Raw genomic sequence first — 44,159 nt, 5'->3', positions numbered from 1 at the left:
GGGACGGGTGGTTCCACAGTGGCGATCTCGCCCGTGTTGACGAGGATGGCTACTACTTCATCGTCGACCGGAAGAAGGACCTCATCATCCGCGGCGGATACAACGTCTATCCGCGCGAGATCGAGGAGGTGCTCTACGAACACCCCGCCGTCGCCGAGGCCGCTGTCGTCGGCGTACCGCACGAGGTCCACGGGGAGGAGGTGGCCGCCGTGGTAACACTCCGGGAGAGTGCGCAAACCACGGCTGCCCAGATACGCGATTACGTCAAACGGCGGGTCGCCGCGTACAAGTACCCGCGGATCGTCACGATCACCGACGAGCTCCCCAAGGGAGCAACCGGCAAGATCCTCAAGCGGGAGATCGTTGTCGGTCAATAGGCACTCGCCCGACAGCGCACCTGCGCGAGTGTGACACCGCGGGACCCGGCGTGCGCGATGAGCACCATCGCCGCGTCAAGTACCCGGCGTTCGGTCTCGGCGCGCCGCTGTTGCTGCGAGCGCGATCCTGACGAATCCGGCGAGCCCCGATGCCGGGAGAACGCCGCCCTCGGGCCAGTAGCCGAAATCGTCGCCCATGCGGCCGGCGAACTCGGCCGCGCGACCGTGCTCAAGACGCGCGCGGACAACGTGATGGTGATCGCGACGTAGGGGCGGCACGGCATGGCGCGGTGCCCCGGCGCATGAGGCCGTCGTCGCGGCGGCCTCGCTCAGCAGCCTGAACGGCGGATGAGGCCGAGGTTGGTGGCGGTGGCGACGGCGGCGGTGCGCGAGTCGACGTCGAGCTTGGCGTAGACGCGGGCCAGGTGGGACTTGACGGTTCCCTCGGTGAGGCGGAGGTGGTCGCCGATGGCCTGGTTGGACAGGCCATCGGCGACCAGCGCGAGGACCTCGGTCTCGCGCCGGGTCAGGGCGGCGCCGGGCATGCGCAGCCGGTTCATGAGCCGGTGGGCGACCGCGGAGGCCAGGGCGGTGCGGCCGGCGGCGGCAGTGCGTACGGCTGCGGCCAGTTCCTCGGGCGGAGCGTCTTTGAGGAGGTAGCCGGTGGCGCCGGCTTCGATGGCCGGGAGCGTGTCGGCGTCGGAGTCGTACGTCGTGACGATCAGAACGCGGGGGGCATCCCGCCGCGCGGTGATCGTGGCGGTGGCCTCGGCGCCGTTCATGCCCTTGCCGAACTGAAGGTCCATCAGCACCACATCGATATCGCCATCGGCGGTGCGGGTGACGGCCTCCTCGGCGGTGACGGCCTCGGCCACCACGAGAAGACCGGGTTCGGTCTCCAGCACGGCTCGCAGCCCGGCGCGTACCACGGGGTGGTCGTCGGCCAGCAGGAGGCGGATGGGGGTGTCGGTCATGGGCGGGCCTCGGGCTCGGTCTCGGTCTCGGTCTCGGTGGGCGAGGTGAGGGGCAGATGGGCGGCCAGGGTGGTGCCATGGCCGGGGGCGGATTCGACGGTCAGGGTGCCGTCGAGCGCGTGGACGCGGGCGCGCATGGCCGCCAGCCCGAAGCCGCCGCTTTCGGGGTCGGGGGCGGGCGGCTCTGGCCGCGACCGGGGCCGTGGCTGTGGAGCGGGCGCCGCAGGCGTCCGCCGCGTCGGCCTCGTCGCTCGTGACGGCGGGCGTGGCCTCGTGGTCAGCCTCTGCCGCTGCCTCACCCTCGGGCGCTGCGGCAGTTGCCAGCTGGGCATCACGACCACCAAGGCCACCGCCGGTGACAACAGCGCCGGGGTCTCCGTCTTCGGTGTCCGGCCCGGCTCCCATCTCGCCCCGGACAACGGCAAGATCGGCCAGCACTCGGTGGTGCTGTCCACCACGGCTGCCGACGATCTCGGCCTGAAGCGCGGCGGCAACGTCACCCTGGCCGGGCAGCATCTGACGATGGCCGCCGTGCGGGGCGATGCCTCCTTCAGCCACACTCCGGTCATCTGGACCAGTCTCGATGTCTGAGTCTGACCGACATCACCCTCACCTACCCCGACGGCGACTCCCTGCTGACCGCCCTCGACCACCTCACCCTGGACGTCCCCCAGGGCAGCCTGACCGCCGTGGTCGGTCTCTCCGGCTCCGGCGAGTCCAGCCTGCTGGCACGTCGCCGCCACCCTCATCACCCCCGACGCCGGCACCGTCACCATCGACGGCACCACCACCGGCATGACCCGCGGCGAACTCACCGAGCTGCGCCGCCATAAGATCGGCATCGTCTTCCAGCAGCCCAACTTGCTGCCCGCCCTCACCGCGGTCGAACAGCTCCAGGTCATGCCACCGCCACCGTCCTGGTCACCCACGACCGCGCCCACCTCACCGCCGTCGACCAGACCGTCGAAGTCCACGACGGACGCCTCCGCCCCTGACCGGCCGGGCGGGCCGCCTGTGGTGCGGGTCCGCCCGGCCTGACGGTGTGTTCAGCGCACGTCGTAGGCGCGCTTGATGGTCTGGGTGACCGCGTTGCCCTTGGTGTCGGTGACGGCGGTCTTCAACGTGACCTGCTTGCCGGAGGCGCCGGTGTGATCGAGGACGGCCGTCCATTTGCCGTCCTGCTGCTCGGTCGGCGCCTTGGTCCAGGTCGTGCCGTCGTCGTAGGAGTAGGACAGCGAAGCCGCCTTGATCGCGCCCGGGGTGTACCCCGCATGGCCCTCGGCCGACAGGCCGACCTTGATGCCGCTCTGCGCGGGCAGGGTGTTCAGGCCGTCCACCGGCATGTCGTATGCCGGGAAGAGGATCGGCAGGCCGCGCGAGTAGACGTCCGGCTCCCGGTGGGAGCGGAAGGCCCAGGTGGTGGTGACGGCGGTGGAGCGCAGCCAGTTCCGGTCCGAGGACGGAATCTTCTCCAGGTTCTGTGTGAGCTCGTACGCGGAGTCCTCGTCCGGCACCTTGAACGCGTCGTACGGCCAGGCGCTGGTGGCGATCTGCTCACCGTTGCGCTTCAGCACCAGGTTGCCGAGGTCGCCGAACGACCCGCCGCTGGACCAGTGGTCGCGGGAACCGTCGAGCCAGAGCCCGGTCTGGATGCCGATCAGGTCGCCCTGCCGCTCCGCGGCCAGCATCAGCTTGCCGTCGGCGTCGCGGGGCGCGGCCGGCCGCAGGGGGCCGCCGTACCACTCCTCGCCGCTCCGTTGCCCGGCCCGGTAGGTGCGCTCGTGGTCGGCCATGAAGGCGGCGAACGGGAAGCTGGTCATCGCGCCGTGGTACCAGGCGTCGTCGCCGGGCGTGTAGTAGGCGGTGCGCTTACCGGGCACATGGACCGTGCCGGACGGGCTCACGGGGATGTAGCCGCCGCCGCTCCCGGAGGGGCGGATGAACATCGCGTCGATGTAGTCGCTCTCCTTGCCCATCGCCTTCCACGTCTCGACGACCTGGGCCAGTTTGGCGTCCTTGGGCTGGTAGACCTGGTCAAAGTGGAGCGGACCCCGGGTCGGGAACGACAGGTTGTAGACGTAGGACGAGCCGTCCTCGGAGCCGGTCGCGCGCCAGGTGGGCCGGAACTCGAAGGTGCCGTTCCTGGCACGTCCGTCGACGTCCGCGTAGAACTTCTGGACGGTGTCCCCGGCTATCAGCGATCCGCTGAGCTGCCAGGTGTCGTCCCACTCGCGGGCGTAGCTGAACGTGGTGTGCTTCACCGTCGAGGGGCGGTCGGTGCGCAGGCTCAGCCGGTGGGCCTTGCGCGCGTCGAGGACGATGGTGGTGTCACGGGTGAGCCGAAGCTGCGGGTGCCCGAGGTAGCTGACCGATTCGGCCGTGTTTTTCGCGTCGTACGTCGCCACGAAGCCGCTGAGGGCATAGTCACCCGGGCGCACGCGGTAGGTCTGGTCGCTCGCGCCCGAGTTGCTGCGGCGCTCGCCCTTGTTGATGTCGAGGCTGACGAGATCCAGGGAGGAAGTGCCGGTCGCGGGCTTGCCGTCGCGGTCGATGACCTTGACCCGGAGGGTGACCGTCTCCGGCTGGACGTAGAGCGTGACGGGCACGGAGACGTGCACATCGCGGCCGGTGGCGAGGATGCGGCCGGTGACCGCACCGTACTGGGCGTCCTTAAGACGGGCGGTGGGATCGATCCGCAGCGGCACCTGAACGGTGGCCCCCGCGGGGACCCTCACCTTGCCGTCCTCCAGCTTGACGATGCCGGAGTGGATATCGCTGCCGTCGTTCCCGTGCACGCCGCTGACCTTCAGGTTCACGGTGAGGTCGGTGCTGCCGGGGTTGGTGAGGGGCACCCGCACGGTGGTGCGGTCCGAGGCATCCTGCGGCCAGTTGTAGCTGCCGGCCTGAACGGCGGGCGCGGAGAGCACCTTCTGGTTCAACGCGCCGAACACATCGAGGACCCCACCGCCGGTCTGGTCGGCGCCGGCGACCTTGCCGCCGGTACGGGCCGAGGAGACCAGGGCGGCCTTGATCCGCTGAGCGGTCCAGTCCGGGTGGGCCTGGCGGACGACGGCCGCGGCGCCCGCGACATGCGGGGTGGCCATGGAGGTGCCGGACATCGTCCGGTAGGCGTAGACGCCGCGGCCTCCCGCGTTGGCCGCCGAGATATCGACGCCGGGGGCGGCGATCTCGGGCTTGAGGGTGTGGGTGACGGCCACGGGACCGCGGCTGGAGAACGGCGCGGTGGTGTCGTCGCGGTCGACGGCACCAACGGTCAGCACGCCGGGCACGCAGCCGGGCGAGGAGACGGTCTCGGTATTGGAGCCGGAGTTGCCGGCGGCGACGACGAACAGGGTGTGGGTGTTCTTCGAGAGCTCCTTCGTGGCCTGGGCCATCGGGTCGGTGCAGTCGCCGATCGTGGGGTTGCCCAGACTCATGGAGACGACGTCGGCCTTCTGGTCGACGGCCCACTGCATACCCGCGATGATCCAGGAGTCCAGGCCCTGGCCCTGGTCGTTGAGGACCTTGCCGATGAGCAGGGAGGTACCGGGGGCCACCCCCTTCTTGCGGCCGTCACTGGCCGCTCCGGACCCTCCGACCGTGGAAGCGGTGTGGGTGCCGTGGCCCACCCGGTCGTCGGTGCTCTTGGCGTCCGTGAAGTTCTTGGACGCGGCGGCCCGGTCCACCAGGTCGGGGTGCTCGGCATCCATCCCCGTGTCCAGCACGGCGACCTTGGTGCCCTTGCCGTCGTAGCCGGCCGCCCAGGCAGCCGGCGCGTGCACCTGCGCGGTGGACCGGTCCAGCGTGGCCTCCACCTTGCCGTCCAGCCACAGCTTGGTCACCGTGGAACCAGAACGTGAGCGGGAGTTCGTGATGTCCTGCCAGAAGGTGGCGGCGGTGTCCTTGTCCGCCCTGATCGCGACGCCGTTCACCGCCGGGAGGCTCAGGCCCCGCTCGGCCCCGCGAGGAGCCGCCGGCGCGCGGTCGGCAACGTTCACACTCTTCCGGTAGGTGGCGATAAGGGGCAGCGTGTCGGTGTGTGTGTCGTCGTACCCCTGGCGGATGAGCCCGGTGACGTTGAACAACTGCTCGTCGACCTTGCCCTGGGCGATCGCCTGGGAGGCGCCCTCCGGGTAGACGTAGAGGTCCTTGCCCATCTGATAGGTCTGGGCCATCGGCTGCTCACCGCCCTCGCGGGGCAGCACAGCCGCCGAACTGCGGCCCGACGTATCGGTCGTCACCAGTACCTTGTCGCCCGTGACGAGCGTGACCGTCACCTGCTTGCCGCCCGTTGCCTTGGTTCCGCTGCCGATGACGGGTCTCTTCCCCGAGGCCCATTCAGGCGGCGTACCCGCCGCTCCGGAAGGCGCGACCGCGGAGACGGCCAGGACAGCGGCGGTCGCCGCACCCGAGGCTATACGCGTGATGAGGCGCAATGAAATCCCCTCCTTGACGCCGTGCACATGCCATACTGCGGGCTGCAGCCTGGCAGATATGCGGATTGCGTGGGGATGCCGCGCGTGACGGGTTTTCCGCATGACGGGTTTCCGCCACGCCATCACATCAGGGGCTCGTCGGCTCGGTGCGGGCTTCGGGCCCGGTCGGTGGGAATACGCCCGGAGGCGTCGCCGGATCGCATATCGGCCATGGCCCGCCGGGAGGCTGAGGTTGCGGGCAATCGGCTTCGGTCGCGGCCCTCAGACCTCGGCCTCGGAGCGAGGAGAGCGTCAAAGCCAGCCCGCACGTGCGGCGTGCCACCCGAGTTGCAGGCGCGAATCCGCTTTGGCAAGGTCCATCAGACGGCGTGTCCTCCGCTCCACGGTGCGTATGGAGAGGCCGAGTTGGGAGGCCACTCGCCGGTCGGAGAATCCCGCCAGCAGCAAGGCGAGGACTTCCAGTTCCCCCTCGGTCGGCTGCTGATCAACAGTCGGCTCCGCGCGCACACCCGTGGCGGTGTGCAACGGCCGGGCCTGGGCCCATTCCTTCTCGAAGAGATGGACCAGGGCTGTCAGCAGACCACTGCGGTGCACCACGATCGCGCTCGGCTCGCCACCGGTGTCTGCCATGTCCAGTGGCACCATGGCGCGCTCCCGGTCCGAGACCACCATCTTCAGCGGCAGCGAGTCGACCAGGCGAAGCTCCATGCCCGCCGTGAGGGCCGCCCGCACATCCCTCGCCACATCGGGACCGTCGAGGTAGTCCTTGGCCGCCACGACCCGGAAGTCGACGCCGCGATCCAGCGCGAAACTCTCCGATATGTCGGTGTCCTCGCGCGGCACCGCGACGGGCGCGCCGACGAGGAAGATGAGCAGCTCGCGACGGGCGCCGTGCTGGAGTTGATGGAACCGGTGGGCGACCTCCTCCACGCCCACGACGACCTCCACCACACCGCCCGCGGAGTGTACGGCGGTACTGCGGTACTGCTCGATGAGCATCGAGAACGCGCTCTCGGCCTGGTGCAGCGCATTGCGCCGCTCGACCAGGAACGGGGCCAGGGCCACCGAGGGCGGTGTGAGCCGGTAGCGGATGAACGCGGATCGGGTCGGTTGCCCGGCCGGGCCGGATTCCTCGCGGTCGGGCTGGGTGGCGGCCGCTACCAGACCTCGTGTCTCCATGTCCGCCAGGACGCAGATGATTTCGGCCGACGCGATTCCGGTCTGCCGGGCGAGGTCATGCGCGGAGGCCGTCGGCTGGGCCATCAGTGCCGTGTAGATGGCCTCCTCCATCGGCCCCAGTCCCAGCGCCTCCAGCATCCGGATCCTCCTCGCGGGGCTGCCGCGGTGTACGGTCCTTGCCGCAGCTCGTGTGGACCGGGCGGATTCGTGTCACCCGAATCTTATCCCGCCCTCGGGAGGTTGCCACCGGCCGTCGTGGCCGTCGCACGGCTTGACGACGATCTCCGGCTTCAGGATCTCGCCCGTCGCTCCCTTGGGGAGTGCATCGATGAAGATGACGATCCGCGGGTACTTGGAGGGTCTTGGTGCGAGGAGGGCCCGGGGCCGGCCACCATCCTGCGGCGAGGGCATGAAAGCGCTGATAGCGCGTTATATGCGCTCCGCGTTTCCCAACAGCCACGAACGGAACGCTGAACGCTTCAGGGCCGTACCGTAAAGAAGCTCATTACCATTAAGTAACCGGCAACGGATCAGTCATGTGACCGGCATCCACCGGCAGTTCGACATCGACGACGACGCCGCACTGGTCAGCCCCGCACAGGGCGGCGTGCACAGCGACAAGGCCGCGGTGCCCGTAGAGGTGTACGCGGAGGACGACGGCCGCACGCCCGCGAAGGCCACGCTGACGGTGCGCGACGACCGCGGCGAGGTCGTGAAGCGGACCACGATGCCCTTCGGCAAGGGGGCGTCCCGCCCCGGCATCGAGAACTGCTACACCCCGCCCGGCGGCAAGCCGGAGCCCTGCCCCGACGCACGCGGCGCCTGGACGCGGGCGAGCGGCACGCTGCCGGAGCTGCGGCCCGGCACGTACACCGCCGAGTCGGTCGCGTACGACACCCGGGGCAAGCAGTTCCCCACCATGAAGAACACCTTCGAGATCGTGCGCGACTCCGAGCTCGCCAAGCCCCAGGTCGGCAAGGACTGGCTGCGGCAGGGCGGCGAGGAGACCGGGCGGCCCTCGAGCGGCGACGAGCCGGGCACGAAGCTCGACCTCAAGTGGGCGCGCCACCCGAAGACGGGCGCGGTGACCTGGGAGTCCAAGCTGGGCGGCAACAGCACCTGCGAGCCGGGGCCCGCCCCTCTCACCAGCCCGGCCGTATGGGGTGACACCGCCTATGTCGCGGGCCGGGACGGCGTCGTACGCGCCTACGACACCAGCGCGGCCGATCCGTCGAAGCCGGTGTGGGAGACCGAGTCCGGCTATCTGGCGGGCGAGAGCCCACAGGACGACAAGTGGCGTGTCGCCATGGGCTGTTCGGCCGGTGCCGGTTCGCCGACGATGCACCCGCTGGTGACGAAGTCCCAAGTGTACGTCGGGACCTGGGACGGTCGCCTGCTCGTCCTGGACCGGGCGAGCGGGGCGCAGGTCGCCTCGTACAACCTCGGCGCGGGAGTGGCCTCGGCCCTCTCCCTGAGCGGTGACTGGGTCTTCGCCCTCACGGACGACGGCACGGTCCACGCGCTCGCCGCACGCCGGAAGTAGAGGAGAAGCACCACCGTGCGATCACTCCGCACCGGGGTGCTGCTCCTGCTGGCCGCCGTCCCCGCGCTGCTCCTGGGCAGCGCGGGGACGGCGCAGGCGCACCCCTTCGGAACCCCGCCCTAACGAGCGCGGACGAATCCGGGCCGATCCTTGGGCACAGCCCGCATGCGACGTCACTGGCTGTGACGCATCGCCAGCATCTGGACTGCGCCCGAACCCTTCCGGGTCGGGCGCACCCTGGGATCGCCGCCCCGCCGGACGCTGGGCCGGTCACCTCGGCGAAAGCCGTGGCACCGACGACGGGGACCGCGCGCATGTCAAGCACACGGCGGGTACACCAGTGGAAACGACAGGCAACTCATATGCTTACGCCCCGACCTTCCCTCAGCCTCATTGAGGCTTCCAAAGCCAATCACCGTACTGCTGAATACCCTGGCGGCATGGGTGACAACGGCCTGGGAGAGTTCCTGCGAAGCAGCAGGTCGGGGCTGCGGCCCGAAGAGGTGGGGATGGCGAGTCACGACACCCGCCGCGTTCCCGGGCTGCGCCGCGAGGAGGTCGCGGTGCTCGCCGGTATCAACGCCGACTACTACACCCGCCTGGAACAAGGCCGGGAGCGCCACCCCTCCGCGCAGGTGCTCGACGCGCTCAGCCGTGCGCTGTGCCTCGACGGCGACACCCGGGGCCATCCGTACCGGCTGGCCGGCACGGTGTCCGACGACCCCGCCGTCCGCGTGCCCGACCAGGTCAGCCCCGGGTTGCGGCAACTGATGGACCGCTACCCCCACACGCCTGCCCTGGTGCTCAACCGGACCCTGGACATCCTCGCCACCAACGCGCTGGCCGACGCCCTCTACTCACCGTTCCGTCCGGCGGACGACCTGGCCCGCATGGCCTTCGCGGACCCCGCGGGCCGCACCTTCTACCAGGACTGGGACCGGGCGGCCCAGGCCACCGTGGCCAATCCGCGCCAGGCGGCGGGCTACGAGCCGGACAACCCGCGCCTGCACGGGCTCGTGGACGCTCTCACCGAGAACAGTGCGGACTTCGCCCGCCTGTGCCGGGCACATGCCCCATGGGTGAGGAGCCGGTCGATGCCGGCCCCTCACGGTCAGTCAATCCGCGTGTTCAGTCGCGCGCGAGCAGTTCGAGCGTGTCGATGACGCGGTTCGAGAAGCCCCACTCGTTGTCGTACCAGGCCACGACCTTGATGTGCTTGCCCTCGACACGGGTGAGGGCGGCGTCGAAGATCGACGATGCCGGGCGGCGTGTGATGTCGCTGGAGACGAGCGGCTCGTCGGAGTATTCCAGGATGCCCTTGAGCTTGCCGTCGGCGGCGGCGCGGTAGGCCGCGAGCACCTCGTCGCGGCTGACCTCCCGTGAGACCGCGGTGTTCAGCTCCACGATCGAACCCACCGGGACCGGCACCCGGATCGAGTCGCCCGACAGCTTGCCGTCGAGGTTCGGCAGCACCAGGCCGATAGCCTTGGCGGCCCCGGTGGTGGTGGGCACGATGTTCACCCCGGCGGCGCGGGCGCGGCGCAGATCGCGGTGGGGGCCGTCCTGGAGGTTCTGCTCCTGGGTGTAGGCGTGCACCGTGGTCATGAAGCCGTGCTCGATACCGGCCAGGTCGTCCAGTACGGACGCCAGGGGGGCCAGGGCGTTCGTGGTGCACGAGGCGTTCGAGATGATCACATGCTCGGCCGGGTCGTAGGCATCGGTGTTCACGCCGTAGGCGAGCGTGACATCGGCGCCGGCGGACGGAGCGCTCACCAGCACACGTTGGGCACCGGCACGCAGATGTGCGCGGGCGGCGTCCGCCGAGGTGAAGCGGCCGGTGGATTCGAGGACGAGGCCCACGCCGAGTTCGGCCCACGGCAAGTTGGCGGGCTCGCGCTCGGCGAGCACCTTGATGCGGCGGCCGTCGACCACGAGGTCGGTCCCGTCGACCTCGACGGAGCGGCCGAGGGGGCCGAGCGCGCTGTCGTACTTGAGCAGGTGCGCGAGGGACTCGGGGGCGGTGAGGTCGTTGACGGCGACCACTTCGAGGTCGCTGTCGCGCTCGAGCAGGGCCCGGAGGGTGTTGCGTCCGATGCGGCCGAATCCATTGACGGCGATGCGGGTCATGGAGGTTCCTTTCGTTCCTCCCCCATCGTCGGCATCCGGATACCGGGCCGACAGCGGCCTGAACGCCACCGTACGCAAGGATCCCGCCAGCCTGCACGCAAGGATCTCGCCAGCCCGTACACAAGGATCCCGCCAGACCACACGCAAGGATCCCGCCTGCCCTCGGTATGCGGGCACGCCGCTCGGGAAGCTCAGGCCGAGAAGGTGTGGCGGTACTCCGTCGGGGAGGTGCCGAGAATGCGGTGGAAGTGCAGACGCAGGTTCGCGCCGGTGCCGAGGCCGACTCGGTCGGCGATCTGCTCCACGCCCAGATCGGTGCGTTCGAGCAACTCGCGCGCCAGGTCCACCCGCGCCCTGAGCACCCACTGCATCGGCGTATAGCCGGTGTCCTCCACGAACCGCCGCGAGAAGGTGCGCGCCGACACCCGTGCGTTGCGGGCGAGCGCTTCGAGGGTCAGCGGTTCGGCGAGGTGCGCCAGAGCCCACTCCCGTGTGCCCGCGAATACGTCGCCGAGCGGCTCGGGCACACTCCGGGGGACGTACTGCGCCTGTCCCCCGCTGCGATAGGGCGCCGCCACCAGCCGTCTGGCCACATGGTTGGAGAGCCCGACGCCGTGGTCGCGCCGCACCAGGTGCAGGCACAGATCGATGCCGGACGCCGCGCCCGCCGAGGTGAGCACCTCGCCCTCGTCCACGAACAGCACGTTCTCGTCCACCCGCACCAGCGGATGTCTCTCGGCGAGAGCCTTGGTGTAGTGCCAGTGGGTCGTCGCCCGTTTGCCGTCGAGCAGGCCCGTCGCGGCCAGCGCGAACGCCCCGGTGGAGATGGCTGCGAGCCGGGTCCCGCGCTCGTGGGCGGCCATGAGGGCGCTGACGACCGCGGCCGGCGGTTCGGTGGTCGCCGGTTCCCGGTAGCCGGGGATGAAGACGGTGTCGGCGTGCTCGAACGCCTCCAGCCCCTCGGCCACGTGATACGAGAGGCCGTCGCCGCCGGTCACCAGTCCGGGCGCGGCGCCGCACACCCGTACCTCGTAGGGCATGCTCGGCCGGTTGGAGAACACCTGCGCGGGGATGCCGACGTCGAGTGGCTTGGCGCCTTCGAGCACGAGCACCGCGACATGGTGGTTCTTCCGGCTCATCGGGCTCCTTCGGCTCTCCCGCGATCGAACGGGCCTGCGCTCACACCCGTGACCTCGATGACGACTACGGCGAACATCCTGCCACTGGCCGCCCGGGCAGCTCGCCGTCCAGCACCCAACTGAGGTCGTGCTCGGTGTGTTCCCGCGACCGGGCGCTGATCTGGTCGCTGATCCACATCTTGGTGGGCCGTGGCACCCGCGGATGGGCGACAAGTGCTTCCAGGTCCTGACGGGTTTCCGCGTATGACCGGCGGACCGCGCAGCTCACCAGCCCCAGCGCGTACCGCTCGGGAAAGACCACATGGTCGGCGTCGCACTCCGGGCCGGGCTCCTTGAGGTGCTCCCACAGCGTCCGGTACACGGCCGGAGAACCGTGGTCGAAGATGCTGTCCATCGCGCCACGGAGCGCCTTGGCGAGGTGGTTCTCCGCGGCACGGCCCTGCTGGGAGGCCACGGCCGCGCCGATGATCCGGATCAGCAGCTCGGCGGCGGGTGCCGCGCCGTGTGCGGCGCCGAGCCGGCGCACCAGTTGGCCGAGCCCGCTGATCAGTCCGGCGTCGGTCGGTGGGGCGAAGGCCAGGTCGAGGGCCGTGCTGAGGGCCGATGGGGTGAGGGGGCCGGACTCACAGGCGGCATGGAGCAGGGCCTTGCGGGCTGCGTTCCGGGTACTGGCCGCCGCGTCGTCGAGACTGGGGATGTCTCCCATGGCATCGAACACCAGCGCCGAGAGGAAGGTGTGTGCCGTGGCGTACTGGGCGGGTTCGCGCGCGGCGATGGTTCCCACCAGCCCGAGGAAGGCCGCCCGGGTCTTCTGGTCGGAGAAGGTGCCGTACCGCGGCAGGAGTTGGGTCAGATCGGGTGCGGGGAGAGTGCCGGCCGACACGGAGCACTCCCAGAGGGTGAGTGCCTGGCGCTGCCGCTTTCCGGTGTGGCCCTCGGCGATTTCGTCCGCGATCAGCCCGGTGAGGGCCGGGGTCGAGGCCCGTAGCGCCCCCAGTACCCGCTCATGAGTGAGGGGCGGCAGCGGGCCGGTGCCCTTCTTGGCCCGGCCGGTGGTGAGGGCCTCCAGAAGCACGGTGTCGGCGTCCATGAGTCCCAGGTTCACCAGCAGGCCGATGTGGCGCTCGGTGTGCGGACCGGAGTCCGTGACGGCCCGGTGGAGGGAGCGGCGGACGAGGTTCCGGGCGGCCGCGGGGGCGGTCGTCGCCTTCTCGATCCTGCTCACCGCGCTGGGGTGGCCGCCGAGCGCGGCCGGCAGGAGGAGCGTCGCCAGGCCGTCCCGGGACAGCCACAGGTCGGAGTCGGCGTCCCAGCCGGAGTGTTCCAGGACCTGCCGTACGCGGTGTGGGGGAACGTCGCGGTGGGCGAGGATCCGGCGGGCGACCAGCGCTCGCCGCTGCGGGGGCGGGGCCGGCTGGTTCTCGGGGCAGGGCAGGGCCTTCAGCATGACCGCGAGCCGGTGTACGAGGCTCTGCGCGGCGGCGCAGTCGGCGCTGAGCAACTGAGGGAAGACCATCCGGTGTTGCAGTGCGTGGAGCGCTCCTTGCCCGGTGATGTCCAGACAGCGGTCGAGGGTGGCCTCGATGGCCCAGTGACCGGGCGGCAGCGTGGCCAGGATCGCTGTGGCGGCGATGAGTCCGGCGTTGCCCGCGGTGTCGTGGTCGTCCGCTTCGAGCAGCGCCACGGCATGGTCGAGGCGGTGCGTCCAGGGGTGGGTGCCGGGGGCCGGACCGCCGTCGGCGCTGTCGTCGAGGAGTCCGTGGTCGCCCGGGAGTCCGTGGTCGCCGGGGAGTCCTTGGTCGCCGGGGAGTCCGTGGTCGTGGGTCCAGGAGGCGGCCAGCACTCTGGCCAGGGCCGATTGGAAAAGCCCGACGTCGTACGACTTCGGCGCGATGCGCACACGCTGGAGACGCTCCTGGACGGCGGCGGCCCACTCCGGCGAGCCCAGTGTCTCCCAGTGCCGGGCCCATAGGGTCATAACGCCGGACGCCAGCTCCGCCAGCCCTCGGGCCAGCGCGAAGTCGAGCATCTCCAGGAGGCCCTTCCGGGCGGATGCCACATCGATATGTGACGTCATCACGAGCAGCCGAGGCAGGACCTCGATGCCCGCGCCGCCCGTACGGCGCCCCGTCAGCTCCCGTACGCAGCCCCAGTCGGCCAGCGCGGCGTGGACCGTGAGCGAGTTCTGGGCGGCCAGCCGTTCCAGCGCTTCGAGCACGGCCTCCTCCAGGCTGGGCTCCTTCCTCTCCCACAGCCCGCGGAGCCGCGGCAGGAGGGCGTCGACATCCGTGTCACGTACGGTCGGGGCCAGGACCGCGTACCGCCGGGCGACACCGTGCGGCGCCGTCGCGAGCAGCGGCTCGACGGACACGCCCATGGCCGGATTCCGCGCCGCGACGGCCACGGCGACGGTGTGCAGGATGACGGCATCCTCGTGCGCCGCCATCCGCATCAGGGTGTCCCGTACCGGGCCGCGATACCTTTCGGACCCGGCGGCGAGCATGAGGAGCTGTTCGAGGATCGCTCCGACGAAGAAGTCACGGGGATGGGACCCGACCCACTCGCACAGCGACAGCAGCGCTCCCGCCCCCGTGCGGTGCAGCAGGCCACGCGCCGCCGCGTACTCGAACATGGTCTGGTGGAAGAAGTGGATACCGTCCGAGGCTCCCCTGGCCAGCACACCCCGGTCGATCAGCAGCTCCAGGGACGACCGGATGCGGGCCGGTTCGTACGGCAGCGAGGGGCGTGGGCCGCCGTGCGCCGAGGTGAGCCGCTCGACCAGCTCCTCGCGTGACAGCTCGGTCCGGCCGGCCGACATCAGCACGACGGCGATCGCGCCGGTGAGCGAGGAGAGGTCCTCCGGCGCCGTGACACTCTGGTTGCCGTGCTGGCGGCGGTCGGTGATGACCCGGTGGTCCCAGTAGCGGCGGTAGAGGCCGGTGGCGTCGATCTCGGCGCTGGGGAACGCCCCGTCGTCCCGGGCAAGTTCGAACAGCAGCCGCAACTGGAGGGGGCTTCTGCACACCTCGCGCACCGGCAGGCCACGCGCGACGGGCTCCATCAGCATCCGTACCCGTGCCTCGTCGTCCCGGGGGACGGCGTCGGGGCAGTAGAGCGCGGCGTGTCCACGGATGGCGTGGGGGATCTCGCTGTCGTCGTACGGACCCAGCGACATCCGGATGAAGCCGGTGCGCAGCCGGTTCGCCTCCTCCGGCCGCGAGGTCAGCACCAGGCGGACACCGGCGGCGGCGAGATCCTCGCACAGATCGAGCAGCGCCATCTCGTGGTGGTCGTCGTGCAGCAGCAGATCGGCGGTGTCCAGGAGCACGACCGGTGTCCGCCCCCGCGTCCGGGCATGTGCCGCCCCGGACACCACGGTCGCGGGGGTCAGCATGGGCGTCGCGGGGGCGCCGCTCAGGGGGCGTAGCAGCCAGGCGGCGTTCACCAGGAAGACCTCGGCGTCCTCCAGGGCGGTCAGATCCCGGGCGAGGCCCCATAACAGACTGCTCTTGCCGTTCCCGGCATCCCCGGTGACCAGGACCGCCTTCGGATCACCGGCGTAGAGGGCCTCCACCACCCGGTCCTGGACGGCGCGCCGTACGTAGAGTCCGCCGCTGAGCTGGGGCGGGGAGGCGGTGCCGCTCTCCGGGCGGGGGGAGTCCACGAGGTCCAGGTCGTCCGAGAACCTCCTCGCCCAGCGCAGGAGTTGGCGATGTGCGGCCGGGCCGGTGCCGTCCGGTGTGGTTCCCGTATCCGGATGCGGGAACGGGGCAGAGGGCCGAGCAGGGGGCGCGGCCGACGGCCCATCCGGGAATCGTTCCGGTGCCGGGTCCATGGGAGTTTCCGGCCCGGGTGGGGTCCGGCCGCCGCCGGGCGGCAGTTCACGCAGGACGGAGAAGGCGAAGGCGGCGGCGTGGCGCGCCGCGCGGGACTGCCAGCCCTCGGCATCGGCGTCGTACTTCTCCCCGTCGGCCCGGTCGCTGATGCCACGGACGATCAGGGCGGGCAGCGCGGCGTTGAGATGGGCGGCCTGCGCCACGCCCGCGCCCTCCATCTCGATGGCGGCGGCATCCTGGTAGTTCCGGCGCAGTTGCCGTCTCAGCGGCGAGTCCGCCGAGTTGAGGACGACCTCCCCGGCGGCCACGGGCTTGAGGTGGACGGCCGGACGGGAGGCGCCGGGCGAACGTTCCGGCAGCAGCCCGGTCCAGGAACCGGACCTGCGGGCGAAGCGAGCGAGCTGGTCGAGTTCCTGGCGCACCGGCCAGACCCTCGGGCGGGAGTGGAACTCGCCGTCCTCGTCCTTGCCACCGTGATACGCGTACACATGCGTGGCCACGACGACGTCCCCGAGCTCGATATCGCCCTTGAGCGCCCCGGCCACCCCGACGAATGCCACGGCGCGGGGGCGGAACATGGCGATCGCCCGCTCGGTCAGCACGGCCGCGCCCTGATTGCCGTCGCCGAGTTCGGCGAGCGCCACCCGCCACGGCGTACCGTCGAGCCGTCCCACCTCGAACAGGGTGCCGCTCGGGTGGAGTTGCGGCCGCGGATCGACCAGATGTGCCCGAACCGCCTCGTACTCCACGTCCAGTGCGGTCAGCACGACAAGCGAGTCGCTGTGCTGCCCGGTGCTCTCCACGCTTCCCCCTGGCCACGGTCGACCCTGATGCGGCTCGCGGGCGAAATGCTACCGTCCGCCGGACTCCCGGGAGTTGCGACCAGCGGAAGCGGTGAACCGCGACGGGAGTGCGAGTCGCCGGACGCGCCTGGGGTCCGGCCGCTACCGCCGGGCGGCCGCGGATGCTTGGATGCGCGGTATGGATCTGTCCCGTACGGGCGCTTCTGCCCCGAGGCCGACGGCTGTGCCTCCCTTCGACCCCGAACTGAGCGCCGCGCTGGAGTCCTTGGGCAATGGGCCAAGAGAGCCGGTCACTCCCGGGAATCTCGCGGCACGGCAGGAGCGGGACGCCGCGACCCGGCCCAGACCGACGGCCGAGGACCTCCGGGCCGATGGCCGTTTCGAGGTGGCGGAGCTGACCGTTCCAGGGCTGCGGGACGGCCCCGATGTCACGCTGGTGAGCGTCCGGCCCGCCGGGCGGGAAGGGCCGCTGCCACTGCTGTACTACCTGCACGGCGGCGCGATGATCATGGGCAACGCATGGTCGGTGCTGCCGCGGATCCTTCGCGAGTGGGCCCTTCCGCTGAACATGGCCGTCATCTCGGTCGAGTACCGGCTGGCGCCGCGGACGCGGTACCCCGGACCGCTGGAGGACTGCTACGCGGGACTTCTCTGGGCCACCGGGCACGCGGCCGAACTGGGCGTCGACGCGGACCGCGTCATCGTCGGCGGGAAGAGCGCCGGCGGCGGCCTCGCCGCGGCCCTCGCCCTGCTGGTCCGCGACCGCGGCGGGCCCCGCATCCTGGGGCAGTTGCTGCTCTGTCCGATGCTCGACGACCGCGGGCGCACATTCTCCAGCCACCAGATGTCGGGCCACGGGATGTGGGACCTCGTCTCCCATGAGACCGCCTGGAGCGCACTGCTGGGTGACGGCTACGGCGCGGCGGACCTGCCGCCCTACGCGGCGCCTGCCCGCGCCACGGACCTATCCGGTCTCCCTCCGGCGTTCATCGACGTCGGCTCGGCGGAGATGTTCCGCGATGAGGACGTGGCGTACGCGAACGCGATCTGGCAGTCCGGTGGCCAGGCCGAACTGCATGTATGGCCCGGCGCCTATCACGGTTTCGACGGCTTGGCGCCGCGGGCGGCCATCAGCAAAGACGCGCGTGATGCCCGGACCCGCTGGCTGAGGCGCCTCCTCGCGCACTCCAGGAGCACAGTGCCGGGGTCTGAGGAATCCCCGGGCCCGGCAAAAGCAGTGGACATCGCATACCCCTGCGGTGAATGGTGACGGTATGAACCAGGAGGAGATCTGGGACGTCGACGCCGCCCAGCGCTATGACACGCCCGGCACGGGGATGTTCGCGCCCGAGATCTTGGAGCCGGCCGTGAACCGCCTGGCCGAGCTCGCAGGCGGCGGAGCGGCGCTCGAATTCGCCATCGGCACCGGCCGGGTGGGCGTCCCGCTCGCCGAACGAGGGGTCCCGGTCACCGGGATCGAGCTTTCGCTTCCGATGATCCGTCAACTGCGCACCAGGGCGGACGAAGCGACGATCCCCGTGATCGTGGGCGACATGGCGACTTCCATGGCTCCCGGGGAGTACACACTCGTCTATCTCGTCTACAACACCATCTCCAACCTGCTCACCCAAGCCGAGCAGGTGGAGTGTTTCCGCAACGCCGCCCGCCACCTCGGGCCCGGTGGCAGATTCGTGATCGAACTCTGGGTGCCCGAACTGCGCAAGCTCCCGCCGGGCCAGACGGCCACCGTCTGCCAAGCCGAGCACGGCTACATCGGGTTGGACACCTATGACGTACTGCACCAGCACGTCGTCTCGCACCACTTCCAGTTCGACGACGGCAAGCAGGCACGGCTGACCCGCAGCCCGCACCGGTACATCTGGCCGGCCGAACTCGACCTCATGGCTCAGCTCGCCGGATTCGAGTTGGAGACCAGGCACGCGGACTGGTCCGGCGGCGAATTCACCGCAGAGTCGCGCTCCCATGTCTCCGTCTACCGCGTCCCGCCGAACTGAGCGTGGGGAACGGGCGCTGAGAAGGGTGCCCTGGCCCCGTTCGCCACGAACCGAGCGTGGGGAACGGGCGCGCCCGTTCGCCGCGTCGTGCGGTGCTACGCGTTCGTGGATGGGCTCGTGGACGGGTTGGTGGAGTCGGCCAGGGATTCCAGGGCGGGCAGCGCGGTGTACAGCGCCCGCTGCTCCTCGGGGCTCAGCTTCTCGATCCGCGCGGCGAGCCGGGCGGCGGTCTCATGGCGCACGGTGTGGAGGAGCTGCCGACCGGGGTCGGTGAGGGCGATCAGGCTGGCGCGACGGTCCTCGGGGTCGGGGGTGCGCTCGATCCAGCCGGATGCGTCGAGCAGATCGACCATGCGGGACGTGGTCGGCAGGGCGATGCCCAGCCGGGTCGCGAGGGCGCTGATGCGCATCGGGCCGTGGGTGTCGAGCGCTCCCAGGGCCGCCTGGCGGCTGGGGGTGAGATCGCCGTGTTCGCCCCGGGTGCCCCGCAGGCCGGGGAGCAGATGCTGGAGGGCGGTACGGAGCCGTTCGGCCAGCTCCCCCGATTCCGGAACGGTGGGGCCCGGGGCGGTGGGGCCCGGAGCCACGGCACCCGGTGTGGCGGTACCCGGGGTGCTGGCGCCCGGAGTGGCAGGGCCCGGGGCGGTGGGGCCTGAGGCGGTGGGGTCTGAGGCGGTGGGGTCGAGTGCGGTCATCTCGGCTCCTCGAGTGGTGGTCCCGGTCCTCCGCCGAGTGACGACGGAGGTGGTGACGGAGGCGGGGGCGATGGCGATGGCTCGGCCTTAGGCGGGGGCGCCTGCCGGAACGCGGTGGCCGGTCGGCGGGAAGTGTCCTCGACGTCCTCGCCACCCGCGGGGTCCGCCGCGCCCTTGACACCCGCGGTGCCGGCCTGGGCGGCGGCCACCCCCACCGGAACAGCCGACTTCGGCCCGCCCTTGTGCACATACCGCCCGCCGCGCAGCAGCGATGCCACGGCGGCCACCAGACAGGCCGCGATGGCGAAGTCGAACGCGGCGGAGAGGCCCTGGGAAAACGGCGGGGAGATCAAGGCCGGGAAGAAGCCGCGCCCGGTGAGATACGCGGCATGGTGGGCCGGCAGATGGTCGAGCACCTGCGGTCCGAGCAGGGTTTTGACCGGGTTGTAGCCGAGCAGCGAGGCGAACAGCACTCCGACCGGTGGCAGGGCGGCGACCCGGGCCGCGTCGGAGGCCGGGACCCCTTCCGCGGTCAGTCCGTGGGTGAGGGCGCCGGGGAGCGAACCGGCGAGCCCGGCGATCATCAAGGAGAAGAAGATGCCGATGGACAGGACGGTGGCCGAGTTCTGGAAGGTGGTGCTGATCCCGGCGCCCACCCCGCGCTGGTCGGGCGGCAGGCTGTTCATGATGGCCGCCCGGTTCGGCGAGCTGAACAGCCCCATGGCGATGCCGTTGACCAGCAGAATCGCGGCGAACACCGGATAGCCGAAGTCCACCGGCAGCTCCTCCAGGGCCACGAAGGTGGCGGCGGCCAGCAGCATCCCGCCGGTGGTGAAGGTACGGGCGCCGAACCGGTCGGAGGCCCACCCGGAGAAGGGTCCCGCGATCAGGAACCCGATGGTCAGCGGCAGCATATAGATGCCCGCCCACAGCGGGGTCTCCTCGAAGCCGTAGCCGTGGCGGGGCAGCCAGATGCCCTGCAACCAGATGATCAGGATGAACATCAGGCCACCGCGTCCCAGCGCCGCCAGCAGACTGGCCACGTTCCCGGCGGTGAACGCGCGGATACGGAACAGACCCAGGTGGAACATGGGCTGCGCGACCCGGTTCTCGATCACGCAGAACAGGCCCAGCACCGCCACTCCCCCGATGATCGCGGCGATCACCCAGGGGTTGCCCCAGCCCATGGTGTGACCGGCGTAGGGCTGGATGCCGTAGGTGATGCCGGACAGCACGGCGATCAGGCCGATGGCGAAGGTGATATTGCCCCACCAGTCCAGCCGGGCCGGGGTGCGCACACCGGTGTCCCGCAGCTTCAGGTAGGCCCAGACCGTGCCGAACAGTCCGATGGGGACCGAGACCAGGAACACCAGATGCCAGTCGAGCGGGCCGAGCAGCCCGCCCAGGATCAGCCCGATGAAGGACCCGGCGATCCCCGCCACCTGGTTCAGCCCCAGGGCGAGACCGCGCTGATCGGCGGGGAAGGCGTCGGTGAGGATGGCGTTGGAGTTGGCCATCAGCATGGCGCCGCCCACGCCCTGGAGCACCCGCATCCCGATCAGCCACAGAGCGCCGGAGGTGCCGTGCAGCCAGGTCACGGAGAGCAGCACGGAGAACACGGTGAAGACCGCGAACCCCAGGTTGTACATCCGCACCCGGCCGTACATGTCCCCCAGCCGCCCGAAGCTCACCACGAGCACGGCGGTGACCACCATGTAGCTCATGATCAGCCACAGCAGCAGGCTGGTGTTCCCGGGGCGCAGCGGATCCACGCCGATGCCGCGGAAGATGTCCGGGAGCGCGATCAGCATGATCGAAATGTTGATCGTCGCGATGAGGACGCCCAGCGTGGTGTTGGACAGCGCGATCCACTTGTACCGCGAACCCGGGCCGCCATCGCCATAGGACGGCAGGGCCCCCTCAGCTCCGGCCCTGCGCCGCTCGGTCGTCCAACCCACCGAGCATCACTCCCGTCGGGAGTTGGTTGCTTGACATCAACCAAGCTAATCCCGATTTGCCCGTTCGCCAAGTGGGGTCGGGCTGAGCACGTAGCGGCCTGCCCAGGCGGCGAGCACGGTGGCTGCGTATCGCGTGTCGGCCGGGTCGGTGAGCAGGGCGCGGCGTCGAGGTGCGCGATGCGTAGTGGCGGGCGCGGCCGATCCTCAGAAGGTCCGGAACACTCCATCCTCATCGACGGATTCGGCGAACTCCTCGAAGTACATGTTCGAGATCGACAGGTTGTTCTCGATCCCCCACAGTTCCGTGGCGATGACTCGAATGGAGCGCCCGCGTACGTCCCACAGGTCTATGACGAGGAGCGGCATCTCCTCCGCGGCCATGGCTTCACTGTCGGCAAGAACGAGGAGCGGATGCTCATAGTCGGCTCCGGTGCTCGGCCGAGCGTCTCGCTCCGGCCGAGACCGGCGAGAGCCGGGTGCCGTCCGTCCGCCATACCCACTTTTTTGTGGGTACTTGGCAGCGACGGACGGCGGGGCGAATCTTGTTGCGGGCGGTCGGAGGGCCGCCGGATCGGATGAGACGGAGGGAAGCGTTGCGTCAGGGGCCCGACTGGGCCTCGGCCAGCTTCTCCAGGCGGCGGTGGCCCCAATCGGACAGGGGAGCCAACGCCTCGGAGAGGTCGCGGCCGAACGCGGTCAGGGAGTACACGGTCTTCAGCGGCAGCACATCGTGCACATCCCGGTGCACCAGCCCGTCCGTCTCCATCTCACGGAGCGCCTGAGTCAGAACCTTCTCGCTGAGGCCCGGCAGCCGCCTGCGCAGCTCGCCGGGGCGATGCGGTCCGGACTCCAGTGCCCAGAGCAGGGCGGTCTTCCATTTGCCGTCGATCACGGCGATCGCGGCGGTCACTCCGCAGACATTCGTGTCCTGAGCACGACTGCGTGTCATCTTCGCTCGATTTCCTTTGAGTTATTACTTACGCGTATATCCGTATGGGAGTTGAAGTTTCATGTCTGCACACCCCGAACAGTCTGCCGTCACCGTGCTCGGTCTGGGGCCGATGGGCCGCGCCCTGGCCGGCGCGTTCCTGGACGCCGGGCTGCGGACCACGGTCTGGAACCGGACACCGGGCAGGGATCGGGAGCTGATCGAGCGCGGGGCGGTCGGCGCGCGATCGGCTGAACAGGCCGTCGCCGCAAGCGAGTTGACTGTGGTCTGCGTGGTGAACTACGACGCGTCGGACGCGATCCTGCGGCGCGACGAAGTCGCCGACGCGCTCAAGGAACGCACCGTCGTGAACCTGACCGCGGACACTCCGGACCGGGCCCGGAACACCTCGGACTGGGCGGCCGGGCGCGGCATCCGGTACCTCGACGGTGCGATCATGACGCCGACCACCACCATCGGAACGCCTGCCGCGGTGTTCATCCACAGCGGCCCGGCTGAGCTCTACCAGGAGCACCGGCCCGTACTGGACACGCTGGGCGGCACCCATACCCACCTCGGCGAGGAGATCGGCCGGGCGGCGGCCTACGACATCGCGCTGCTCGACATCTTCTGGACGGCGATGGCGGGCTACGCGCACGCCCTCGCGGTGGCGCGAGCGGAGGGGGTCGGCGCCCGGGAGTTGGCGCCCTTCGCCAAGGGCATCGGCGCGATCCTCCCGCCGCTCTTCGAGCAGACCGCGGAGGAAGTGGAACGCGGCACCTTCTCCGGTGAAGGCAACCCGATCACCTCGGCGGTCTCGTCCATGGCCCATATCGTGCACACCTCCGAGGGCCATGGCATCGACGCGGGTGTGATGCGCGCGGCCGAGGGCATGGCCCGCCGGGCCATCGGGCTGGGCCATGGCACGGACGGGTTCATCCGCGTCGCCGAGGTACTGGGCCGCAGCGGTAGTTGAAGGGGGTCTGGTGCAGCCTCCGTGTGTGCGAGATCCTCGTCCACCCGAGGGGGACTTCAGCAAACGGAGGCTACGAACATGTCGGTATCCAGCGCCGCGGAACCGTCCTTACCAGCAGCAGGCACCTATGTCATCGATCCGGCCGCTTCGACCGTGCGCTTCGCCACGCGCGCCTTGGGGCTGCTCCCGGTCCATGGGACGTTCGGCATCAGGCAGGGCCGGATCACCATCGCCGAGACACCGGAAGCGTCGTCGGTGGACGTCGAGATGGACGCGGCCAGCTTCGCGTCCGGCGTCCAGCGGCGCGACGACCACGTCAGGTCGTCCGACTTCCTGGACGTGGAGCGACACCCCACGATCCAGTTCCGGGGCCAGAGCCTGGATCAGTCCGCCCAAGGCGCCTCATTGCGAGGGGAGTTGACGGTCTGCGGAGTGACCAAGCCGGTAGTCGTCGCGATCGGCAGCATGGTCGGCGAGGGCAAGCGCATCACCGCCAACGGCACCGCAACCATCGACCGATACGCCTTCGGTGTCAGCAAGGCCAAAGGCATGGCGGCTCGCCGCCTGAAGATCACCTTGGATATCGTCGCCGGCCGCTGAGCACATCGGTCCCGGCCCGCGCACATCATTCCGCCCCTTACAGGTCGACCTCGATGTAGTCGATGTCGGTGAACTCCACCAGCGGGCCCTGGGCGCGGCGGCCGCGGTCCTTGAAGTAGATCTCCTGGAGGCCCTCGGCGGCGTTGTCGAGGAGTTGCTGTTCGGCGGCGCCCTGTTCCTGGGCATCGAAGAGGCGGGCGGCGTACTGCGCCGGCAGCGCTGGCGACCCCGGCCTGGTCCGCCCCGCGGCCTCGCGCAGCCTCTTGCGTTCCGCGGGTGCCGGCAGATCGTCCTGGGCGACCTGCTCCAGCAGCGCGTCGACAGCGCTGAACAACTCGTCCTCAGCGGGCACAGGGCTCACCTCCGGGCAAGCCCCATCCCCATCGCTCTCCGTAACGCACACTTCATCGCACGCTCAATCACTCCTGTCGCGAACGCGGTGGGAGTGCGGAGCCGAGGCGGCGACGAGCTGATTAATCGTCAACACACTTGGGGTACTTCGAACCTCGGTTGCAGTCGTGATAGTCGTACTTACTGACACGGAACTTCTTCTCGTCGCCGCCCTTGGCGGGATCGACGACCAGGTAGAACTTCTTTCCGTCCTTGACCTTGTCGGAGACCGTCCCATCAGGACCCCGGTCGAAATCCTGCGCGCAGCCGGCGAGCGAGGCAAAAGCGGTCATTACCAAAAGGGCGGCGGCAAGGCGACGCATAGGAGTGCTCCGATCAACTTGGGGACCGGCACAGTCTAAGAGAGACGCACCATCGCCAGAACCGCCGGGGACGCCCCCACCCAGCAACAACGGGCCGCCCGGCAAAAGCACCGAAGAAGCACCAGAAAACACCCCCATCCCCTCCACCAAAACACCACACCACATGTCCGATCTACTCGCGTCGATAGCACGAGAGGCCGCGAGGAGGTGAACGGGCGGCATGCGCGGTACGCCACTTCAGGAACGCAGGTTCCGAAAAGTTCGATATCCCTTCCACTGGTCGCTCGGTGACCGTCAGTCCCTTTTCGGCTCACGTTTCTTGTGCGAGCAGCCCGCACGAACGGGGGGCTCCGGCTATACGGTCGTCAACTCCACCGAGGTCGGGGACAAGGGCTCTGCGACCGGGCGGTATGGGCTATGCGGTCACCTTGGCGAGGAACGCGGCCACGTTCGCCGCGGTCCGCTGGATCTTCTCCTCCAGGGTGAGCGACTCCTGGGGTCGTGAGCCGGCGCCCGCGTCCTTCTTGCCCCGCACATATAGCGAGCAGGCGAGGTCGCTGCATATGTAGGCGCCGACCGAGTTGCCCTGCTGTCTGGCCTTCCCCGCCTTCGGCGCGACCATCAGGGAGACGCCGCCCGTGTGGGCGGTCAGACACATCGAGCACATGCTGCGTCGCGCCTGCCAGGAGGCGGGGCCGGGACAGCGCAGCGCGACGGCGATCGGGCGGGCGTCCAGTTCGGTGACCAGGTAGGCGCGGTCGGGCGCCTGAGGATCTCGCCAGCCGAGGTAGTCCAGGTCGCCCCAGGGCCGGTCGGCCAGGTCGCGGGGGACGGACAGGCGCTTCGTCTCGCCCTTGGTGCAGTTCACGAAGGCGGCACGGATCTCTTGCTCAGTCAGCGGCTTCATATAACGCAGGCTAATTTGCCTAAAGGTGTTAGGCAAATGCATAATCGGTTCTGCCGAAGGGGAGGAAGGGCATGGGACGGGTAGGACTAACCACGGAACGGCTCACCCAGGCGGGAGCGGAGCTGGCCGACGAGCTCGGCTTCGACCAGGTGACCGTCTCGGAGCTGGCCAGACGGTTCGACGTCAAGGTCGCGAGTCTCTACTCGCACCTGAAGAACGGCCAGGACCTCAAGACCAGGATCGCCCTGCTCGCCCTGGAGGAGCTTGCCGACCGGGCCGCCGAGGCCCTGGCCGGGCGGGCCGGAAAGGACGCCCTGACCGCCTTCGCCAACGTCTACCGCGACTACGCCCGCGAGCATCCCGGCCGCTACGCCGCGGCCCAGTTCAGACTCGACCCGGAGGCGGCGGCCGCCAGCGCCGGTGGCCGGCACGCACAGATGACGCGGGCGATCCTGCGCGGCTACGACCTGGCCGAGCCGGACCAGACGCACGCGGTCCGGCTGCTGGGCAGCGTCTTCCACGGCTACGTCAGCCTCGAGTTGGCGGGCGGATTCAGCCACAGCGCCCCCGACAGCGAGGAAAGCTGGTCGCGGACCCTGGACGCCCTCGACGCCCTGCTGCGGAACTGGCCCGCGCCCTGATTCAGGGGCGCGGCGGCATGCCGGATGCGATCAGCCTCGCGGCACATCGGCACATCGGCACATCGGCGCATCGGCCCAACCGATCCGCCCGTCCGCTCGCCCCCCACATCCATCCATCCACATATCTGTGATCAACAGGCTGGAACCATGCACAAAACCGAGCACGACTGGATCATCACACCCATCACCGCGGACATCCTGCGGGGCGCCCTCGACCTGGAGCACACCGCACACGGGGTGCTGCCGCACCGGCTGCCCGCCTGGGCCCGCGCCCAGAACACCGACGGGCAACTCGCCATGGCGGAGGCCCAGCCCTCCGGCGTACGGCTGGTCTTCCGGACCCGGGCCACCGCCGTCGAACTGGACACGCTGCCCACCAAGCGGGTCTACGCGGGCGCCCCGCCCCGCCCGGACGGCGTGTACGACCTGCTCGTCGACGGCCGCTTGGCTGGGCAGTCCTCGGTGAGCGGCGGCAACACCCTGGCCATCGACCTGGCCACCGGGAGCGCCGAGAGCCACCCCGGCCCGGCCGGCACCCTCCGCTTCACCGATCTGCCCGACGGCGTCAAGACTGTCGAGATCTGGCTGCCGCACGACGAGACCACCGAACTCGTCGCGCTGCGCACCGACGCCCCCATCGAGCCCGTACCGGACCAGGGCCGCAGGGTGTGGCTGCACCACGGCAGTTCGATCAGCCACGGCTCCAACGCCGCGAGCCCCACCGGCATCTGGCCCGCGCTCGCCGCGTCTCTCGGCGGCGTGGAACTGATCAACCTGGGCCTCGGCGGCAGCGCCCTGCTCGACCCGTTCACCGCCCGCGCGATGCGGGACACCCCCGCCGACCTGATCAGCATCAAGATCGGCATCAACCTGGTCAACGCGGACCTGATGCGGCTGCGCGCCTTCACCCCGGCGGTGCACGGCTTCCTCGACACGATCCGCGAGGGGCATCCCACCACGCCACTGCTGGTCGTCTCCTCCATCCTGTGCCCCATCCACGAGGACACGCCCGGCCCCGCGGCCTTCGACGTCACCGCGCTCGGCGCCGGGAAGCTGCGGTTCCAGGCCACCGGCGATCCCGCCGAGCGCGCCGCGGGGAAGCTGACGCTGCGTGTCATCCGGGAGGAGCTGTCCCGGATCGTGAAGCAGCGGGCGGCCGACGACCCCCACCTCCACTACCTCGACGGCCTCGACCTCTACAGCGAGGCCGATGCCGACGAGCTGCCGCTGCCCGACGAGCTGCACCCGGACGCCGCCACTCACCGCCGTATCGGGGAACGGTTCGCGGCGCTGGCCTTCGCCGCCGATGGTCCGTTCGCGGACCACAGCGCCTGACGCCGGGCTCCGGCAGGGCCCGACGCCGAATTCCGTCCGGTACGGCGCCGGGCTCCGGCCGGTGCAACGGGCGGGTCCGGCCGGTCTGGACGGGCAGTCCGCCCCCTGCACCACCGGGAGGCCAGGCCCTACGCTGGTGGCCGTGCACATCTGCTTTGTCTGTAGCGGGAACATCTGCCGGTCGCCGTCCGCCGCGCTGGTCTTCGCCGAGCATCTGCGCCGGGCCGGACTCGACGGCGCGGTACGGGTCAGCAGCGCCGGCATCGGCCCCTGGCACGCCGGTGAGCCCATCGACGAACGGGCCGGTGAACTGCTGGCACGGCACGACTACCCGGTCGAGCATGTCGCGGCCCAGATCGGCGCCGAGCACAGCGACGCCGACCTGTTCCTGGCGATGGACGACGGCCACGAGAAGGCGCTGCGCCGACGGGTCGACGACCCGTCCCGGGTCAGGATGCTGCGGTCCTTCGACCCGGACGCGACCGGTGATCTGGACGTGCCCGACCCGTATTACGGCGGCCCGGAGGGGTTCGACGAGGTGCTGACCATGACCGAAGCCGCGATGCCCGGCCTGCTGGCCTGGGTGCGCGAGCGCCTCGGCTCATGAGTGCCCGTCCGGCGGCCGGGACCGGCGAGGACCCCGGCGCCGCGGCGGCCCGCCTCACCGGCCGCCCGGTGACCGGTCGGCGCCCGCTGTCCGCAACGCTCACCGAAGTCACCCTCGACGGCGGGCAGACGGTGATGGTCAAACGGGGCGACGGTCCCGGCGCGGCACCGGCTGAGGCGGCGGGGCTGCGCTGGCTGGCCGAGGCGGGCACGGTCCGCGTCCCGGTGGTACACGGCCACGACCGGGACTGGCTGGTCACCGACCAGGTGCCGGTCGGCCGGCCGGGCACCCGGGCAGCGGCCCGGTTCGGCCGCGACCTGGCCGTCCTGCACGCCGTCGGCGCGCCCGCGTTCGGCGCCCCGCCACCGGACGGCCCCACCGACGCGTACATCGGGCCGGCCCCGATGCGCAACGTCCCGGGCTCCGACTGGCCGCGCTGGTACGCCGAACACCGGGTGCTGCCCTATCTGCGCCGCGCCGTCGACGACGGCACGGTGCGCCGCGGCGAGGCCGAGGTCATCGAGCGCGCATGCGAGCGGCTGCCGGAGCTGGCCGGACCCGCCGAGCCACCCGCCCGGCTGCATGGCGACCTGTGGAACGGCAACGTCCTGTGGGGCGCCGACGGGCAAGCGTGGCTCATCGACCCGGCCGCGCACGGTGGCCACCGCGAGACCGATCTGGCGATGCTCCACCTGTTCGGCTGCCCGCATCTCGATCAGGTGCTGGACAGCTACCAGGACGTGGCGCCGCTCGCCGAGGGCTGGGCCGACCGCATCGGACTGCACCAGCTCTTCCCCCTGCTGGTGCACACGGTGCTGTTCGGCCGCGGCTACGCCGGGCAGGCACTCACGGCGGCCCGGACGGCCCTGGCTCAGTGACCTGCGCAATTCCGCATAGCGGCTGAAGGAGGCACGGGAAAGCACAAGATCCGTTCCTAGGAAGCGCGCGGGCCACCGTCACCGGAATCTCACGCCCCGCACCAGAAGCCCATGCGCCTGATGGCCCGTCTTGCTCATCGCGCTGGAGGAGCTGGTGCCCAGGGCGCTGCCGGTCCACGAGAAGACCCTGGCCCCGGACTACCCGTACCACGCCGTCCGGGGCACCGTCGGACTCTGGTCGAGGCATCGGCTCACCGACGCCCGGCGGATCGACCAGGTCATGGCCCGTTCGGCGGCTGTCGGCCACATCCGCACCCTGCCCGCCACCGGCAGCGACCATCTGCCGATCGCCGCCCGGATCGCGCTGGGTTGAAGCCGCCCGTCGAGCTGTGACAGCGGAGGGGATGACGGCGGCCGGGCGCCTCCTCGGGAGCGGTCCGGCACCGTCAGGCTCAACAGCCTGAGCATCCGGGTGCGGTCGGTCAGCGGCCACACCGCCAAGCTCGTCCTGACACGGGCGTCCTGACAGGCCCGTCCCGATACGCGGGTCCTGACACCCGCGTCCCGAATCCTCGTCCAACCACGTGTCATGGCCCCCACACATGAAGGAGCCGCATATGCAGAAGAACTCCAGCGCGCGCAGGACTCCGCGCCGCGCTCTCGTGTACATCGCCGCACCGGCACTCGCCGCCGGCGCCCTGGCCTCGATGCAGAGTGCCTCGGCCGCTCCGGTGGCCGCCGCCTGCCCCGCACCGGCCGCGGCCATCGGACTGAGCACCGGCTGGAAGCTCCAACTGCCCACCCCCAACAGCTCCGGCTCGCCCCAGGAGATCAAGCAGCCGGCCCTGTCCACGTACGACAAGGCACCGTGGTTCACGACCACTTCGGGCTGCGACGCGATCCTGATGCGGGCCGCCGTCAACGGCGCCACCACCAGCAACACCGGATACCCGCGGTCGGAGCTGCGCGAGATGACCGCTGACGGGTCGGCGACCACCAGTTGGTCGTCCACGAAGGGCACCCACACCATGGTCGTCGACGAGGCGATCACGCATCTCCCCGCGAGCAAGCCGCACGTCATGGCGGGGCAGATCCATGACGAGACGAGCGATGTCACCTCGTTCCGCCTCGAAGGGACCAGCCTCTACGTCACCTCCTACAACACCACCCACTACAAGCTGGTGACCTCCAGCTACAAGCTGGGCGACCGCTTCGAGGGCAAGTTCGTGGCCCACGACGGAAAGGTCGACGTCTCCTACAACGGCACCCTCCAGGCCACCGTCACCGCCAAGTTCGGCAGCGGCTACTTCAAGGCGGGCGACTACACGCAGGCGAACTGCGGCAACTCCTCGCCGTGCGACAACTCGAACTACGGCGAGGTCGCCCTGTACGGGGTCACGGTGAAGCACACCTGAGCACCGTGCCATGCGGCCGCGGTCAGTAGGAGGATGCCGGCTTCCTACTGGCCGCGGCCCCCGTTGCGGCCGTGCACCTGATGTGGGACCCGCCTTTCAAGGGGTCCCACACGCATATCCCCCACCCCATGTGACGGACGTCACCGTATGCGCGAACCTTGTCTTCAGGTCATCATATGACCCGATCGCCGCCGAGGCCGGAGGCCGACTACGCCTTCGGACAGCACAGCACCGGGCGGCGGCGCTCCCTCATGAGCACGGCACACAGGACGAGGAGGGGCATGAGCGACCAGGACAGGCCGGCACAGCCGCGCGTGGGCGTGGTGGGGCTCGGGGCCATGGGACTCGGCATGGCTCGCAGCCTGCGGAAGGCGGGCTACCAGGTCGGGGTCCACGATCTGCGACCGGAGGTGGCCGAGGGCTTCGCCCGCGACGGCGGGACGGCGTTCGCCTCCCCCGGCGACCTGGCGGCCACGGTGGACGTCGTGGTCGGTGTCGTGGTCAACGCGGCGCAGGTCGAGTCGGTGCTGTTCGGTGCCGACGGGGCCGCCGCCCGGCTCCGCCCGGGGACCGTCTTCGTGATGTGCTCCACCGTCGATCCGGGCTGGTCCGCGGAGCTCGAGGGACGGCTGGCCGAGCGGGGTGTGCTCTACCTGGACGCCCCCATCTCCGGTGGCGCCGCGCGCGCCGCGGCCGGAGAGCTGACCATGATGACGTCGGGCTCCGCCGCGGCGTACGCGGTCGCCGACCCGGTGCTCGAGGCCATGAGTGCCACGGTCTACCGCCTGGGTGAGCAGCCCGGTCTCGGCTCGAAGGTCAAGATCGTGAACCAGTTGCTCGCGGGTGTGCACATCGCCGCGGCGGCCGAGGCGATGGCGCTGGGTCTGAAGGCCGGTGTGCCGGCCGAGGCGCTCTACGAGGTCATCACGCACAGCGCCGGCAACTCGTGGATGTTCGAGAACCGGATGGCGCATGTGCTCGCCGGTGACTACACGGCCCTCTCCGCGGTCGACATCTTCGTCAAGGACCTGGGGCTCGTCCTCGACTCCGCACGGCCGCAGCGGTTCCCGCTCCCCCTGGCGGCCACGGCTCACCAGATGTTCCTCCAGGCGTCGGCGTCGGGGCTGGGTGACGAGGACGACAGCGCGGTCATCAAGATCTTCCCCGGGATCGATCTGCCGCGGCCGATGGGGGCCTGAGATGGGAATCCGACTCGGCTGCATCGCCGACGACTTCACGGGCGCCACGGACCTGGCCAACAACCTGGTGCGCGCGGGCATGCGCGTGGTCCAGCTCATCGATGTGCCACCTGACGGCGCACAGCGGCCGGTGGACGCGGACGCCGTGGTCATCGCGCTCAAGTCGCGGACGGCTCCGGCCGCCGAGGCCGTCGAGGCGTCGCTGCGGGCCCTCGCCTGGCTGCGGTCCGCGGGCGCCGAACAGATCTACTTCAAGTACTGCTCCACCTTCGACTCGACACCGGCCGGCAACATCGGGCCGGTCACCGAGGCCCTGATGGACGCGCTCGGCACCGACTTCACGATCGCGACGCCCGCGTTCCCCGACAACGGGCGCACGGTCTTCAAGGGCCATCTCTTCGTCGGCGACGTGCTGCTCAGCGCGAGCGGTATGCGCCATCACCCGCTCACCCCGATGACCGACCCCAATCTGGTCTCGGTCCTGGGTGCGCAGACCACACGGGCGGTCGGCCTGATCGACCACACCGTCGTCGGCCGCGGTGCCGACGCGGTCCGGGCCCGGATCGACGATCTGCGCGGGCAGGGCGCCGGGATCGCCATCGCCGACGCCGTCTCCAACGAGGATCTGGTGCGTCTCGGCGCGGCGGTCCAGGGGCTGCCCCTGGTGACGGCCGGTTCGGGCCTGGCCATCGGGCTGCCCGCGAACTGGGGGTTCACGCCGTCTGACGCCGCCGCCCGGCTGCCACCGCCCGGCGGCCACCGGGCCGTCATCTCCGGATCGGTCTCCACCGCCACCAACCGCCAGGTGCTGGAGTTCCTGCGGGCCGGGCGGCCCGCGTTCAGCGTCGATCCGCTGCGTATCGCGGCCGGTGAGGACGTGTCCGGCCAGGCCCTTGCCTTCGCCGAATCCCATCTGGCCGACGGTCCTGTCCTCTTCTACTCCACCGAGGCGCCCGAGGCGGTCCGCACCGTCCAGAGCAAGCTCGGCGCCGTCGAGGCCGGTGAACTGGTGGAGCGGACCCTGGCCCGCGTGGCCCGGGGCCTCGTGGAGCGCGGTGTCCGCCAACTCGTCGTCGCGGGCGGTGAGACCTCGGGAGCGGTCGTCCGGGCCCTCGGCGTCACCGGGCTGCGCATCGGACCGCAGATCGACCCCGGTGTGCCATGGTGCGCGGCGCCGCTTCCCGGCGGCGACACGCTCCACATCACCCTGAAGTCCGGCAACTTCGGTGGCCCCGCGTTCTTCACCGACTCGTTCGCGCTGCTCGACCGGGAGGTCTCATGACCGAGTTCCACGACACCACCGTGGACGCGGCACGCGACGAGATCGTCCGGGTCGGCACAAGCCTGTTCAACAGGGGCTATGTGCACGCCAGCGCCGGGAACATCAGCGCCGGGGTCGGCGACGGCCACCTGATCACACCCACCGACGCCGCCCTGGGCTTTCTCCAGCGCGACCGCCTCGCGCTGGTCGACGCCCGGGGTGAGCGGATCGCGGGCGACCGCCCGAGCAAGACCCTGACGCTCCATCGACGCATCTACGCGGCCGACCCCACGGCCCGATTCGTCGTCCACACCCACTCCACCCACCTGGTCGCGCTCACCCTGGCCGGTGTGTGGAGCCAGGACGACGTGCTCCCGCCCATCACTCCCTACTTCGTGATGAAGGTCGGACACGTCCCGCTCATCCCCTACCACCGGCCCGGCGACCCGCGCGTGGCCGACCTGGTGACCGCCCGGATCGCCGACCACCAGGCGAGCCACACACCGATCAGGGCCGTTCTGCTCGACCGGCTCGGCCCCGTGGTCTGGGGCCCGGACGCGGCCGCCGTCCTCGCCGTCCTCGAAGAACTCGAGGAGACCGCACGTCTTTGGCTCCTGACCGACCGTCGACCGGGGCCGCTCACCACCGACGCCATCGAAGAGCTGAGGGCCACGTTCGGCACCGCTTGGTGAACCCGCTCTCCCCTCCCCGTTCGCAGAATCCCCTGAGCCGCACAAAGGATTCGTCATGCCCATCCCCGCAGTGGCGGCCGAGACCCCCGCGCTCGCCCGTGAGAACACCGTCTACCGCAAGGTCGTACGCCGCATCGTCCCCTTCCTCATCCTCTGCTACGTGGCCTCCTATCTGGACCGGGTCAATGTCGGCTTCGCGAAGCTCCAGATGTCCGACGACCTCGGGTTCAGCGAGGCGGCGTACGGCCTGGGGGCGGGCCTGTTCTTCATCGGCTACTTCATCCTGGAGGTCCCCTCCAACCTGATGCTGCAACGCGTCGGGGCCCGCACCTGGATCGCCCGCATCATGATCAGTTGGGGCCTGGTCTCGGCGGCGTTCATGTTCGTCACCAACGAGGCGACGTTCTATGTGCTGAGGTTTCTGCTCGGTGCCGCGGAGGCGGGGTTCTATCCGGGAGTGATCCTCTACTGCACCTACTGGTTCCCCTCGTACCGCCGGGCCCGGGTGATCGCGATGTTCATGTCCGCCATCCCGGTGGCGGGCATCTTCGGCAATCCGCTCTCCGGCTGGATCATGGACCACTTCCAGGGTGTGAACGGCTGGCAGGGCTGGCAGTGGATGTTCCTGCTGGAGGCCGTCCCCGCGCTCCTCGTCGGTGTCGTCACCCTCTTCTACCTGGACGACGACGTGCGCGCCGCGAAGTGGCTGACCGATGAGGAGAAGGCCGTCGTCGAGCGGGCGGTCGCCGACGACACCACGCACCGGACGGTGGACGGCCGGGTCCGGGACGCCTTCCGTGAGCCCAGGGTGTGGCTGATGTGCCTCATCTACTTCTGCTTCGTGATGGGCCAGTACGCGCTGACCTTCTGGATGCCCTCGTTCGTGGAGTCCACCGGCATCGAGGGCAACTTCGCGATCGGTGTGCTCAGCGCCGTGCCGTTCCTGGCCGCGCTCGTCGCGATGAACCTGTTCGGCCGCTCGGCGGACAGGCGCCGCGAGCGCCGCTGGCACCTGGTCATCCCGAGTCTCATGGGCGCCGTCGGGTTCTCGCTGTCCGCCGTCTGGAACGGCTCGACCGCACTGTCCCTGACCGCGCTGTCCATCGCCGCGGCCGGGGTGCTGACCTGCGCTCCGCTGTTCTGGTCGCTCCCCACCGCGTTTCTGGGCGGCACCGCCGCCGCGGCGGGCCTCGCCATGATCAACTCGGTGGGCAACCTCGCCGGTTTCGTCAGCCCCTACATGATCGGCGCGCTCAAGGACGCCACCGGCTCGGCGTCGATCCCGATGCATGTCCTGGCGCTGAGCCTGATCGTCGGCGCCGCCGCGGTGCTCACCACCAAGAAGCACATCGTCAACCGCTGACCGGGACGGTCCCGGCCCGAACGCAGGAGCCAGCATGCCGAGGTTCGCCGCGAACCTGTCCATGATGTACACCGAACACGACTTCCTCGACCGCTTCGCCGCGGCGTCGGCGGACGGCTTCGAGGCCGTCGAGTACCTCTTCCCGTACGCGTACGACGCCACCGAGCTGCGCCGCCGGCTCGACGACCACGGTCTGAGGCAGGTGCTGTTCAACGCTCCGCCCGGCGCGTGGGAGTCCGGCGAGCGCGGGCTCGCGGCGCTGCCCGGACGCGAGGCGGAGGCGCGCTCGGGGATCGAGCGGGCTCTGGAGTATGCGGCGGAGCTCGGCTGTCCACGGGTGCACATGATGGCCGGGCTGGTGGGGCCCGCACAGGACCGGGCCGAGCACCACGACACCTACCTGGCCAACCTCGCCTGGGCCGCGGAGCGGGCCGCCGCGGTGGGCGTCGACATCCTGATCGAGCCGATCAACGGCCGCGATATGCCCGGCTACTTCCTGAGCCGGCAGTCCGCAGCGCACACCGTGGTACGGGAGGTGGGAGCCCCGAACCTCAAGGTGCAGCTCGACCTCTACCACTGCCAGATCGTCGAGGGCGACCTCACCACGACCCTGCGCCGCGATCTGCCCACCGGCCGGGTCGGCCATCTACAGATCGCGGGCGTACCCGATCGCCATGAGCCCGACCGCGGCGAGCTCGACATCCGCCACCTGTTCGGCGTCATCGACGACCTGGGCTTCGACGGGTGGATCGGCTGCGAGTACATCCCGCGCGCCGGTACGAGCGAGGGGCTCGGCTGGCGACACGACTACCGAGGAGACAACGCATGAGGATCGTCATCACGGGTGGCTTCGGCTTCCTGGGGCAGCGGGTGGCCGCCGCACTGCTCACGACACGGACGTTCCGCGGTGCGCCGATCGACCGGCTGGTGCTCGCCGACCGCGTCGTGCCGTCCGGTTCGGCGGCCGCCGACCCCCTCGTGGACGTCGTACGGGGCGACCTGGTCGACCGGCTCGACGAGGTGTTCGCGGAGCCGGTGGATGTGCTGATCCATCTCGCCTCCGCGGTCTCGGCCGAATGCGAGGCCGACTTCGACCTCGGCATGGGCGCCAATGTGGACACGACGCGTGCGCTGCTCGAGGCCGCGCGGGCCCAGTCGGCCGCCGGGGGGCCGACGCCGCGGGTGGTGTTCTCCAGCAGCGTCGCCGTCTACGGTTCCGACCCCGCGCTGCCGCTGCCGCCCGTCGTCAGCGAGTCGACCCTGCCCACCCCCCGGTCGAGCTACGGGATCCAGAAGCTCGTCTGCGAGCAGCTCATCGCGGACTACACCCGCCGTGGCTTCCTCGACGGGCGCGTCGCCCGCCTGATGACCGTGTCGGTGCGGCCGGGCAAGCCGAACGCGGCCGCCTCCGGCTTCCTGTCCGGCATCATCCGCGAACCCCTCGCCGGCCTCCCGGCGATCTGCCCGGTCCGCCCCGAGCTGAAGGTGGCCCTGGCCTCGCCACGGCGCACCGTCGAGGGCATCCTGCGCATCGCGGAGGCCGAGCGCGGCGCCGGACCCGGCCGGATCGACGGCGGGGTTCCGGTCAACCTTCCGGCGCTCACGGTCTCGGTCGCCGACATGCTGGGCACGCTGCGGCAAGTGGCCGGGGACGCCGTCGCCGACCTGGTGACAATCGCACCCGATCCCGGCGTCGAGGCCCTCGTGGGCTCGTGGCCCGCCGCGTTCGACAACGCACGCGCCGCCGCGCTCGGGCTGGCACCCGACCCGGACTTCGCCTCGGTGGTACACGCCTACCTCGACGACCACGCCGACGCGGTCGTGGACGGTGCGCACCACCCTTAGCGCCGGACGGTGCGCACCACCCTTAGCGCCTGCCGTTTGGATCAGGCCGGGGCGGCCGGGACGGTGCCGATAAACTGAAGACCATGTTCTCCAAGGTGAGCGGTCCCGTGCGGCTCGCGGATCGGGTCGCGGCGATACTCTCGGAAGAGATCGAGTCCGGGCGGCTGGCCGAGGGCGACAAGCTCCCGACCGAGGTGGCGCTGGTCAAGCAGCTCGGCGTCAGCCGCACCGTCGTACGCGAGGCCGTCTCCAGGCTCCGCAACGCGGGCCTGGTCGAACCCCGTCAGGGGCTCGGCGTGTTCGTGATGCCGCGGCGCACCCGGCCGCTCGACCTGGAGGCCGAGACCGCCGAGGACACCAAGTCCAAGGTGCGGCAGATCGTGGAGGTGCGCCGCCCCATCGAGGGCGAGGCGGCGTACCTCGCGGCCACCCGGGCCACTCCGGACAGCCTCGGCCGGATGCGTCAGGCCCTGGAGGCCATCGACGCGGCGGTGGCGGCCGGGGGCGACGGCGTGGACGAGGATCTCGCCTTCCACCGCTCCATCGCCGAATCGACCGGAAATCCGGTGATGCTCTCGACGCTGCGTTACCTCGGCGAGGTGCTGCGCAGCGGAATCCGTGTCACGCGGGCGAACGAGGCGCGCCGCGGCGACTTCCTCGAAGCGGTCCGGCATGAGCACCACGCCATCCTGGCCGCCATCGAGGCCCGCGACGCCGAGGCGGCGCGGGACGCGGCGCTGCTCCATCTGAGGCATGCGGCGTCCCGGCTTCAGGACGCGGACGAGGGGTTCTGGACCGCGGCCGAGAGCCTCGGGGTGGATCTCGACGCCGCTCCCTGAGGCAAGTCCCCTGGACGCGATGTGCGGCGCGGGTCACCTATCGGCTCGGTGGTGGCGTGGTGGGCTCGGCGGGTTGGTCGGCCGCGGCTCGTGCGTAGCGGCGGGCCAGGTGGGCGAAGGCGTCCTTGAGTTCGGTCGGCCCGATGACCTCGATGTCGGCGTCGAACCTGCCGATACTGGCGGCCAGTGCGGGCCATGACCATGCGCCCAGGACGAGCCGGCAGCGGTCCGGGCCGAGTTCTTCGACGACTCCGTCCCGGGTGTAGGTGGACACGACGGAGGCGGGGAGGTCGAGGATGACCTCGCCGTGGCAGCGCCAGCCGCCGGTGCTGTCGGGGCCCTGGAAGTCGGCCCCCCGGAATCTGCCGGCGACGAAGGCGGCCACATCCCCTCCGGGCATCTCGCGCGGGGTGAAGCGGGGCCCGGTGGGGGTGCGCGGGGTGATCCGGTCGACGCGGAAGGTGCGCCAGTCGTCGCGGTCGAGGTCCCAGGCGACGAGATACCAGCGCCCGCCCCGGGTGACGAGGTGGTGCGGCTGCACCCGGCGCGGCGCGGTCGTGGCGGGGTCGGCCTGGGCGGCGGTTCCCGGTGGCGAGACGGGGACGTAGTCGAAGCGCAGTACTTCACGGGCGCGGACGGCCGCGCTGAGGGTCAGGAGAACGTCCGGGGCGACCCGCGGATACGGCCGGGTCCCCGCGCCGTCCACGGCGGTGACCTGGAGGGCGTCGACGCGATGGCGCAGCCGTGCGGGCATGACCTGCCGGACGGTGCTCAGCGCCCGCACCGCCGCCTCCTCGATTCCCGCCCCGGTGACGGCGGCGGTCTGAAGGGCCACGGTCAGGGCCACGGCCTGGTCGTCGTCGAACAGCAGCGGCGGCAGTTCCGTACCGGCGCCGAGCCGGTAGCCCCCGTCGGGGCCCTTGATGGCCGCGATGGGATAGCCCAGCTCGCGCAAGCGGTCGACATCGCGGCGCACGGTGCGCGGGCTGACCTCCAGCCGCTCGGCCAGCAACTGCCCCGGCCAGTCCCGGCGTGCCTGGAGCAGGGAGAGCAGTGACAGCAGTCGCGCTGATGTCTTCGGCATGACATCCATTCTCCCCCGAGAAGCGGCCACAACCTGTCCTCCACCCCTGCGACTGTTGTCTCTGTCAGACAACGAGAACGACAGAAGGACCCCATCACCGTGACCGCCACCACCACACCCTCCACCACGCTCGACGGCGAGCGGGCCGATCTGCTCGCCGAGCTCGCCGCCGCACGATCCGCCCTGACCACCACGGTGCGCGGGCTCGGCGACGAGCAGGCCGGCGAGCGCCCGACGGCCAGCGCACTGTGCCTGGGCGGGCTGATCAAGCACGTCGCGGCCATCGAGGAAGGCTGGCTGCGCTTCGTGCTCGAAGGCCCCTCGGCGCTCCGTTACGACCTGCCCGACGGTGTCACCTGGGCCGACCTCGCGGCCGGTACGGCACAGGAGATCCCGCAGTGGGCGATCGACAACCAGAACAACTTCCAGATGCTGCCCGGTGAGACGCTGGCCGGGATTCTCCAGCGCTATGAGCAGGTCGCCGCCCGGAGCGAGGAGATCATCACCACCGTCCCCGATCTGTCGGCGGCACATCCGCTGCCGGAGGCGCCCTGGAACGAGCCGGGGGCGGCGCACAGCGTGCGCCGGGTGCTGATGCATGTCATCGCCGAGACCGCCCAGCACGCCGGGCACGCGGACATCATCCGCGAATCGCTCGACGGGCAGAAGTCGAGCTGACCGCTGCCGGATCTCCCCGGGACCGCGCCGGTGACGGCCGTCACCGGCGCGGTCCCGGAACCCAAGAGCCAAGGAACCGAAGGGAAACGGCGCGACCGTGAAGACGCGTGAGCTGGGGCGGACCGGTATTCAGGTCAGCCCCTACTGCCTGGGCACGATGATGTTCGGCCAGGTGGGCAACCCCGATCCCGACGACTGTGTCCGGATCATCCATCGGGCGCTGGACTCGGGCATCAACTTCGTGGACACCGCCGATGTGTACGGGCCCCACGGGATGTCCGAGGAGATCGTGGGCAAGGCGCTGAAGGGCCGGCGCGACGACATCGTGCTGGCCACCAAGGTCAACGGCGCGATGGGTGAGGGTCCCAACCGTGGCGGCAGCTCCCGGCGCTGGATCATCGCCGAGGTCGAGCACTCGCTGCGCCGCCTGCGGACCGACCACATCGACCTCTACCAGATTCACCATCCCGATCCGCGGACCGATATCGAGGAGACGCTCTCCGCCCTGACCGACCTGGTGCGCAGCGGCAAGGTGCGCGCGATCGGCTCCTCCAACCTCCCGGCCTCGGAGATCGTCGAGGCGCAGTGGGTCGCCGACCGGCGCGGACTGCACCGCTTCCGCACCGAGCAGCCCACGTACTCCCTCCTCAACCGCGGCATCGAGCGCGAGATCCTGCCCGTCTGCCGGCGGTACGGCATGGGCACGCTGGTGTGGAGCCCGCTGGCGATGGGCCTGCTCACCGGCCGCTACCGCAAGGGCGGGCCCCCGGTGCGGAACGCGCGGATGAACTGGGTGCCCCGGCATCTGACCGACGAGCGCAAACTCGACGCCGTCGAACGGCTCATCCCGCTGGCCGAGGAGGCCGGTCTGTCGCTGACCCACCTGGCGATGGCCTTCGCCATCACCCACCCCGGCGTCACCTCGGCCATCATCGGGCCGCGCACCATGGAGCACCTGGAGGATCTCCTGGCCGGGGCCGCGGTCACCCTCGACGACGAGGTGCTCGACCGAATCGACCGGATCGTGCCGCCGGGAACCGACACCGGCCCGCTCGATGTGTCCTACACCCCACCGGCCCTCGAACGCGCGGCCCTGCGGCGGCGATCGGCCGGCGAGCGCGCCGCGGTGACGCGATGACCGTTCTCGGCAACCGGGCGCTGGGCCGCGCCACGCTCGCCCGCCAGTTGCTGCTCGATCGCGCCGACGTACCGGTCCTCGACGCCGTCGCGCACCTGTGCGGCATGCAGGCGCAGGAGCCGCAGGAGCCGTTCATCGGGCTCTGGTCGCGGCTGCGCGCGTTCGACCCGGCGGTCCTTTCCGACCTGCTGAGCGGGCGCGGCCTGGTGCGGACCCACCTCATGCGCCGCACCGTCCACCTGCTCACCGCCGATGACACCCTGGCCTGGCGGGCCCGCCACGAGGCCATGCTGCGCCAGCGGGTGCTCGGGACCTACCGCCGCGAGCTCGAGGGGATGGACCTCGACGAACTCGGCGCCGCGGGCCGGGCGGTGATGGCCGACGGCGCGCCCCGCTCGATGGCCGAGCTGGTCGGGGCGCTCGCCGCGCACTGGCCCGCCCCGTCACCGCGGGCACTGGGCGAAATGCTGATCGCCGCCCTCGTCCCGGTGGCGCAGACGCCGCCCCGCGGGCTGTGGCGCACCAAGGCGGGGGTGCGCAACGTCCTGCTCTCCTCCTGGCTGGGCCGACAGCCGGACCCGCCCTCCCCTGATGGCTCCGACCCGGTCGGCCAGGCGCTGGTACGGCGCTATCTGGCCGCCTTCGGCCCCGCGGCCTCAGCCGATCTGCGTGCCTGGTGCGGCCTCGCCGGGCTCCCGGCCGCCGTGTCCGCGATACGGGAGGAGCTGGTCAGCTTCCGCGATGAACGCGGCCACGAGCTGTTGGACCTTCCCGGCGCGCCACGTCCGGACCCCGACACACCCGCCCCCGTGCGGTTCCTGCCCGCGTTCGACAACGCGATCCTCGGGTACCACGACCGCGGCCGGATCATCGACGACGCTCACCGGGGTCTTTCGGTCGCCGGGGAGCGGGTGGTGCTGGTGGACGGCAGAGTCGCCGCGACCTGGAGCGTCGACACCGGCACCGTGGCCGTCACCCCGCTGGGCCGGCTGTCCCAAGCCGACCGCACCGCCGTCGCCGAGGAGGGGCGGGAACTGGCGGCGTTCCTCTCCGACGGCGAAAGCCACCGCGTGCGCGTCACTCCACGTTGAGCGGTTCCGTACGTCGCCACGCTCGGGTATGCACCGCGCCCCCGGTCATGGGGCGGGGTCCTCCTGGGGCATGGGTGTGCTCCGGCCGCCGGGCGCGGGGTGCGCGGTCGGCGCGGAACGGGCGCGGGGGCGGGCGAAGCGGCGCATCATCGGCATCTCGACGCCGCGCCACAGCAACAGCGACACCGCCACACACAGCCCCGACACCACGAGGGACAGCGCCGTGGCGGTCACCGTGTCGAAGGTCCGCTGGTCCAGTTGCACCCGGATGGCGTACAGCACCGGGAAGTGGACCATGTACAGCGCGAACGACGCCTCGCCCAGCACCACCAGGCCGCGGCGCCCCAGCCGGCTCCCGCGCCCCTGCACATCGCGGGTGGCGATGACCGGGATCAGGGCGGCCATCGGCAGACAGGTGGCCGCTCCCCATACGTACTCCTCCGGCAACTGCGGCCGTGCCGCGAAGACTCCCGCCAGGGCGAGCAGCGGCCAGTGCGGCCGCAGCGGAGGCCAGCGGTCGAGCTGGACCGCCCGGGCGAGCACCACTCCGAGGATGAACTCCAGCAGCCGTACCGGCGGGAAGAAGTAGATCAGCCACCACCGCTCCGTCGAGAGCGGTGACCAACTCCCCGGGGCCGCCTCGTCGGTGACGGCCATCGCCACCAGCGGCATCGTCACCACCAGCCCCGCCACCAGGGCGATCACCGGCCAGAGCAGCCGTGCCGGGAGCGCGTGCACCGGCCGGATCAGCAGGGGGAAGAGGAGGTAGAAGAACGCCTCGCAGGAGATGGACCAGGTGACCGGATTGACGCTGCTGAAATCGGCCATGTCCGGCACCCAGGCGTGCACCAACAGCAGATTCCGGACCGCCTGCCCCAACCCCGGATCCGGCACCGGAAGCAGGGCGGCGGTGCCCGTCACCATGAGCAGGCCCACCATCAAGGCCCAGGTCACCACATGGTTGGGGAAGATCTTCACCAGTCGGCGGCGCCAGAACCGGAGGGCGGTGTCGGCCGGGGACGCGTTCCACGCCAGCACAAAGCCACTGAGGAGGAAGAAGGAGGAGACCGCCGCCGCGCTGGCCATGGACGAGGCATCGGCGGCCTCATAGACGCCCTGGTCCTCGAAGAATCTGCCCAGCGTCAGCACATGGCCCGCCAGCACCACCCCGGCCAGCAGAAAGCGAAGACCCGTCAACGACGGCAGCCGATCGCCACGCGGTAACACATCGGCCACAGGAGACCCCTCCCCAAACGACGCAGGCACAGCACCCACGAGCCTGCCCGTCGCACCGCCCCCGCCCCAATACCGCCCCCACGGGAACATCCGGGCGAAGACCACCACCTACAGAAGGACTCAGGTCCGTGCGAGGCGGGCCGGCCTGCTCAGGAAGTCCGAGAGCGCCGCCAGCAAGCGGTCCACGTCCTCGGCGCTGTTGTAGGGGGCCAGGCCGATACGCAGGCCGCCGGTGTCGCCCAGTCCCAGCCTGCGGGATGCCTCCACCGCGTAGAAGGAGCCCGAGGGGGCGTCGACGCCGCGGCTCGCGAGGTGGCGGTAGGCGTCGGTGGTGTCCCGGCCGTCGATGGTCAGCAGCACGGTCGGGGTGCGGTCCGCCGCCCGGGAGTGGATGGTGATCGGGTCGAGGGCGGCCAGGCCCTCGTCGATGCGCCGGCGGAGGGTGGCCTCGTACTGTTCGAGGGCCGTGAACGACGAGGCCAGCCGCTCCCTGCGGCTGCCTTCGGCGCCGGGGGCCAGGGTGGCGAGGAAGTCGACGGCGGCGCGGGTGCCGGCGAGGAATTCATAGGGCAGGGTGCCGAATTCGAAGCGCTCGGGGACGGCGTTCGTCGAGGGGAGCAGCTTGTCCGGGGTCAGGGTCTCCAGGAGTTCGGGCCGGCTCGCCAGGACGCCGAGGTGGGGGCCGAAGAACTTGTAGGGGGAGCAGCAGAAGAAGTCCGCTCCGAGCTGCCGGATGTCGACATGGGCGTGGGCGGTGTAGTGCACGCCGTCGACGTAGAGCAGCGCCCCGGCCGCGTGCACCCGCCGGGAGATCTCCGGGATGGCCGGGCGGGTGCCGATCAGGTTGGAGGCGGCGGTGACCGCGACCAGCCGGGTGCGGTCACCGAGCTGGGCGCTGATGTCGTCGGGGGTCAGTTCGCCGGTGGCGGGGTCGAAGTCGGCCCAGCGGACGGTGGCCCCGGCGGCTTCGGCGGCCTGGATCCAGGGGCGGATGTTGGAGTCGTGGTCCAGCCGGGACACCACGACCTCGTCCCCCGGTGACCAGGTCTTGGCGAGGGTGCGGGAGAAGTCGTAGGTGAGGGCGGTGGCGCTGCGCCCGAAGACGACCCCGGCCGGGTCGGCGCCGAGCAGATCGGCCATGGCCTGCCGGGCCGACTGGACGAGGACCTCGGAGTTGCGCTCCCCCGCGGTGAGCCGGCCTCGGTTGGCCAGCGGGTTGGCCAGCGCGTCGGTGATGGCCTCGATGACGGGGAGCGGGGTCTGGGTGCCCCCGGGGCCGTCGAAGTGGGCCGATCCGGCCTTCAGTGCGGGGAACTGTGCGCGGATGGCGGTGATGTCGTATGCCACGAGCGACTCCTTGCGAAGGGGTGACCAGGGCGATCTTATGCAGGCACGGGTGCGGGGCGGCAGGGGGCGGGGTGGGGCCGCCGCGCCGGGGAGAGGTGTTCCGGCGCGCCGACAGCCGTCCTGATTGAATCTGTATGTATGGGGATTAATCACCCTCCTCTTACGTTGCACAGGCCCGGGGCGCGGAAGGCGGTGGCGCCGACATGAGCAGCGACGCTCCTCCCCCGCCCGAGCGGCCGAAGGGGCGGGAGGGACGCGCTCGGCGTGGTGTGACCGGCGACCCCGCGGGGCGCGCCTCGCGGGC

Annotated in this window: 39 protein-coding genes and 4 pseudogenes; 26 read left to right on the top strand and 17 right to left on the bottom strand. The window is 70.7% G+C overall.

What is annotated here, in order from left to right; genetic code table 11:
* Both KN815_RS06410 and KN815_RS06405 read left to right on the top strand, forming a co-directional pair.
* Positions 1 to 377: AMP-binding enzyme (locus tag KN815_RS06410; RefSeq protein ID WP_216340767.1), on the top strand; the 377-nt coding region annotated here is incomplete at its 5' end.
* 57 nt (positions 378 to 434) lie between these two features.
* A complete protein-coding gene (locus tag KN815_RS06405; RefSeq protein WP_216340766.1) occupies positions 435 to 647 on the top strand; it encodes a hypothetical protein in 213 nt (70 codons plus the stop codon).
* Between the two features lie 59 nt (positions 648 to 706).
* Here the strand turns inward: KN815_RS06405 and KN815_RS06400 are convergent, their stop codons facing one another.
* Together KN815_RS06400 and KN815_RS06395 are read right to left on the bottom strand one after the other, a co-directional pair.
* On the bottom strand, positions 707 to 1,351 hold the full coding sequence (locus tag KN815_RS06400) for a response regulator (protein WP_216340765.1): 645 nt from the start codon (positions 1,349 to 1,351) through the stop codon (positions 707 to 709).
* On the bottom strand, positions 1,348 to 1,488 hold the full coding sequence (locus tag KN815_RS06395) for an ATP-binding protein (RefSeq protein WP_372458277.1): 141 nt from the start codon (positions 1,486 to 1,488) through the stop codon (positions 1,348 to 1,350). Before KN815_RS06395 ends, KN815_RS06400 begins: the two co-directional genes overlap by 4 nt.
* 187 nt (positions 1,489 to 1,675) lie before the next feature.
* Here KN815_RS06395 and KN815_RS06390 point away from each other — a divergent pair.
* Together KN815_RS06390 and KN815_RS06385 are read left to right on the top strand one after the other, a co-directional pair.
* Positions 1,676 to 1,939: pseudogene (locus KN815_RS06390) on the top strand (ABC transporter permease); the annotation flags it as partial.
* A pseudogene (locus KN815_RS06385) lies at positions 1,939 to 2,254 on the top strand (ATP-binding cassette domain-containing protein); the annotation flags it as partial. The pseudogenes KN815_RS06390 and KN815_RS06385, both read left to right, overlap by 1 nt.
* Before the next feature lie 143 nt (positions 2,255 to 2,397).
* Here KN815_RS06385 and KN815_RS06380 read toward each other — a convergent pair.
* Both KN815_RS06380 and KN815_RS06375 read right to left on the bottom strand, forming a co-directional pair.
* Positions 2,398 to 5,787, bottom strand: coding sequence for a S8 family peptidase (locus KN815_RS06380; protein ID WP_216340764.1), 3,390 nt, complete (start codon positions 5,785 to 5,787; stop codon positions 2,398 to 2,400).
* Between the two features lie 291 nt (positions 5,788 to 6,078).
* Entirely contained in the window at positions 6,079 to 7,104 is a 1,026-nt protein-coding gene (locus KN815_RS06375; protein WP_216340763.1) for a helix-turn-helix domain-containing protein, read from the bottom strand.
* 400 nt (positions 7,105 to 7,504) lie between these two features.
* On the opposite strand from KN815_RS06375, the gene KN815_RS06370 reads away from it, so the two are divergent.
* Complete coding sequence (locus tag KN815_RS06370; protein ID WP_253208798.1) at positions 7,505 to 8,509, top strand: outer membrane protein assembly factor BamB family protein; 1,005 nt, start codon at positions 7,505 to 7,507, stop codon at positions 8,507 to 8,509.
* A gap of 440 nt (positions 8,510 to 8,949) precedes the next feature.
* Positions 8,950 to 9,672 carry a helix-turn-helix domain-containing protein gene (locus KN815_RS06365; RefSeq protein ID WP_253208797.1) on the top strand — a complete coding sequence of 241 codons (723 nt, stop codon included), beginning with the start codon at positions 8,950 to 8,952 and terminating at the stop codon, positions 9,670 to 9,672.
* On the opposite strand, the gene gap is transcribed toward KN815_RS06365, so the two are convergent.
* From gap to KN815_RS50100, 3 genes are all read right to left on the bottom strand, one after another.
* Positions 9,638 to 10,636 (bottom strand): type I glyceraldehyde-3-phosphate dehydrogenase, encoded by a 999-nt coding sequence (gap, locus tag KN815_RS06360; RefSeq protein WP_216340762.1) that lies wholly within the window; start codon positions 10,634 to 10,636, stop codon positions 9,638 to 9,640. The two genes, KN815_RS06365 and gap, sit on opposite strands and share 35 nt — an antisense overlap.
* A gap of 191 nt (positions 10,637 to 10,827) precedes the next feature.
* A complete protein-coding gene (locus KN815_RS06355; RefSeq protein ID WP_216340761.1) occupies positions 10,828 to 11,775 on the bottom strand; it encodes a GlxA family transcriptional regulator in 948 nt (315 codons plus the stop codon).
* Positions 11,776 to 11,839: 64 nt separating this feature from the next.
* Complete coding sequence (locus KN815_RS50100; RefSeq protein ID WP_253208796.1) at positions 11,840 to 16,414, bottom strand: phosphorylase family protein; 4,575 nt, start codon at positions 16,412 to 16,414, stop codon at positions 11,840 to 11,842.
* A 223-nt stretch (positions 16,415 to 16,637) separates the two neighbouring features.
* Between KN815_RS50100 and KN815_RS06345 the strand changes: the two genes are divergently transcribed.
* On the top strand, positions 16,638 to 17,684 hold the full coding sequence (locus tag KN815_RS06345; RefSeq protein ID WP_216340760.1) for an alpha/beta hydrolase: 1,047 nt from the start codon (positions 16,638 to 16,640) through the stop codon (positions 17,682 to 17,684).
* Positions 17,685 to 17,688: 4 nt separating this feature from the next.
* Positions 17,689 to 18,429 carry a class I SAM-dependent DNA methyltransferase gene (locus KN815_RS06340; RefSeq protein ID WP_216340759.1) on the top strand — a complete coding sequence of 247 codons (741 nt, stop codon included), beginning with the start codon at positions 17,689 to 17,691 and terminating at the stop codon, positions 18,427 to 18,429.
* 95 nt (positions 18,430 to 18,524) lie between these two features.
* Here KN815_RS06340 and KN815_RS06335 read toward each other — a convergent pair whose 3' ends face one another.
* The 4 genes from KN815_RS06335 to KN815_RS06320 form a co-directional block, all read right to left on the bottom strand.
* On the bottom strand, positions 18,525 to 19,124 hold the full coding sequence (locus KN815_RS06335; RefSeq protein ID WP_216340758.1) for a MarR family winged helix-turn-helix transcriptional regulator: 600 nt from the start codon (positions 19,122 to 19,124) through the stop codon (positions 18,525 to 18,527).
* Positions 19,121 to 21,082 carry an MFS transporter gene (locus tag KN815_RS06330; protein ID WP_253208795.1) on the bottom strand — a complete coding sequence of 654 codons (1,962 nt, stop codon included), beginning with the start codon at positions 21,080 to 21,082 and terminating at the stop codon, positions 19,121 to 19,123. The genes KN815_RS06335 and KN815_RS06330 overlap by 4 nt, the downstream gene beginning before the upstream one ends.
* Before the next feature lie 204 nt (positions 21,083 to 21,286).
* Positions 21,287 to 21,733 (bottom strand): DUF6924 domain-containing protein, encoded by a 447-nt coding sequence (locus tag KN815_RS52070; RefSeq protein WP_372458279.1) that lies wholly within the window; start codon positions 21,731 to 21,733, stop codon positions 21,287 to 21,289.
* Complete coding sequence (locus KN815_RS06320) at positions 21,681 to 22,031, bottom strand: winged helix-turn-helix transcriptional regulator (RefSeq protein WP_216340756.1); 351 nt, start codon at positions 22,029 to 22,031, stop codon at positions 21,681 to 21,683. The genes KN815_RS52070 and KN815_RS06320 overlap by 53 nt, the downstream gene beginning before the upstream one ends.
* Before the next feature lie 61 nt (positions 22,032 to 22,092).
* Here KN815_RS06320 and KN815_RS06315 point away from each other — a divergent pair, with 61 nt between their 5' ends.
* Together KN815_RS06315 and KN815_RS06310 are read left to right on the top strand one after the other, a co-directional pair.
* The gene (locus KN815_RS06315; protein WP_216340755.1) at positions 22,093 to 22,986 is read left to right on the top strand and encodes an NAD(P)-dependent oxidoreductase; all 894 of its coding nucleotides are present in this window, start codon (positions 22,093 to 22,095) and stop codon (positions 22,984 to 22,986) included.
* Between the two features lie 78 nt (positions 22,987 to 23,064).
* Positions 23,065 to 23,586, top strand: a complete 522-nt coding sequence (locus tag KN815_RS06310; RefSeq protein WP_216340754.1) for a YceI family protein — start codon at positions 23,065 to 23,067, stop codon at positions 23,584 to 23,586.
* Between the two features lie 37 nt (positions 23,587 to 23,623).
* Here KN815_RS06310 and KN815_RS06305 read toward each other — a convergent pair.
* From KN815_RS06305 to KN815_RS06295, 3 genes and pseudogenes are all read right to left on the bottom strand, one after another.
* A pseudogene (locus KN815_RS06305) lies at positions 23,624 to 23,812 on the bottom strand (telomere-protecting terminal protein Tpg); the annotation flags it as partial.
* A 247-nt stretch (positions 23,813 to 24,059) separates the two neighbouring features.
* A complete protein-coding gene (locus KN815_RS06300) occupies positions 24,060 to 24,299 on the bottom strand; it encodes a hypothetical protein (RefSeq protein ID WP_014057972.1) in 240 nt (79 codons plus the stop codon).
* 415 nt (positions 24,300 to 24,714) lie between these two features.
* Positions 24,715 to 25,206: an FBP domain-containing protein gene (locus KN815_RS06295; RefSeq protein WP_216340753.1), complete on the bottom strand. Its 492-nt coding sequence runs from the start codon at positions 25,204 to 25,206 to the stop codon at positions 24,715 to 24,717.
* 71 nt (positions 25,207 to 25,277) lie between these two features.
* On the opposite strand from KN815_RS06295, the gene KN815_RS06290 reads away from it, so the two are divergent.
* From KN815_RS06290 to KN815_RS06230, 13 genes and pseudogenes are all read left to right on the top strand, one after another.
* Positions 25,278 to 25,847 carry a TetR/AcrR family transcriptional regulator gene (locus KN815_RS06290; RefSeq protein WP_216340752.1) on the top strand — a complete coding sequence of 190 codons (570 nt, stop codon included), beginning with the start codon at positions 25,278 to 25,280 and terminating at the stop codon, positions 25,845 to 25,847.
* Between the two features lie 147 nt (positions 25,848 to 25,994).
* Complete coding sequence (locus KN815_RS06285; protein WP_216340751.1) at positions 25,995 to 27,182, top strand: GDSL-type esterase/lipase family protein; 1,188 nt, start codon at positions 25,995 to 25,997, stop codon at positions 27,180 to 27,182.
* A gap of 142 nt (positions 27,183 to 27,324) precedes the next feature.
* On the top strand, positions 27,325 to 27,789 hold the full coding sequence (locus tag KN815_RS06280; RefSeq protein ID WP_216340750.1) for a low molecular weight protein-tyrosine-phosphatase: 465 nt from the start codon (positions 27,325 to 27,327) through the stop codon (positions 27,787 to 27,789).
* Positions 27,786 to 28,667: a fructosamine kinase family protein gene (locus KN815_RS06275; RefSeq protein WP_216340749.1), complete on the top strand. Its 882-nt coding sequence runs from the start codon at positions 27,786 to 27,788 to the stop codon at positions 28,665 to 28,667. The genes KN815_RS06280 and KN815_RS06275 overlap by 4 nt, the downstream gene beginning before the upstream one ends.
* A gap of 133 nt (positions 28,668 to 28,800) precedes the next feature.
* Positions 28,801 to 29,040: pseudogene (locus KN815_RS06270) on the top strand (endonuclease/exonuclease/phosphatase family protein); the annotation flags it as partial.
* Positions 29,041 to 29,284: 244 nt separating this feature from the next.
* Entirely contained in the window at positions 29,285 to 30,082 is a 798-nt protein-coding gene (locus KN815_RS06265; protein ID WP_216340748.1) for a polysaccharide lyase family 7 protein, read from the top strand.
* Between the two features lie 281 nt (positions 30,083 to 30,363).
* The gene (gene ltnD, locus KN815_RS06260; protein WP_216340747.1) at positions 30,364 to 31,281 is read left to right on the top strand and encodes an L-threonate dehydrogenase; all 918 of its coding nucleotides are present in this window, start codon (positions 30,364 to 30,366) and stop codon (positions 31,279 to 31,281) included.
* A gap of 1 nt (position 31,282) precedes the next feature.
* A complete protein-coding gene (otnK, locus tag KN815_RS06255; protein ID WP_216340746.1) occupies positions 31,283 to 32,563 on the top strand; it encodes a 3-oxo-tetronate kinase in 1,281 nt (426 codons plus the stop codon).
* Positions 32,560 to 33,234, top strand: coding sequence for a class II aldolase/adducin family protein (locus KN815_RS06250; RefSeq protein ID WP_216340745.1), 675 nt, complete (start codon positions 32,560 to 32,562; stop codon positions 33,232 to 33,234). The genes otnK and KN815_RS06250 overlap by 4 nt, the downstream gene beginning before the upstream one ends.
* A gap of 55 nt (positions 33,235 to 33,289) precedes the next feature.
* Positions 33,290 to 34,597: an MFS transporter gene (locus KN815_RS06245; RefSeq protein ID WP_216340744.1), complete on the top strand. Its 1,308-nt coding sequence runs from the start codon at positions 33,290 to 33,292 to the stop codon at positions 34,595 to 34,597.
* A 34-nt stretch (positions 34,598 to 34,631) separates the two neighbouring features.
* Positions 34,632 to 35,426: a 2-oxo-tetronate isomerase gene (gene otnI, locus KN815_RS06240; protein WP_216340743.1), complete on the top strand. Its 795-nt coding sequence runs from the start codon at positions 34,632 to 34,634 to the stop codon at positions 35,424 to 35,426.
* Positions 35,423 to 36,442 (top strand): D-erythronate dehydrogenase, encoded by a 1,020-nt coding sequence (gene denD / locus KN815_RS06235; protein ID WP_216340742.1) that lies wholly within the window; start codon positions 35,423 to 35,425, stop codon positions 36,440 to 36,442. Before otnI ends, denD begins: the two co-directional genes overlap by 4 nt.
* 83 nt (positions 36,443 to 36,525) lie before the next feature.
* A complete protein-coding gene (locus KN815_RS06230; RefSeq protein ID WP_216340741.1) occupies positions 36,526 to 37,281 on the top strand; it encodes a FadR/GntR family transcriptional regulator in 756 nt (251 codons plus the stop codon).
* Positions 37,282 to 37,318: 37 nt separating this feature from the next.
* Here the strand turns inward: KN815_RS06230 and KN815_RS06225 are convergent, their stop codons facing one another.
* Positions 37,319 to 38,365: a helix-turn-helix transcriptional regulator gene (locus KN815_RS06225; protein WP_216340740.1), complete on the bottom strand. Its 1,047-nt coding sequence runs from the start codon at positions 38,363 to 38,365 to the stop codon at positions 37,319 to 37,321.
* A 99-nt stretch (positions 38,366 to 38,464) separates the two neighbouring features.
* On the opposite strand from KN815_RS06225, the gene KN815_RS06220 reads away from it, so the two are divergent.
* The 3 genes from KN815_RS06220 (at position 38,465) to KN815_RS06210 (ending at position 41,272) form a co-directional block, all read left to right on the top strand.
* Positions 38,465 to 39,043 carry a DinB family protein gene (locus KN815_RS06220; RefSeq protein WP_216340739.1) on the top strand — a complete coding sequence of 193 codons (579 nt, stop codon included), beginning with the start codon at positions 38,465 to 38,467 and terminating at the stop codon, positions 39,041 to 39,043.
* A gap of 97 nt (positions 39,044 to 39,140) precedes the next feature.
* Positions 39,141 to 40,181 (top strand): aldo/keto reductase, encoded by a 1,041-nt coding sequence (locus tag KN815_RS06215; RefSeq protein ID WP_216340738.1) that lies wholly within the window; start codon positions 39,141 to 39,143, stop codon positions 40,179 to 40,181.
* A complete protein-coding gene (locus KN815_RS06210; RefSeq protein ID WP_216340737.1) occupies positions 40,178 to 41,272 on the top strand; it encodes a winged helix DNA-binding domain-containing protein in 1,095 nt (364 codons plus the stop codon). The genes KN815_RS06215 and KN815_RS06210 overlap by 4 nt, the downstream gene beginning before the upstream one ends.
* A gap of 45 nt (positions 41,273 to 41,317) precedes the next feature.
* On the opposite strand, the gene KN815_RS06205 is transcribed toward KN815_RS06210, so the two are convergent.
* Entirely contained in the window at positions 41,318 to 42,469 is a 1,152-nt protein-coding gene (locus tag KN815_RS06205; RefSeq protein WP_216340736.1) for an acyltransferase family protein, read from the bottom strand.
* Between the two features lie 159 nt (positions 42,470 to 42,628).
* Positions 42,629 to 43,855, bottom strand: coding sequence for a cysteine desulfurase-like protein (locus KN815_RS06200; RefSeq protein WP_216340735.1), 1,227 nt, complete (start codon positions 43,853 to 43,855; stop codon positions 42,629 to 42,631).
* Positions 43,856 to 44,159 lie beyond the last annotated feature (304 nt).

Source organism: Streptomyces niphimycinicus (genome assembly GCF_018883605.1).
Taxonomy (GTDB): domain Bacteria; phylum Actinomycetota; class Actinomycetes; order Streptomycetales; family Streptomycetaceae; genus Streptomyces; species Streptomyces niphimycinicus.
Note: the sequence above shows the minus strand (reverse complement) of the source record. Positions and strands in the feature narration are given on the sequence as shown.

Excerpts from the sequence above, each read along its gene's own strand:
- KN815_RS06405 (WP_216340766.1), top strand. The coding sequence starts at position 435 with ATGAGCACCATCGCCGCGTCAAGTACCCGGCGTTCGGTCTCGGCGCGC.
- KN815_RS06400 (WP_216340765.1), bottom strand. The coding sequence starts at position 1,351 with ATGACCGACACCCCCATCCGCCTCCTGCTGGCCGACGACCACCCCGTG.
- KN815_RS06395 (WP_372458277.1), bottom strand. The coding sequence starts at position 1,488 with ATGCGCGCCCGCGTCCACGCGCTCGACGGCACCCTGACCGTCGAATCC.
- KN815_RS06375 (WP_216340763.1), bottom strand. The coding sequence starts at position 7,104 with ATGCTGGAGGCGCTGGGACTGGGGCCGATGGAGGAGGCCATCTACACG.
- KN815_RS06365 (WP_253208797.1), top strand. The coding sequence starts at position 8,950 with ATGGGTGACAACGGCCTGGGAGAGTTCCTGCGAAGCAGCAGGTCGGGG.
- gap (WP_216340762.1), bottom strand. The coding sequence starts at position 10,636 with ATGACCCGCATCGCCGTCAATGGATTCGGCCGCATCGGACGCAACACC.
- KN815_RS06355 (WP_216340761.1), bottom strand. The coding sequence starts at position 11,775 with ATGAGCCGGAAGAACCACCATGTCGCGGTGCTCGTGCTCGAAGGCGCC.
- KN815_RS06340 (WP_216340759.1), top strand. The coding sequence starts at position 17,689 with ATGAACCAGGAGGAGATCTGGGACGTCGACGCCGCCCAGCGCTATGAC.
- KN815_RS06335 (WP_216340758.1), bottom strand. The coding sequence starts at position 19,124 with ATGACCGCACTCGACCCCACCGCCTCAGACCCCACCGCCTCAGGCCCC.
- KN815_RS06320 (WP_216340756.1), bottom strand. The coding sequence starts at position 22,031 with ATGACACGCAGTCGTGCTCAGGACACGAATGTCTGCGGAGTGACCGCC.
- KN815_RS06315 (WP_216340755.1), top strand. The coding sequence starts at position 22,093 with ATGTCTGCACACCCCGAACAGTCTGCCGTCACCGTGCTCGGTCTGGGG.
- KN815_RS06310 (WP_216340754.1), top strand. The coding sequence starts at position 23,065 with ATGTCGGTATCCAGCGCCGCGGAACCGTCCTTACCAGCAGCAGGCACC.
- KN815_RS06300 (WP_014057972.1), bottom strand. The coding sequence starts at position 24,299 with ATGCGTCGCCTTGCCGCCGCCCTTTTGGTAATGACCGCTTTTGCCTCG.
- KN815_RS06295 (WP_216340753.1), bottom strand. The coding sequence starts at position 25,206 with ATGAAGCCGCTGACTGAGCAAGAGATCCGTGCCGCCTTCGTGAACTGC.
- KN815_RS06290 (WP_216340752.1), top strand. The coding sequence starts at position 25,278 with ATGGGACGGGTAGGACTAACCACGGAACGGCTCACCCAGGCGGGAGCG.
- KN815_RS06285 (WP_216340751.1), top strand. The coding sequence starts at position 25,995 with ATGCACAAAACCGAGCACGACTGGATCATCACACCCATCACCGCGGAC.
- KN815_RS06275 (WP_216340749.1), top strand. The coding sequence starts at position 27,786 with ATGAGTGCCCGTCCGGCGGCCGGGACCGGCGAGGACCCCGGCGCCGCG.
- KN815_RS06265 (WP_216340748.1), top strand. The coding sequence starts at position 29,285 with ATGCAGAAGAACTCCAGCGCGCGCAGGACTCCGCGCCGCGCTCTCGTG.
- ltnD (WP_216340747.1), top strand. The coding sequence starts at position 30,364 with ATGAGCGACCAGGACAGGCCGGCACAGCCGCGCGTGGGCGTGGTGGGG.
- otnK (WP_216340746.1), top strand. The coding sequence starts at position 31,283 with ATGGGAATCCGACTCGGCTGCATCGCCGACGACTTCACGGGCGCCACG.
- KN815_RS06250 (WP_216340745.1), top strand. The coding sequence starts at position 32,560 with ATGACCGAGTTCCACGACACCACCGTGGACGCGGCACGCGACGAGATC.
- KN815_RS06245 (WP_216340744.1), top strand. The coding sequence starts at position 33,290 with ATGCCCATCCCCGCAGTGGCGGCCGAGACCCCCGCGCTCGCCCGTGAG.
- otnI (WP_216340743.1), top strand. The coding sequence starts at position 34,632 with ATGCCGAGGTTCGCCGCGAACCTGTCCATGATGTACACCGAACACGAC.
- denD (WP_216340742.1), top strand. The coding sequence starts at position 35,423 with ATGAGGATCGTCATCACGGGTGGCTTCGGCTTCCTGGGGCAGCGGGTG.
- KN815_RS06230 (WP_216340741.1), top strand. The coding sequence starts at position 36,526 with ATGTTCTCCAAGGTGAGCGGTCCCGTGCGGCTCGCGGATCGGGTCGCG.
- KN815_RS06225 (WP_216340740.1), bottom strand. The coding sequence starts at position 38,365 with ATGCCGAAGACATCAGCGCGACTGCTGTCACTGCTCTCCCTGCTCCAG.
- KN815_RS06210 (WP_216340737.1), top strand. The coding sequence starts at position 40,178 with ATGACCGTTCTCGGCAACCGGGCGCTGGGCCGCGCCACGCTCGCCCGC.